This window comes from Streptomyces sp. NPDC048185 (assembly GCF_043202495.1).
GTDB lineage: Bacteria > Actinomycetota > Actinomycetes > Streptomycetales > Streptomycetaceae > Streptomyces.
The window spans coordinates 1-56,814 of the sequence record NZ_JBIDAN010000010.1; the positions used below are offsets into that span (position 1 = coordinate 1).

At 71.8% G+C, this 56,814-nt stretch carries 49 protein-coding genes and 1 pseudogene (1 of these 50 only partly in view); 28 read left to right on the forward strand and 22 right to left on the reverse strand.

Annotation, left to right across the window (positions count from 1 at the left end):
• From ACGF3H_RS26290 to glgB, 4 genes and pseudogenes are all read left to right on the forward strand, one after another.
• Positions 1-1,006, forward strand: a pseudogene (locus ACGF3H_RS26290) (alpha-1,4-glucan--maltose-1-phosphate maltosyltransferase); the annotation flags it as partial.
• Complete coding sequence (treS, locus tag ACGF3H_RS26295) at positions 1,003-2,703, forward strand: maltose alpha-D-glucosyltransferase (protein WP_362496819.1); 1,701 nt, start codon at positions 1,003-1,005, stop codon at positions 2,701-2,703. The pseudogene ACGF3H_RS26290 and the gene treS, both read left to right, overlap by 4 nt.
• An 89-nt stretch (positions 2,704-2,792) precedes the next feature.
• Positions 2,793-4,199 carry a phosphotransferase gene (locus tag ACGF3H_RS26300; protein WP_362496822.1) on the forward strand — a complete coding sequence of 469 codons (1,407 nt, stop codon included), beginning with the start codon at positions 2,793-2,795 and terminating at the stop codon, positions 4,197-4,199.
• Between the two features lie 41 nt (positions 4,200-4,240).
• The gene (gene glgB / locus ACGF3H_RS26305; protein ID WP_362496823.1) at positions 4,241-6,955 is read left to right on the forward strand and encodes a 1,4-alpha-glucan branching enzyme; all 2,715 of its coding nucleotides are present in this window, start codon (positions 4,241-4,243) and stop codon (positions 6,953-6,955) included.
• Positions 6,956-7,024: 69 nt separating this feature from the next.
• On the opposite strand, the gene ACGF3H_RS26310 is transcribed toward glgB, so the two are convergent.
• The 4 genes from ACGF3H_RS26310 to ACGF3H_RS26325 all read right to left on the reverse strand — a co-directional run bounded on the left by ACGF3H_RS26310 (position 7,025) and on the right by ACGF3H_RS26325 (position 11,702).
• The gene (locus ACGF3H_RS26310; protein WP_362496826.1) at positions 7,025-9,295 is read right to left on the reverse strand and encodes an ATP-dependent DNA helicase; all 2,271 of its coding nucleotides are present in this window, start codon (positions 9,293-9,295) and stop codon (positions 7,025-7,027) included.
• 120 nt (positions 9,296-9,415) lie between these two features.
• Positions 9,416-9,748: a thioredoxin gene (gene trxA / locus ACGF3H_RS26315; RefSeq protein WP_362496828.1), complete on the reverse strand. Its 333-nt coding sequence runs from the start codon at positions 9,746-9,748 to the stop codon at positions 9,416-9,418.
• Complete coding sequence (locus tag ACGF3H_RS26320; RefSeq protein ID WP_362496830.1) at positions 9,745-10,173, reverse strand: MerR family transcriptional regulator; 429 nt, start codon at positions 10,171-10,173, stop codon at positions 9,745-9,747. Before ACGF3H_RS26320 ends, trxA begins: the two co-directional genes overlap by 4 nt.
• 113 nt (positions 10,174-10,286) lie before the next feature.
• On the reverse strand, positions 10,287-11,702 hold the full coding sequence (locus ACGF3H_RS26325; protein ID WP_362497052.1) for a cation:dicarboxylate symporter family transporter: 1,416 nt from the start codon (positions 11,700-11,702) through the stop codon (positions 10,287-10,289).
• Between the two features lie 123 nt (positions 11,703-11,825).
• Here ACGF3H_RS26325 and ACGF3H_RS26330 point away from each other — a divergent pair, with 123 nt between their 5' ends.
• From ACGF3H_RS26330 to ACGF3H_RS26355, 6 genes are all read left to right on the forward strand, one after another.
• The gene (locus tag ACGF3H_RS26330) at positions 11,826-13,538 is read left to right on the forward strand and encodes a sensor histidine kinase (protein WP_362496832.1); all 1,713 of its coding nucleotides are present in this window, start codon (positions 11,826-11,828) and stop codon (positions 13,536-13,538) included.
• Complete coding sequence (locus tag ACGF3H_RS26335; protein WP_362496835.1) at positions 13,535-14,233, forward strand: response regulator; 699 nt, start codon at positions 13,535-13,537, stop codon at positions 14,231-14,233. Before ACGF3H_RS26330 ends, ACGF3H_RS26335 begins: the two co-directional genes overlap by 4 nt.
• A 122-nt stretch (positions 14,234-14,355) precedes the next feature.
• Positions 14,356-15,726 (forward strand): extracellular solute-binding protein, encoded by a 1,371-nt coding sequence (locus ACGF3H_RS26340; RefSeq protein WP_362496837.1) that lies wholly within the window; start codon positions 14,356-14,358, stop codon positions 15,724-15,726.
• On the forward strand, positions 15,723-16,673 hold the full coding sequence (locus tag ACGF3H_RS26345; protein WP_362496839.1) for a sugar ABC transporter permease: 951 nt from the start codon (positions 15,723-15,725) through the stop codon (positions 16,671-16,673). The genes ACGF3H_RS26340 and ACGF3H_RS26345 overlap by 4 nt, the downstream gene beginning before the upstream one ends.
• Positions 16,674-16,679: 6 nt before the next feature.
• Positions 16,680-17,546, forward strand: a complete 867-nt coding sequence (locus ACGF3H_RS26350; protein ID WP_362496842.1) for a carbohydrate ABC transporter permease — start codon at positions 16,680-16,682, stop codon at positions 17,544-17,546.
• A gap of 110 nt (positions 17,547-17,656) precedes the next feature.
• The gene (locus tag ACGF3H_RS26355) at positions 17,657-18,373 is read left to right on the forward strand and encodes a helix-turn-helix transcriptional regulator (protein ID WP_362496845.1); all 717 of its coding nucleotides are present in this window, start codon (positions 17,657-17,659) and stop codon (positions 18,371-18,373) included.
• An 11-nt stretch (positions 18,374-18,384) separates the two neighbouring features.
• Here ACGF3H_RS26355 and ACGF3H_RS26360 read toward each other — a convergent pair whose 3' ends face one another.
• Positions 18,385-19,071 (reverse strand): alpha/beta hydrolase, encoded by a 687-nt coding sequence (locus ACGF3H_RS26360; protein WP_362496848.1) that lies wholly within the window; start codon positions 19,069-19,071, stop codon positions 18,385-18,387.
• Between the two features lie 152 nt (positions 19,072-19,223).
• On the opposite strand from ACGF3H_RS26360, the gene ACGF3H_RS26365 reads away from it, so the two are divergent.
• Positions 19,224-20,189: a WYL domain-containing protein gene (locus ACGF3H_RS26365; RefSeq protein WP_362496851.1), complete on the forward strand. Its 966-nt coding sequence runs from the start codon at positions 19,224-19,226 to the stop codon at positions 20,187-20,189.
• Positions 20,190-20,216: 27 nt separating this feature from the next.
• Here the strand turns inward: ACGF3H_RS26365 and ACGF3H_RS26370 are convergent, their stop codons facing one another.
• Positions 20,217-21,242, reverse strand: coding sequence for an ATP-dependent 6-phosphofructokinase (locus tag ACGF3H_RS26370; protein ID WP_362496853.1), 1,026 nt, complete (start codon positions 21,240-21,242; stop codon positions 20,217-20,219).
• Between the two features lie 259 nt (positions 21,243-21,501).
• On the opposite strand from ACGF3H_RS26370, the gene pta reads away from it, so the two are divergent.
• From pta to pyk, 3 genes are all read left to right on the forward strand, one after another.
• The gene (pta, locus tag ACGF3H_RS26375) at positions 21,502-23,592 is read left to right on the forward strand and encodes a phosphate acetyltransferase (protein ID WP_362496856.1); all 2,091 of its coding nucleotides are present in this window, start codon (positions 21,502-21,504) and stop codon (positions 23,590-23,592) included.
• Positions 23,589-24,809: an acetate kinase gene (locus ACGF3H_RS26380; RefSeq protein WP_362496859.1), complete on the forward strand. Its 1,221-nt coding sequence runs from the start codon at positions 23,589-23,591 to the stop codon at positions 24,807-24,809. The genes pta and ACGF3H_RS26380 overlap by 4 nt, the downstream gene beginning before the upstream one ends.
• 73 nt (positions 24,810-24,882) lie before the next feature.
• A complete protein-coding gene (pyk, locus tag ACGF3H_RS26385; protein ID WP_362496862.1) occupies positions 24,883-26,313 on the forward strand; it encodes a pyruvate kinase in 1,431 nt (476 codons plus the stop codon).
• 89 nt (positions 26,314-26,402) lie between these two features.
• Here pyk and ACGF3H_RS26390 read toward each other — a convergent pair whose 3' ends face one another.
• From ACGF3H_RS26390 to ACGF3H_RS26405, 4 genes are all read right to left on the reverse strand, one after another.
• Entirely contained in the window at positions 26,403-27,821 is a 1,419-nt protein-coding gene (locus ACGF3H_RS26390) for a hypothetical protein (protein WP_362496865.1), read from the reverse strand.
• A complete protein-coding gene (locus tag ACGF3H_RS26395; RefSeq protein ID WP_362496868.1) occupies positions 27,811-28,386 on the reverse strand; it encodes a DUF6114 domain-containing protein in 576 nt (191 codons plus the stop codon). The genes ACGF3H_RS26390 and ACGF3H_RS26395 overlap by 11 nt, the downstream gene beginning before the upstream one ends.
• 117 nt (positions 28,387-28,503) lie before the next feature.
• Positions 28,504-29,136 (reverse strand): DUF6230 family protein, encoded by a 633-nt coding sequence (locus ACGF3H_RS26400; RefSeq protein ID WP_362496871.1) that lies wholly within the window; start codon positions 29,134-29,136, stop codon positions 28,504-28,506.
• A gap of 652 nt (positions 29,137-29,788) precedes the next feature.
• Positions 29,789-30,766: a tetratricopeptide repeat protein gene (locus tag ACGF3H_RS26405; RefSeq protein WP_362496874.1), complete on the reverse strand. Its 978-nt coding sequence runs from the start codon at positions 30,764-30,766 to the stop codon at positions 29,789-29,791.
• Positions 30,767-31,016: 250 nt separating this feature from the next.
• On the opposite strand from ACGF3H_RS26405, the gene ACGF3H_RS26410 reads away from it, so the two are divergent.
• Positions 31,017-31,658: a TetR/AcrR family transcriptional regulator gene (locus ACGF3H_RS26410; protein ID WP_362496877.1), complete on the forward strand. Its 642-nt coding sequence runs from the start codon at positions 31,017-31,019 to the stop codon at positions 31,656-31,658.
• A 229-nt stretch (positions 31,659-31,887) separates the two neighbouring features.
• On the opposite strand, the gene ACGF3H_RS26415 is transcribed toward ACGF3H_RS26410, so the two are convergent.
• From ACGF3H_RS26415 to ACGF3H_RS26435, 5 genes are all read right to left on the reverse strand, one after another.
• Complete coding sequence (locus ACGF3H_RS26415; RefSeq protein WP_362496880.1) at positions 31,888-33,588, reverse strand: methylmalonyl-CoA mutase family protein; 1,701 nt, start codon at positions 33,586-33,588, stop codon at positions 31,888-31,890.
• A gap of 75 nt (positions 33,589-33,663) precedes the next feature.
• Positions 33,664-34,002 (reverse strand): DUF3817 domain-containing protein, encoded by a 339-nt coding sequence (locus tag ACGF3H_RS26420; RefSeq protein WP_362496883.1) that lies wholly within the window; start codon positions 34,000-34,002, stop codon positions 33,664-33,666.
• Positions 34,003-34,058: 56 nt separating this feature from the next.
• A complete protein-coding gene (locus tag ACGF3H_RS26425; protein ID WP_362496886.1) occupies positions 34,059-34,568 on the reverse strand; it encodes a MarR family transcriptional regulator in 510 nt (169 codons plus the stop codon).
• 77 nt (positions 34,569-34,645) lie between these two features.
• On the reverse strand, positions 34,646-34,939 hold the full coding sequence (locus ACGF3H_RS26430) for an MTH1187 family thiamine-binding protein (RefSeq protein ID WP_362496889.1): 294 nt from the start codon (positions 34,937-34,939) through the stop codon (positions 34,646-34,648).
• Positions 34,936-35,280, reverse strand: a complete 345-nt coding sequence (locus ACGF3H_RS26435; protein ID WP_362496892.1) for a DUF3817 domain-containing protein — start codon at positions 35,278-35,280, stop codon at positions 34,936-34,938. The genes ACGF3H_RS26430 and ACGF3H_RS26435 overlap by 4 nt, the downstream gene beginning before the upstream one ends.
• A gap of 182 nt (positions 35,281-35,462) precedes the next feature.
• On the opposite strand from ACGF3H_RS26435, the gene ACGF3H_RS26440 reads away from it, so the two are divergent.
• The 4 genes from ACGF3H_RS26440 (at position 35,463) to ACGF3H_RS26455 (ending at position 38,101) form a co-directional block, all read left to right on the forward strand.
• Complete coding sequence (locus ACGF3H_RS26440; RefSeq protein ID WP_362497055.1) at positions 35,463-36,095, forward strand: AIM24 family protein; 633 nt, start codon at positions 35,463-35,465, stop codon at positions 36,093-36,095.
• Position 36,096: 1 nt separating this feature from the next.
• The gene (locus ACGF3H_RS26445; RefSeq protein ID WP_362496895.1) at positions 36,097-36,747 is read left to right on the forward strand and encodes an AIM24 family protein; all 651 of its coding nucleotides are present in this window, start codon (positions 36,097-36,099) and stop codon (positions 36,745-36,747) included.
• On the forward strand, positions 36,744-37,520 hold the full coding sequence (locus ACGF3H_RS26450; RefSeq protein ID WP_362496898.1) for an AIM24 family protein: 777 nt from the start codon (positions 36,744-36,746) through the stop codon (positions 37,518-37,520). Before ACGF3H_RS26445 ends, ACGF3H_RS26450 begins: the two co-directional genes overlap by 4 nt.
• 104 nt (positions 37,521-37,624) lie before the next feature.
• Positions 37,625-38,101 carry a MarR family transcriptional regulator gene (locus ACGF3H_RS26455; RefSeq protein ID WP_362496901.1) on the forward strand — a complete coding sequence of 159 codons (477 nt, stop codon included), beginning with the start codon at positions 37,625-37,627 and terminating at the stop codon, positions 38,099-38,101.
• A gap of 25 nt (positions 38,102-38,126) precedes the next feature.
• On the opposite strand, the gene ACGF3H_RS26460 is transcribed toward ACGF3H_RS26455, so the two are convergent.
• Both ACGF3H_RS26460 and ACGF3H_RS26465 read right to left on the reverse strand, forming a co-directional pair.
• Entirely contained in the window at positions 38,127-39,545 is a 1,419-nt protein-coding gene (locus tag ACGF3H_RS26460) for an ATP-binding protein (RefSeq protein ID WP_362496904.1), read from the reverse strand.
• Positions 39,542-40,261, reverse strand: coding sequence for a response regulator transcription factor (locus ACGF3H_RS26465; protein WP_362496907.1), 720 nt, complete (start codon positions 40,259-40,261; stop codon positions 39,542-39,544). The genes ACGF3H_RS26460 and ACGF3H_RS26465 overlap by 4 nt, the downstream gene beginning before the upstream one ends.
• A 123-nt stretch (positions 40,262-40,384) precedes the next feature.
• On the opposite strand from ACGF3H_RS26465, the gene ACGF3H_RS26470 reads away from it, so the two are divergent.
• Complete coding sequence (locus ACGF3H_RS26470; protein WP_362496909.1) at positions 40,385-41,026, forward strand: PepSY domain-containing protein; 642 nt, start codon at positions 40,385-40,387, stop codon at positions 41,024-41,026.
• Here the strand turns inward: ACGF3H_RS26470 and ACGF3H_RS26475 are convergent.
• The 3 genes from ACGF3H_RS26475 to ACGF3H_RS26485 form a co-directional block, all read right to left on the reverse strand.
• Entirely contained in the window at positions 40,938-42,245 is a 1,308-nt protein-coding gene (locus tag ACGF3H_RS26475; protein ID WP_362496912.1) for an MFS transporter, read from the reverse strand. The genes ACGF3H_RS26470 and ACGF3H_RS26475 overlap by 89 nt on opposite strands.
• Positions 42,246-42,415: 170 nt before the next feature.
• Positions 42,416-43,372, reverse strand: a complete 957-nt coding sequence (gene meaB / locus ACGF3H_RS26480; RefSeq protein WP_239762851.1) for a methylmalonyl Co-A mutase-associated GTPase MeaB — start codon at positions 43,370-43,372, stop codon at positions 42,416-42,418.
• A 43-nt stretch (positions 43,373-43,415) separates the two neighbouring features.
• Positions 43,416-44,621, reverse strand: coding sequence for an acetyl-CoA C-acetyltransferase (locus ACGF3H_RS26485; protein ID WP_362496915.1), 1,206 nt, complete (start codon positions 44,619-44,621; stop codon positions 43,416-43,418).
• Between the two features lie 149 nt (positions 44,622-44,770).
• On the opposite strand from ACGF3H_RS26485, the gene mce reads away from it, so the two are divergent.
• From mce to ACGF3H_RS26520, 7 genes are all read left to right on the forward strand, one after another.
• Positions 44,771-45,211 (forward strand): methylmalonyl-CoA epimerase, encoded by a 441-nt coding sequence (gene mce, locus ACGF3H_RS26490; RefSeq protein ID WP_059301486.1) that lies wholly within the window; start codon positions 44,771-44,773, stop codon positions 45,209-45,211.
• A gap of 235 nt (positions 45,212-45,446) precedes the next feature.
• Positions 45,447-49,427, forward strand: coding sequence for a polarized growth protein Scy (scy, locus tag ACGF3H_RS26495; RefSeq protein WP_362496919.1), 3,981 nt, complete (start codon positions 45,447-45,449; stop codon positions 49,425-49,427).
• 208 nt (positions 49,428-49,635) lie between these two features.
• Entirely contained in the window at positions 49,636-50,571 is a 936-nt protein-coding gene (locus ACGF3H_RS26500; RefSeq protein ID WP_362496921.1) for a cellulose-binding protein, read from the forward strand.
• Positions 50,572-50,668: 97 nt separating this feature from the next.
• On the forward strand, positions 50,669-51,661 hold the full coding sequence (locus ACGF3H_RS26505) for an ATP-binding cassette domain-containing protein (protein WP_362496923.1): 993 nt from the start codon (positions 50,669-50,671) through the stop codon (positions 51,659-51,661).
• Positions 51,658-52,434, forward strand: a complete 777-nt coding sequence (locus ACGF3H_RS26510; RefSeq protein ID WP_362496926.1) for an ABC transporter permease — start codon at positions 51,658-51,660, stop codon at positions 52,432-52,434. Before ACGF3H_RS26505 ends, ACGF3H_RS26510 begins: the two co-directional genes overlap by 4 nt.
• Before the next feature lie 174 nt (positions 52,435-52,608).
• Entirely contained in the window at positions 52,609-53,898 is a 1,290-nt protein-coding gene (locus ACGF3H_RS26515; protein WP_362496929.1) for an ATP-binding cassette domain-containing protein, read from the forward strand.
• On the forward strand, positions 53,895-54,764 hold the full coding sequence (locus ACGF3H_RS26520) for an ABC transporter permease subunit (protein ID WP_362496931.1): 870 nt from the start codon (positions 53,895-53,897) through the stop codon (positions 54,762-54,764). Before ACGF3H_RS26515 ends, ACGF3H_RS26520 begins: the two co-directional genes overlap by 4 nt.
• Positions 54,765-54,771: 7 nt before the next feature.
• Here the strand turns inward: ACGF3H_RS26520 and ACGF3H_RS26525 are convergent, their stop codons facing one another.
• Positions 54,772-55,104 carry an ATP/GTP-binding protein gene (locus ACGF3H_RS26525; RefSeq protein ID WP_362496934.1) on the reverse strand — a complete coding sequence of 111 codons (333 nt, stop codon included), beginning with the start codon at positions 55,102-55,104 and terminating at the stop codon, positions 54,772-54,774.
• Positions 55,105-55,304: 200 nt separating this feature from the next.
• Between ACGF3H_RS26525 and ACGF3H_RS26530 the strand changes: the two genes are divergently transcribed.
• The gene (locus ACGF3H_RS26530; protein ID WP_362496937.1) at positions 55,305-56,333 is read left to right on the forward strand and encodes an LLM class flavin-dependent oxidoreductase; all 1,029 of its coding nucleotides are present in this window, start codon (positions 55,305-55,307) and stop codon (positions 56,331-56,333) included.
• Positions 56,334-56,443: 110 nt separating this feature from the next.
• Here ACGF3H_RS26530 and ACGF3H_RS26535 read toward each other — a convergent pair whose 3' ends face one another.
• On the reverse strand, positions 56,444-56,814 hold the 3' portion of the coding sequence (locus tag ACGF3H_RS26535; protein ID WP_362496940.1) for an SCO5389 family protein. Its footprint extends 22 nt past the window's final position; only the last 371 of its 393 coding nucleotides appear in the window; the start codon falls outside the window, past its right edge; its stop codon occupies positions 56,444-56,446.

Genomic DNA, 56,814 nt, shown 5'->3' on the forward strand with positions numbered 1-56,814 from the left:
CCGCCCCGACGGCACCATCGCCCACGCCGAGAACCCGCCCAAGAAGTACCAGGACATCTACCCGATCGCCTTCGACGCCGACATGGACGGCATCGTCGCCGAGACCGTCCGCGTCCTCAGGTTCTGGATGGACCACGGCGTGCGCATCTTCCGCGTCGACAACCCCCACACCAAACCCGTCGTCTTCTGGGAACGCGTCATCGGCGAGATCAACCACGCCGACCCCGACGTCATCTTCCTGGCGGAGGCCTTCACCCGCCCCGCGATGATGGCCACCCTCGCCCAGATCGGCTTCCAGCAGTCCTACACCTACTTCACCTGGCGCAACACCAAGCAGGAACTGACCCAGTACCTCACCGAACTCGCGGGGGACGCCGCCGCCTACATGCGGCCCAACTTCTTCGCCAACACCCCCGACATCCTGCACGCCTACCTCCAGCACGGCGGCCGCCCCGCCTTCGAGGTCCGCGCCGTCCTCGCCGCCACCCTCTCCCCCACCTGGGGCATCTACAGCGGCTACGAACTCTGCGAGAACACCCCCCTGCGCGAGGGCAGCGAGGAATACCTCGACAGCGAGAAGTACCAGCTCACCCCCCGCGACTGGGACGCCGCCCACCGCGAGGGCCGCACCATCGCCCCCCTCATCACCAAGCTCAACACCCTCCGGCGCGAGAACCCGGCCCTGCGGCAGTTGCGCGATCTGCACTTCCACCACGCGGACAACGAAGAGGTGATCGTGTACTCGAAGCGCCAGGGATCGAACACGGTTCTGGTGGTCGTGAACCTCGACCCCCACCACACCCAGGAGGCCACGGTCTCGTTGGACATGCCGCAACTCGGCCTGGACTGGCACGAGTCGGTGCCGGTGCGCGACGAGCTCACCGGTGAGACCTATCACTGGGGCAGGGCCAACTATGTGCGCCTCGAGCCGGGCCGGACGCCCGCGCATGTCTGCACGGTTCTGCGACCGTCCACCCCGCAGATCGGAGGGTCCCCGACAACATGATCGTCAACGAGCCCGTACCGGACACCTTCGAGGACACTCCCGCCAAGGACCGCGACCCGGACTGGTTCAAGCGGGCCGTCTTCTACGAGGTCCTCGTCCGTTCCTTCCAGGACAGCAACGGCGACGGCGTCGGTGACCTCAAGGGCCTGACCGCCAAACTGGACTACCTGCAGTGGCTCGGGGTGGACTGCCTGTGGCTGCCGCCCTTCTTCAAGTCACCGCTCAGGGACGGCGGCTACGACGTCTCCGACTACACCGCCGTCCTGCCCGAGTTCGGCGACCTGGCCGACTTCGTCGAGTTCGTCGACGCCGCCCACCAGCGCGGCATGCGCGTGATCATCGACTTCGTCATGAACCACACCAGCGACCAGCACCCGTGGTTCCAGGAGTCCCGGAAGAACCCCGACGGCCCCTACGGCGACTACTACGTCTGGGCCGACGACGACAAGCAGTTCCAGGACGCGCGGATCATCTTCGTGGACACCGAGGCGTCGAACTGGACGTACGACCCGGTCCGCAAGCAGTACTACTGGCACCGCTTCTTCTCCCACCAGCCGGACCTGAACTACGAGAACCCGGCCGTGCAGGAGGAGATGATCTCGGCCCTGAAGTTCTGGCTGGACCTCGGCATCGACGGGTTCCGCCTGGACGCCGTGCCGTACCTGTACCAGCAGGAGGGCACCAACTGCGAGAACCTCCCGGCCACGCACGCCTTCCTGAAGCGGGTGCGCAAGGAGATCGACGACCAGTATCCGGACACGGTGCTCCTCGCCGAGGCCAACCAGTGGCCGGAGGACGTCGTCGACTACTTCGGTGACTATCCGAGCGGCGGCGACGAGTGCCACATGGCGTTCCACTTCCCGGTGATGCCGCGGATCTTCATGGCGGTCCGGAGGGAGTCGCGCTACCCGGTCTCGGAGATCCTGGCGAAGACCCCGGCGATCCCGTCCGGCTGCCAGTGGGGCATCTTCCTGCGCAACCACGACGAGCTGACCCTGGAGATGGTCACCGACGAAGAGCGCGACTACATGTGGGCGGAGTACGCCAAGGACCCGCGGATGCGCGCCAACATCGGCATCCGACGGCGCCTCGCCCCGCTCCTCGACAACGACCGCAACCAGATCGAGCTGTTCACCGCCCTGCTGCTGTCCCTGCCCGGCTCGCCGATCCTGTACTACGGCGACGAGATCGGCATGGGCGACAACATCTGGCTCGGCGACCGCGACGCGGTGCGCACCCCCATGCAGTGGACCCCGGACCGCAACGCCGGCTTCTCGTCGTCGGACCCGGGCCGGCTGTTCCTGCCGACGATCATGGACCCGGTCTACGGCTACCAGGTGACGAACGTCGAGGCGTCGATGGCCTCGCCGTCCTCGCTGCTGCACTGGACCCGCCGCATGATCGAGATCCGCAAGCAGAACGTGGCGTTCGGCCTGGGATCGTTCACCGAACTGCCCTCGTCCAACCCCGCCGTACTGGCCTTCCTGCGCGAGTACGAGGACGACCTGGTGCTGTGCGTCCACAACTTCTCCCGGTTCGCCCAGCCCACCGAGCTCGATCTGAGCGCCTTCGAGGGACGCCACCCCGTCGAGCTGTTCGGCGGGGTCCGCTTCCCGGCCGTCGGCGAGCTGCCGTACCTGCTGACGCTCGCCGGGCACGGCTTCTACTGGTTCCGGCTCCGCAAGGACGCCGCTTAGCCCCCGCCCCCGGGCGGGGCGGTTTCCCCCGCCCCGCCCGGGGCACGCATCAGTAACACCCCGACGACCCGGGGAAAGGACGCGACGCCATGTCGGAAGCCGTCATACGCACCGTCACGAGCCCGCCCGGACTCCTTGCGTCCCTGGACCCGCTGCTGCGGGAATGGCTGCCGCGGCAGCGCTGGTTCGCGGGCAAGGGGCGCCCGGTCACCGGGTTCTCGCTGGTCGCGGCCACCGAGCTGCTGCCGGCCGACGCCCGTCTCGGCCTCTTCCACGTGCTGGTGCGCGCCCACCAGCCGCTCGTGCCGGCCCTCGCTTCCCCCGAGCAGCCGGGCGACTGCTACCAGCTGCTGATCGGGGTGCGCGAGGCGCTGCCGCCCCGGCTTGCGCCCGCCCTGATCGGGCACGTCACCGAGGGCCCACTGGCCGGGCGCACCGCCTACGACGCCCTGCACGACACCAGGCCCGCCGAGGTGCTGCTGGAGGCGCTGCGCTCCCGTGCCCGCGTCGGCGGGCTCCGCTTCGAGCGCGACCCGGACCAGGAGATCCGCTCCGGACTGGTCCCACGCCTGATGACCGCCGAGCAGTCGAACTCGTCGGTCGTGTATGGAGATACGTTCATTCTCAAGCTGTTGCGCCGGATCGTGCCCGGGATCAACCCGGATCTGGAGCTGCCGCTGGCGCTGGCCCGCGAGGGCTGCCCCCGGGTGCCCGCGCCCACGGGCTGGATGGTGGCGGACCTGACCGGGCGGACCTGGGTGCTGGGCGTGCTCCAGCCGTACATGCAGGGCGCGACCGACGGCTGGGAGCTGGCCCTGCGCGAACTGGCCAAAGGCGAGGACTTCGCCGCCGAGGCCCGGGCGCTCGGCCGGGCCACGGCCGAGGTGCACACCGCGCTGGCCCGCGCCCTGCCGACGGTCACGCTGGGCCACAGCCGGCTGCGGCCGCTGGTCGACGGCATGATCGCGCGGCTGGAGGAGGCCGTCCACGCGGTGCCGGCCCTGACGCCGTACGCGCCCGGCCTGCGCACGGCGTTCACGGCCCTGGCCGACCTGGCCGGCGAGGGCCGCACCTGGACCGCGCAGCGCGTGCACGGCGATCTGCACCTCGGCCAGTGCCTGCGGTCGCCCTCCGGGCAGTGGTCGCTGATCGACTTCGAGGGCGAGCCCGCGAAACCGCTGGCCGAGCGGCGGCTGCCGCAGCCCGCGGTCCGGGACGTCGCGGGGATGCTGCGCTCCTTCGACTACGCGGCGCACTCGGCCGAGACCCCGGTACCCGGCTGGGCCGAGACCTGCCGGGCCGCGTACTGCACCGGGTACGCGGAGGCCGGCGGCTTCGACCCGCGCACCGACCCGGTGCTGCTGCGCGCCTACGAGACGGACAAGGCCGTCTACGAGGTGGTGTACGAGGCCCGGCACCGTCCCGACTGGCTCCCGGTGCCCCTCTCCGCGGTGCGCCGCCTGGCCGTGCCCGACCGGCCCGGCGTCATCTCTTGATCCTCTCTTCCCGCTCGCTCGTCGCCTAGGAGGCTCCTCCCGTGACCCCCCGCCCCCCGTCCAGCGGTCCGGATCCGAAGAAGACGGCCGAGGAGAAGAGCACGAAAATGGCGGCCGCCGAGAGGACACCCGCGCAGAAGGCGGTGAAGAAGACGGCGAGGGCAGCCGTGAAGAAGGTGGTCCCGCAGGGAAAGGGTCCAGAGAAGGTCACTGCGAAGAGGGCCACGGCGAAGAGGACCACCGCCACGAACGCTCCTGCCGAGAAGGCGCCGGCGAAGAAAGTGGTCGCGAAGAAAGTGGTCGCGAAGACGGCGGCCACGAAGAAGACGGTGACCGAGAAGGCCGTGTCCAAGAAGGCCGTCACGAAAAAGGCCGCCGCGAAGAAGGCCCCGGCGGCGAAGAAGACCGTGACCGAGAAGACAGTGCCCGAGAAGACCGTCACCACGAGGGCCACCGCGAAGAAGGCCCCGGCGGCGAGGAAGACCGTCGCGAGGAGGGCTCCCGCGCCGCGGCGGACCACCGCCGGCGCGGCGGCCGTGGACACCGCCCCCGCCCCCGTCGGAGCCACCGCCTCCGTCGCGCTCGACGCCGGTGACCGGGAGCGGCTGCTGGCCGGCACGCACCACGACCCGCACTCCGTGCTCGGCGCACACCCGGTGCCCGGCGGAATCGCCGTCCGGGTGTTCCGGCCGTACGCGCTCGCCGTGACCGTCCTGGCCGGCGAACTGCGCGCCGAGCTGACCCGCGACGGGGAGGGATTCTTCTCGGGACTGCTGCCGCTCGCCGAGGTCCCGGCCTACCGGCTCCTCGTCGCCTACGAGGGGACGGTCCAGGAGACCGAGGACCCGTACCGCTTCCTGCCCACCCTGGGCGACCTGGACCTGCACCTGATCGGCGAGGGCCGGCACGAGCAGCTGTGGCAGGCGCTCGGCGCGCACCCGACGACCCACCAGGGGGTGACCGGCACCCGTTTCGCGGTGTGGGCGCCGAACGCGCGCGGGGTGCGCGTCGCCGGCGGCTTCAACTTCTGGGACGGCACCGGCCACCCCATGCGGTCGCTCGGCGGGACCGGCGTGTGGGAGGTGTTCCTGCCCGGCATCGGCGCGGGCGAACTGTACAAGTTCGAGATCACCCGGCCCGACGGCTCGCGCACCTTCCGCGCCGACCCGCTGGCCCGCCGCACGGAGGTCCCGCCGGCCACGTCCTCCGTCGTGCACGCCTCGGACTACACCTGGGGCGACGACGCATGGCTGGCCGCCCGCGCCGGCGCGCCCGCGCACGAGTCCCCGATGTCGGTGTACGAGGTCCACCTGCCGTCCTGGCGCCCGGGTCTGACGTACCGCGAGCTCGCGGAGCAACTGCCCGCGTACGTCAAGGACCTGGGCTTCACGCACGTCGAGCTGATGCCGGTCGCCGAGCACCCCTTCGGCGGCTCGTGGGGCTACCAGGTCACCGGCTTCTACGCGCCCACGGCCCGGCTCGGCGACCCCGACGACTTCAGGTACCTGGTCGACCGGCTGCACCAGGCCGGCATCGGCGTCCTCATGGACTGGGTGCCGGCGCACTTCCCGCGCGACGACTGGGCGCTGGCCGAGTTCGACGGACGCCCCCTGTACGAGCACTCCGATCCGCTCCGGGCCGCCCATCCGGACTGGGGGACGCTGGAGTTCGACTTCGGGCGCCGCGAGGTGCGCAACTTCCTCGTCGCCAACGCCGTGTACTGGTGCGAGGAGTTCCACATCGACGGGCTGCGCGTCGACGCGGTCGCCTCGATGCTGTACCTGGACTACTCGCGCGAGCCGGGCCAGTGGACGCCCAACGAGCACGGCGGCCGGGAGAACCTGGACGCGGTGGCGTTCCTCCAGGAGATGAACGCCACCGTGTACCGGCGGGTGCCGGGCGTCGTGACCGTCGCCGAGGAGTCCACGGCCTGGGACGGGGTCACGCGGGCCACGCACCACAAGGGGCCCAGCGGCTTCGGCGGGCTCGGGTTCGGGCTGAAGTGGAACATGGGCTGGATGCACGACTCGCTGGAGTACCTGAGCCACGAGCCGGTGCACCGCAAGTACCACCACGGGGAGATGACGTTCTCCATGGTGTACGCGTACAGCGAGAACTACGTGCTGCCGATATCGCACGACGAGGTGGTGCACGGCAAGAAGTCGCTGGTGTCGAAGATGCCGGGCGACTGGTGGCAGCAGCGCGCGAACGAGCGGGCGTACCTCGGTTTCATGTGGGCGCACCCCGGCAAGCAGCTGCTGTTCATGGGACAGGAGTTCGCGCAGGGCGCCGAGTGGTCCGAGGAGCGCGGCCCCGACTGGTGGCTGCTCGATCCGCAGTACGGGGCGGCGGCCGACCACCGGGGCGTGCTGGACCTGGTCCGCGATCTGAACACCGCGTACCGGGACACCCCCGCGCTGTGGCAGCGGGACACCCACCCCGCCGGCTTCTCGTGGGTGGTAGGGGACGCGGCCGAGGACAACGTCCTCGCGTTCCTGCGGTACGACGCGGACGGCGTCCCGCTGCTGGCGGTGTCGAACTTCGCGCCGGTCGTCCGCCCCGACTACCGGCTCGGCGTACCCGACGAGGTGCCCGCCTGGCACGAGGTGCTCAACACCGACGCCGCCCGGTACGGCGGCGGCGACGTGGGCAACCCGGGCCCGGTGAAGCCGGAGCCGCAGGGGTGGCACGGCCGCCCGGCGAGCATCCGGCTGACCCTGCCGCCCCTGGCGACGGTGTGGCTGCGGCCGGCGTGACGGACCGGTCCCCGGCCGCCCGGCGGCAGCCGGGGCCTTCCCCGGAGGTTCCGACCCCGGTGACCCGGTCTACCCGGCCGCGTCCACCAGCCCCTTCGGCAGCGGCTCGGCGTGCAGGACGCCGAGGTGCTGGGTGGCGCGGGTGAGGGCCACGTACAGGTCGCTCGTGCCGTAGCGGCCGGGCTCGACCACCAGGACGGAGTCGAACTCCAGGCCCTTGGACTGGCGCGGGTCGAGGAGGACGACGGACCGGGTCAGGTCCGGCTCGGCGCCCGCCGTGACGCCGTCCAGGCGGGCCGCGAGCGCGCCGTGCAGCTCGCGCGGGGCGATGACGGCGAGGCGGCCCTCGTCCGGGGCCAGCTCCCGGACGGCCTCGGCGACGGCGGCCGGGAGGTCGCCGGCGGCCCGGATCCAGGGGCGCACGCCCGTGGAGCGCACCGAGCTCGGCGGGGCGAACTCCGGGTCCTCGGCGCGGACGACGGCCGCCGCGAGGTCCATGATCTCGGCCGGGGTGCGGTAGTTGACGCCGAGGCGGGTGTGCTCCCAGCGGTCCTCGACGTAGGGCGCGAGGATCTTCGACCAGGAGCCGACACCGGCCGCCTCCGCGGTCTGCGCCGGGTCGCCGACCAGGGTCATGGAGCGGGTCGGGCAGCGGCGCATCAGCAGCCGCCACGCCATCGGGGACAGCTCCTGGGCCTCGTCGACGATGATGTGCCCGAACGCCCAGGTGCGGTCGGCCGCCGCGCGCTCGGCGGCGCTGCGGTGGTCGTCCTCCTCCTGGCGCTCGGCGAAGCGCTCGGCGTCGATGATGTCGTGGGCGAGCAGGACCTCGGCGTCCTCCTCGTCCTTGTCCTCGAACTCGTAGGTCCGGGACGCGTACGACACGTCGAGCACGCCCTGCGCGTAGGCGATCTGCTCCTCCCGCTCACGCTCGGCGCGGGAGCGGGCGATCCGGTCGTCGACGCCGAGCAGCTCGGCCGCCTCGTCCAGCAGGGGGACGTCGGAGACCGTCCAGTGCCGGGTGACCGGGCGGCGCACGGCGGCGGCGTCCTCGGCGGGCAGGAAGTCCTCGGGTGCGGCGAGGAAGTCGGCGACGAGACGCCGGGGGGTCAGCCGGGGCCAGAGCCGGTCGACGGCCGACCAGACCTCGGGGTTCTCGGCCAGTTCGTCGCGGATCTGGGTGATGTCGCTGGGGTCGAGGAGGTTGGTGCCGTCGTAGGGGTCGGTGCCGATGCGTTCGGCGACCATGTCGGTGAGGGTGTTGAGGATGTGGCCCTCGAAGTGCTCGCGGGCCACGTTGTGCGGGAGCCCCGTGGCGCGGGTGCGCTCGCGGGCGACGTTGACCAGGTCGTCGTCGAGCATGAGGACGTCCCGGTCGTGCTCGATCGCGATGACCGGGTCCGGCAGCGCCTGCCGGTCGCGGACCACCTCGGCGAGGACGCCGGCCATGTCGGCCCGGCCCTTCACCGCCGCCGCCTCGGGAGTGTCGGCGGCGGTGGCCTTCACGCCGGGGAACAGCTCGCCGACGGTGGCGAGGAGCACCCCGGTCTCGCCCAGCGAGGGCAGCACCTCGCCGATGTAGCCGAGGAAGGCCGGGTTGGGGCCGACGATGAGGACGGCGCGCTTGGCGAGCAGTTCGCGGTGTTCGTAGAGCAGGTAGGCGGCGCGGTGCAGGGCGACGGCGGTCTTGCCGGTGCCGGGGCCGCCCTCGACGACCAGCACGCCGCGGTGCGGGGCGCGGATGATGCGGTCCTGGTCGGCCTGGATGGTCTGCACGATGTCGCCCATGCGGCCGGTGCGCGCGGAGTTCAGCGCGGCGAGCAGCACGGCGTCGCCCGACGGGTCCTCGTGGCCGGTGCGCATCTCGTCGCCGAGGTCGAGGATCTCGTCGTGCAGGGCGGTGACGCGGCGGCCCTCGCTCGCGATGTGCCGGCGGCGGCGCAGGCCCATGGGGGTGTGGCCGGTCGCCAGGTAGAAGGGGCGGGCGACGTCGGCCCGCCAGTCGATCAGTACGGGGGTGCGTTCGGCGTCGTCGGCGCGCAGGCCGATGCGGCCGATGTGGTGGCCCGCACCGGAGGCCAGGTCGATGCGGCCGAAGCACAGGGAGCCGTCCACCGCGTTGAGCGCGGCGAGCAGCCCGGAGCGCTCGGCGACGAGGATGTCCCGTTCCAGTCTGGCCTGCATCGGGGTGTTGCCCTGCGCGAGCGCGTCCGTGACCGAGACCTCGGTGTCGCCCCGCAGCGCGTCCACGCGCGCGTACAGCCCGTCGATGAATTCCTGTTCGTGCCGCAATTCATCGTCCGGAAATTCGTTGTTTGACAATGCCACTCCCGCCCGCATATACTGTGCTCAGTGAACTTCTTCGTGACGCCTATTTTCTGAAGTCACGAATCAACGAATATACGCAAAGAAATCCCCCGAGCGCAATTGCACTCGGGGGATTTCTTCTGCCTGCGCCGGTCACAGCACGTCGGACAGCTCCTCCAGCAGCCGCCGCTTCGGCCGGGCGCCCACCATCGCCTTCACCGGCTCACCGTCGCGGAACAGCATGAAGGTCGGCATCGACAGCACCTTGTAGGCGTTGGTCGTCTCCGGGTTCTCGTCGACGTTCAGCTGGACCACCCGGAGCCGGTCCGCCTCCTCCGCGGCCAGGGCGCCGAGCACCGGGGCCATCTGCCGGCACGGCGGGCACCAGTCCGCCGTGAACTCCACCAGCACCGGCAGCCCTGCCCCGACGACCTCGTCCGCGAAGGTCGCGTCGGTCACCTCGGCCACACCAGTCGCTACGCTCACAGTCCTCGCCCTCCCAGTTCGCACTCGGGCTCCGGGCCCCCCGGAACCAGCGCCTCGGTGGCCAGCCCGTCACGCGCCCGCTCCGCGCGCACCAGCTGGTCCGCGACCGTCGCGCGCACGCCCCGCAGCTCGCCGATCAGGGCGTCCAACTCCGCCAGCTTGCGGCGGTAGACGGCCAGCGACGCCGGGCACGAGTCGCCCTCCGGGTGACCGGCCCGCAGGCACTCCACGAAAGGGCGGGTCTCCTCCAGGTCGAACCCGAAGTCGCGCAGCGTCCTGATCTGGTCCAGCAGCTTCACGTCGCGCTCGTCGTAGGTCCGGTACCCCTGGGCGTCCCGCCGCGCGGGCAGCAGCCCGCGCGACTCGTAGTACCGCAGCGTCCGCGTCGTGGTCCCGGCGCGTGCGGCCAGCTCACCGATTCGCATGAGGACGAACGTAAGCCTTGACGCGGACGTCAAGGCAAGGAGGAGGGGAAAGGGCCGGGCGGCTGAGCGTCGGGGGGAGCCCTCAGCCGCCCGGTGCTGTGCGGGGCGGGGGGTCAGGCCTTGGCCAGCTCCTTCTCGCCACCCTGCTCGGGCAGCTCCGCCGGGGTGTCGCCGCCGCCGTGGCCGTCGTCCAGGAGCGTCCGCTCGTCGAACGGGACCCGGCCGGCCAGCACCTCGGCGACCCGGTCCTTGTCGATCTCCTTGGTCCAGGTGCCGATCAGGACGGTCGCCACCGCGTTGCCCGCGAAGTTGGTCAGGGCGCGGGCCTCGCTCATGAAGCGGTCGATGCCGACGATCAGGCCGATGCCGTCGACCAGGGCGGGCTTGTGCGACTGGAGACCGCCGGCCAGCGTCGCGAGACCCGCGCCGGTGACACCGGCGGCACCCTTGGAGGCGACGAACAGGAACAGCAGCAGCGGGATCTGCTCCCCGATCGACATCGGCGTCCCCATGGCGTCGGCGATGAAGAGCGAGGCCATGGTCATGTAGATCATGGTGCCGTCGAGGTTGAACGAGTAGCCGGTCGGGACGGTGATGCCGACCACCGGCTTGCTGACGCCCAGGTGCTCCATCTTGGCGATGAGACGGGGCAGCGCCGACTCGGAGGAGGACGTGGAGAGGATCAGCAGGAACTCGCGGCCCAGGTACTTGAAGAGCGAGAGCGCGTTGACGCCGGTGCAGATCTTCAGCAGCGCGCCCAGCACCACGATCACGAACAGGATGCAGGTGACGTAGAACCCGAGCATCAGCACGGCCAGGCTCTTCAGGGCGTCCACACCCGCCGAACCGGTCACCGCCGCCATCGCGCCGAACGCGCCGACCGGCGCCGCCCACATGATCATGGCGAGGACGCGGAAGACCAGGCGCTGGATGTGCTCGACGCCGCGCAGCACGGGCTGACCGGCCTTGCCCATCGCCTGGAGCGCGAAGCCGCAGAGCAGGGCGATCAGCAGGGTCTGCAGGACCTCGCCCTCGGTGAACGCCGAGACGATCGTGGTGGGGATGATGCCGAGCAGGAACTCGGTGGTGTCCTTGGCCTCGGCGTCGACCTGCGCGTGGCCGGTCTCCTTGACGGCGTCGGTGACCGCGAGGCCGGAGCCCGGGTCCAGGATGTTGCCGACGATCAGGCCGATCGCCAGGGCGACCAGCGACATCACCATGAAGTAGACGAGGGCGATGCCGCCCACCGCGCCGACCTTCGCCGCCTTGCGGACCGAACCGATGCCGAGCACGATCGTGCAGAAGATGATCGGCGAGATCATCATCTTGATCAGGTTCACGAAGCCGGTGCCGATCGGCTTCAGCTCGACCGCGAAGTCGGGCGCGATCAGGCCGACGGCGATACCGAGGGCGACCGCGACGATCACCGCGATGTAGAGATAGTGCGTGCGGTCCCGCTTGGCGGGGGGTGCGGCAGGTGCCGTATCGGCTGTGGTCACGGCGGCCCTCCTTGACGACGTCGTCGGCATCACCGGCGTGCGGCTCACGTCCGGGCGGTTCGGTTGGGGATGCGGCGACTATCTCCTGCCCTGTGAGCGCGGTCACCCTTGCGTTCATTTAGTTCGCAATCAGCCAGGAGAGACACTGGCGGCATGCGCCTCAGCATCCCCCGGCCCCGCAGCCTGGCCGGCCAGCTCTTCGCGATGCAGGCCGTGCTGATCGCGGTCGTCGTCGCCGGGTACGCGCTGTTCACCTACCTCAGCGACCGGGGGCAGGCCGAGGAGGCGGCGGGACGGCAGGCCAGGTCGGTGGCGCTGTCGATCGCCGATTCGCCGTCCGTGCTGGAGGCCGTCGGCACCGCCGACCCCACGTCACGGCTCCAGCCGTACGCGGTGCGCGTCATGCGGGACACCGACGTCGACTTCGTCACGATCATGACCCCGCAGGGCATCCGCTGGACCCACCCCGAACCGCAGCAGATCGGCCGTCCTTTCCAGGGCCACATCGAACGCGCGCAGCGCGGCGAGACGTTCACCGAGACCTATACCGGCACGCTCGGGCCGTCGGTCCGGGCGGTCACACCCGTGCGGGACGACGGCCGGGTCGTCGGACTGGTCAGCGCCGGCATCAAGGTGGAGGAGATCAGCAAGCGGGTGCAGGACCAGCTGACGGCCCTGCTCGGCGTCGCGGTCGGTGCCCTGGTGCTCGGCGCGGTCGGCACGTACGTGATCAACGCGCGGCTGCGCCGGCACACCCACGGCATGAACGCGGACGAGCTCAGCCGCATGCACGACTACCATCAGGCGGCGCTGCACGCGGTACGGGAAGGGCTGCTGATGCTGGACTGGCAGTACCGTGTCGCGTTGATCAACGACGGCGGACGGGAGCTGCTCGGCGTGAGCGGCGACGTGGTCGGTGCCTCGGTCGCCGACCTCGGCCTGCCGGCGCAGCTGACGGGGGCGCTGCTGGCGTCGGAGCCACGGGTGGACGAGGTGCACCTGACGGCCGAGCGGGTGCTGGTGGTGAACACCTCGCCCGTCTCCGGCGGTGAGCGCCGGGGCACCGTGGTGACCCTGCGCGACGTCACCGAGCTGCAGTCGCTGATGGGCGAACTGGACTCGGAGCGCGGCTTCACGCAGGCGCTGCGCTCGCAGGCGCACGAGGCCGCCAACCGGCTGCACACGGTCGTCTCGCTGATCGAGCTGGGGCGCGCCGAGGAGGCGGTGGACTTCGCGACGGCCGAGCTGGAGCTGGCGCAGGCGCTCACCGACCAGGTGGTGGCGGCGGTGAGCGAGCCGGTGCTGGCCGCGCTGCTGCTGGGCAAGACGGCACAGGCGAACGAACGGGGAGTGGAACTGGTGGTGTCGCAGGACAGCCGGCTGGACGACGGGCTGCTGCCGTCGTCCCTGCCCGCCCGGGACCTGGTGACGATCCTGGGCAACCTGATCGACAACGCGGTCGACGCGGCCCAGGGCCGGGTGCCCTCGCGGGTGACGGTGGCGGCGTACACCGGCAGGGACACGGCCGGGGCCGGTTCGGAGCTGGTGCTGCGGGTCTCGGACACCGGCGCGGGCGTCGACCCGGCCCATGCCGGGCTGCTCTTCCAGCGGGGCTTCTCCACCAAGCCGGCCGGGCCCGGCGGACGGGGCCTGGGTCTCGCGCTGGTCCACCAGGCGGTGCACCGGCACGGCGGCACACTGACCGTGACGGAGGCCGACGGAGGCGGCGCCCGCTTCGAGGCACGGCTGCCGCTGGACGGCACCGCCGGTCCCGGGACGGAGCCCCGCGTCGCGGGCACGGAGCCCGGCGTCGCGGCCGCGGGCGGGGCGCCGGCCGGCAGACCGGGGCACGGAGGCCGGGGATGAGTGAAGCGCAGCTTATCCGCGTGCTCGTCGTCGAGGACGACCCCGTCGCCGCCGACGCGCACGTGATGTACGTCGGGCGGGTGCCGGGGTTCACGGCCGTGGGCAAGGCGCACAGCGGGGCGGAGGCGCGGCGCGTGCTGGACCGTACCCCCGTCGACCTGCTGCTGCTCGACCTGCACCTGCCGGACGTGCACGGGCTCCAGCTGGCCCGTTCGCTGCGGGCGGCCGGGCACCACACCGACGTGATAGCGGTGACGTCGGCCCGGGACCTGACGGTCGTGCGGGAGGGGGTGTCGCTGGGCGTCGTCCAGTACGTGCTGAAGCCGTTCACCTTCGCCACCCTGCGGGACCGGCTGGTGCGGTACGCCGAGTTCCGGGGCACCGCCGGCGAGGCGAGCGGCCAGGAGGAGGTGGACCGGGCGCTGGCCACCCTGCGGGCCCCCGCCCCGGCGGCGCTGCCCAAGGGGCTCAGCGCGCCCACGCTGGAACGGGTGACGGGCGCGCTGCGGGGCGCGGAGGAGGGCCTGACCGCGGCCGGGGTGGGGGAGGCCGTGGGCATCTCGCGGATCACCGCCCGCCGTTATCTGGAGCACCTGGTGGACACCGGCCGGGCCCGGCGCAGCCCGCTCTACGGGCAGGTGGGGCGGCCCGAGCTGGTGTACCGGTGGCTCCGGAGCACCCGGCGGGACGGCTGAGCAGAGGCGGTCCGCGCGGGTAAACCACCGCACACGCATTGACCTGACTAGACCACTCCTCTTACGTTCGCCGAGCAGCCGTCCCGGCCACACCGTCGTGCGCCAGCAGGAGGTCGTTGCCCGTGCGTCCCACCGTCCGGTTCACCGCTCTCGTCGCCCTGACCGCGCTCGCCTCCACCGCACTCGCCGCCTGTTCGAGCGGCTCCGGCAGCGATCCGGACACGGTGAAGGTCTCCTACAAGCAGTCGACGGACAACTCCGTCAAGGTGATGGACACCTACCTCGCCGACATCAAGAAGCAGTTCGAGAAGGCCCATCCGGGCAAGAAGGTCGAGCTCGTCCCCATCAAGGCCCCGGACTCGGAGTACTACACCAAGGTGCAGCAGATGCTGCGCTCCCCCAAGACCGCGCCGGACCTGGTCTACGAGGACACCTTCCTCATCAACTCCGACATCACCAGCGGCTACTTGAAGCCCCTCGACGCCTACCTCGCCGAGTGGCCGGACTGGGACAGGTTCATCGGCACCGCGAAGGCGGCGGCCAAGGGCGAGGACGGCAGGACGTACGGCGTCCCGGACGGCACCGACACCCGCGGGTTGTGGTTCAGCAAGGACGTCTTCGCCAAGGCCGGCCTGCCCGCCGACTGGCAGCCGAGGACCTGGGACGACGTGCTCTCCGCGGCCCGCGCCATCAAGGAGAAGGTCCCCGGCGTCACCCCGCTCAACGTGTACACGGGCAAGCCCGCCGGCGAGGCCGCCACCATGCAGGGCTTCGAGATGCTGCTGTACGGCACGAACGACGGGACCACCGACCCGCTCTACGACAAGAGCGGCAAGAAGTGGATCGCGGCGGGGCAGGGCTTCAAGGACTCCCTCGCGTTCGTCGAGACGGTCTACAAGGAGAAGCTCGGCCCCGAGGTGTCCGACGCGCTCGACCCGAACTTCGCCACCACGGTCCGCGGCGAGCTGCTCCCGCAGGGCAAGCTCGGCATCGCCCTGGACGGCTCCTGGCTGCCGCAGGACTGGCTGGAGGGCAGCGGGCACGAGTGGCCCGCGTGGTCGGAGGAGCTGGGCCTGGCCGCCATGCCGACCCAGCACGGCCAGGCGCCCGGCAAGGTGAGCATGTCCGGCGGCTGGACCTGGGCGATCCCCGCCAAGGCGGCCAACCCGGACCTGGCCTTCGAGTTCGTCAAGACGATGCAGACCAAGGCCAACGCGCAGAAGTGGTACGTCGCCAACTCCGGCATCGCGGTCCGCGAGGACGTCGCGAGCGACCCCGCGTACATCCGGGCACAGCCCGGCCTCGAGTTCTTCACCGACCTGGTCGCCAGCACCCACTACCGGCCCGCCTACCCGGCCTACCCGAAGGTGTCCGTCGCCGTCCAGGAGGCCATGGAGGGCGTGACGACCGGTGACCTGTCGGTCGAGGAGGCGGCGCGCGGCTACGACGAGGCGCTGGAGGAGGCCACCGACGGCCAGGTGGTCCGCAAGTGACCGCGGCCGCGCCGCGGCGAACGGATCCCGAGGTCCGCAAGGTCCCGCCGGGTCCGCCCGCCGTCCCGGCCCGCCCGGGGCCCGGCTCCGTGCGCCGTTCCCTGGTCCGCGCCCTGCCCGTCTCCCCCGCGCTCCTCCTGCTGCTGCTGTTCCTCGCCGGCCCGATCGCCTACTGCGTCGTCATCGCCTTCACCGACCTCCAGCTGACCGGGCAGGCCGAGGAGTCCTTCGTCGGGTTCGACAACTTCCGGCGGGCCTTCCGGGACGAGGCGTTCCTCAACGCCGTGTGGCTGACGCTGGTCTTCACGGTGCTGTCGTCTCTGATCGGGCAGAACACCCTGGGGCTGGCGCTGGCCTCGCTGATGCAGCGGGCCTCGAAGCCGGTCCGCACGCTCACCGGCGGCATCGTCGTCACGGCGTGGGTACTGCCGGAGGTGGTGGCGGGCTTCCTGCTGTACGCCTTCTTCCGCCGCGAGGGCACCCTCAACGCCATCCTCGACCAGCTCCATCTGCCCTCGCAGAACTGGCTGTTCACGCTGCCGATCCTGGCGGTGTCCTTCGCCAACGTCTGGCGGGGCACCGCGTTCTCGATGCTGGTGTACTCCGCCGCCCTGAACGAGATCCCGAAGGAGGTCACCGAGGCCGCCGAGGTGGACGGGGCGAGCGGCTGGCGCCGCATGTGGCACATCACGCTGCCGATGATCCGCCGTTCCATCGGCACCAATCTCATGCTCAACACCCTGCAGACGCTGTCGGTGTTCGGCCTGATCTGGGTGATGACGCGCGGCGGCCCGAGCGGCAGGAGCCAGACGCTGCCGCTGTTCATGTACGAACAGGCCTTCCAGAACAGCCTGATCGGTTACGGCACGGCGGTGGCACTGCTGCTGTTGCTGATCGGCTCCCTGTTCTCGGTCGTGTACCTGCGCCTGCTGCGGACGGAGGTCTGACCGCCCATGTCCCGCACAACACGCACCACGCGCACGACGCGCACGCCCGCCTCCCGGCGCACGAGACGACGCCTGGCCGCCGACGCCGGACTGCTGGTGGCCGCCGCCGCCTTCGTGCTGCCGCTGGCGTGGGTGGTGCTGTCCGCGCTCGACCCGCACGCGAGCCTGCGGGTGAAGGCTCCCGACGGCCTCACCCTGGACAACTTCGACGCGATCCTCACCGACGACATCACCTTCACCCCGCTGTTCAACAGTCTGGTGCTGTGCGGCGGCGCCACCCTGCTGACGGTGGTGTGCGCGGCGCTCGCCGCGTACCCGCTGTCCCGTTTCCGGTCCCGGCTGAACCGGCCGTTCCTGCTCACCGTCCTGTTCGCGACCAGCCTGCCCATCACGGCGATCATGGTGCCGGTCTACGCCCTGTTCGTACGGGTCAACCTGATCGACACCCTGCAGGGCACGATCTTCTTCTTCGCGGCGTCCCAACTGCCCTTCGCCATCTGGCTGATGAAGAACTTCATGGACGGCGTGCCCAAGGAGCTGGAGGAGGCGGCGTGGACGGACGGCGCGTCCTCCTTCCAGTCGCTGCTGCGGATCGTGCTGCCGCTGATGGGCCCGGGGGTGGCGGTGGTGACGGTGTTCTCGTTCGTGATGATGTGGGGGAACTTCTTCGTCCCCTTCATGCTGCTGCTCAGCCCGGACCGGATGCCGGCGTCGGTGAGCATCAACGACTTCTTCGGCAACCGGGGCATGGTGGCGTACGGGCAGCTGGCGGCGTTCTCGATCGTCTACTCGACGCCGGTGATCCTGCTGTACGTGCTGATCTCCCGGCGGCTGGGCGGCGGCTTCGCGCTGGGCGGGGCGGTCAAGGGATGAGCGGGGCGGCCGAGGGGCGAGCCGGGGGGCGTCCGGACTCGCCCGTAGATTCGCACAATCCGTATCGCTGGGTGAACAGCCCGTAGTCAAGTCGGGCGGGGGCCCCTACGGTGTGGCCCGTGCGCCGACCCTCACCCCACCCGAACCAGTCGGGCCCCCCGTTCAACGCCCTCGCCGCCCGCCGCCTCCGTGCCGCCCTCGGCATGGGGCCAGAGCACGTCGCCCACGGCATGCGGGTGTCGTACGGGCTCCCGTACGTCACCCCGGACCTCGTCGTCGCCTGGGAACGGGGGCTGGCCTCCCCCGGCAACTCCGAGCTCACGGCCCTCGCGGGCGTGCTGTGGTGCTCGCCCGGTGAGCTGCTCGGCCGCCCGCAGACCCTGCGCGAGCACCGCATCGCCCGTGGGCTCGCCCCCGAGGACGTGGCGCGTGCCGTCGGGCTCGGGCTGGACGCCTATCTGAAGATGGAGGAGAAGGAGGACTGGCGCGGCACCGACCGCCAGTCCTCCGCGCTCGCCGACGTGCTCGGCCTCGAACTGCCCGACTTCGTCACCGTCACGGGGCGCGACGGCAAACTCGCCGACCTGCTGCGCAGCGCGGTGAACACCCGCTGGCAGGGCTACGTCCGCCCGGTCGCCAAGATCGCTCCGCTGGACCGGCGGATCCTGGAGGACGTGCTGCAGGAACTGCACCAGGACTACCAGGGGCACATGGTCGCCACCCTCAGCTGGGGCGGTGGCAGCGGCGACTCGAGCGCGGCCGGCCGCGACTACCTCGAGCGGATCGTGGACCACTTCTGGACGGTGGTGCGCAAGCACACCGAGTGAGACCCGGCCGGTCAGCCCGCGTCGGCCGCGGCGGCCAGGATCCGGGCGAGCTCGGCCGGCGCGGTGAGCATGGGCCAGTGGCCCGAGTCGAGGTCGGCGAAGTCGACGCGCTTCGCCCGGGCGAGTTCCGGGACGTCGCCGGCGCCGATCCACTCCCGTGCCTGCGCGGCGGTGAACTCCGGGCACACGACCACGACCGGGACCTCGAACCGACGCTCGTCCGCGAACCGCACGGTCCCCCGGGCCACGCCCTCGGGCACGGGGATCGCGGCGGCCGCGAACTCCCGCCTGGCCTCCGCGTCGAGATCGGCGGCGTCCGGCCCTTCGAACGGGTCCCAGCCGGGGAAGGGCATCACACCGTCGCGCACCTCGAAGAAGTCGGCGTACGGCTGTCCGTCGCCGGTCGGGAACCCGCCGACGAGGGCGACCCCGGCCACCCGCTCCGGCCGCCGGTCGGCGGCCAGCCAGGCCAGGGTGCAGGCGGCGGAGTGCCCCGCCACCAGGCACCTTCCGGACGCCGCGTCCACCGCGGCGAGCACCGCCGCCACCTGGTCGTCGAGCGTCGCGGACGGGGCGCCGTCGCCCTGGCCCGGGAGGGTGAGCGGCACGGGGCGGTGGCCGAGCGGTTCCAGCGCGGACGCGACGCGGTCCCACGCGGACCCGTCCAGCCACAGGCCGCCGGCGAGCAGGATGTCCATGATCGGTTCTCCCTCTGAGGGCTGTTCGAGGTCGGTTCTCGGGCTTCTCGCTCCGGGGTCTGCCCGGCAGCGGTGTCACCGTAGGGGGAGATCCGGACGATCCGCTGCCGGTATTCCGGCGGCCGTCGGAGCGGCCGGACTAGCCTGCTCCCGTGCCGAACGACCTCAGCCCCACCGCGCGAGCGCTGCGCACCCTGGAGATCCTCCGGGCCCGCCCCGGGACGACGGCCGGCGACCTCGCGGAGCGGCTGGGCGTCACCGAACGGGCCGCGCGAAGGTACGTCGGGATCCTCAGGGAGGCCGGCATCCCCGTGCAGTCGGCCCGGGGACCGCACGGCGGGTACCGGCTGGGGCGCGGGACGCGGCTGCCCCCGGTGCACTTCACGCAGGCCGAGGCGCTCGGCCTGGTGATGGCGGTGCTCGGCGACCAGCCGGCCGCGGCCGACGCCGACGACCTGGTCGGCACCGCCCTGGGCAAGGTCGTCAAGGCGCTGCCGGAGGGCGTCGGCCGGCAGGCGGCGCTGCTGCGGGAGTACGCGGCGGCCGCGCCCGACCCGCACGCGGTCCGCCCGGACCCGGCCGTCGTCAGCGACCTCGTCGACGCCGTCGCGGCCCGGCACCGCGTGCTGGTCGCGTACCGCAGCGAGGCCGGGAACGAGTGGGAGACCGAGGTCGAGCCCTGGTCCCTCGTCGTCCGCCACGGGCGCTGGTATCTGCTGTGCCGCTCCCTGCGCGCCGACGCGATCCGCACCTACCGGGCCGACCGGATCCGCGCGGTCCGGGCGACCGGGCACGGCTTCGCGCCGCCCGAGGACCTGGACCCGGTGGCGGTGCTGGAGGAGCACCTGGGGCTCGGCTGGGAGTTCGCCACCCGCGTGGTGTTCGACGCCCCGCCGGGCGAGGTGGCCCCGTGGATCCGGCCGCCCATGGGGCGGCTCGAGCCCTCGGGGGACGGGTGCGTGCTGACCGGCAGCACCCGCAACCCGGACATGTACGCGCAGGAGTGGCTGGCGCGGCTGCCGTTCGCCTTCCGCGTCGAGGGCGGGGAGGAACTGCGGGCCGCGGTGGCGGCGCTGGCGGCCCGCTTCACCGCCGCGGTCGCGGAGGAGCGGGCCTGAACAGCCCGTGCCCCTCCAGAAGACCGACTAGAAGACCGACTCGGCCTCGTCCATGCGGTCCTTCGGCACCGTCTTCAGCTCGGTCACGGCCTCGGCCAGCGGCACCATGACGACGTCCGTGCCGCGCAGCGCGGTCATCCGGCCGAACTCGCCCCGGTGCGCGGCCTCGACGGCGTGCCAGCCGAAGCGGGTGGCGAGCACCCTGTCGTAGGCGGTCGGCACGCCGCCGCGCTGGACGTGGCCGAGGATGACCGGCTTGGCCTCCTTGCCGAGCCGGCGCTCCAGCTCGTACGCCAGCGCGGTGCCGATGCCCTGGAAGCGCTCGTGACCGTACTTGTCGATGGCGCCCTTGCCGTAGTCCATGGAGCCGTCGACGGGGTGGGCGCCCTCGGCGACGCAGACGACGGCGAACTTCTTGCCGCGGGCGAACCGCTCCTCGACCATCTTGACCAGGTCGGCCGGGTCGAAGGGCCGCTCGGGCAGGCAGATGCCGTGGGCGCCGGCGGCCATGCCGGACTCCAGGGCGATCCAGCCCGCGTGCCGGCCCATGACCTCGACGACCATCACGCGCTGGTGGGACTCGGCGGTGGTCTTGAGGCGGTCCATCGCCTCCGTCGCCACGCCGACCGCCGTGTCGAAGCCGAAGGTGCGGTCGGTGGAGGAGATGTCGTTGTCGATCGTCTTGGGCACGCCGACCACCGGCAGGCCGGCGTCGGACAGCATCCGGGCCGCCGTCAGCGTGCCCTCGCCGCCGATCGGGATCAGCGCGTCGATGCCGAAGTTCTGGATCATGTCGCCCGCGTTCTCGCAGGCCTCGCGGAGCCGGTCGCGCTCCAGCCGGGAGGAGCCGAGGATGGTGCCGCCGCGCGCCAGGATGCCGCTGACCGCGTTCAGGTCGAGGGCACGGTAACGGCCGTCCAGGAGGCCCGCGTAGCCGTCCTCGAAGCCGATGACCTCGTCGCCGTAGTTGTCGACCGCTCGGTGCACGACCGACCGGATCACTGCGTTCAGGCCGGGGCAGTCGCCGCCTGCGGTGAGAACTCCGATACGCATCGTGCTGTGTCTCCTGCTCGCTGTGGACACCGGTGAGCCAGGTCCGATTCTTTCACGTCCCCCAAGGGGATGCCGCTTCCGTACGGTCGGCACCATAGCCGCCCTCGAGCGCCACTCATTGACGGGCGCCTTATCTATTGGGAGAGGTATTGTCAAGAGGGTTCCGCTCACCCCGGTGGGCGATTTTTGTGCACGGGGACGGCCGCCGCCGGGCACCAGCCATCAGGACAACCGCCATCAGACGGAACGGAGAGCACGCGTGACGCGCAGCGTGTACGTGACCGGTATCGACCGCGGCGACGGCCGCCAGGTCGTCGAGCTGGGGGTCATGGAGCTGCTGACCCGCCAGGTCGACCGGGTCGGCGTCTTCCGTCCGCTGGTCCACGACGGGCCGGACCGGCTCTTCGAGCTGCTGCGCGCCCGCTACCGGCTCTCGCAGGACCCCTCGACGGTCTACGGCCTGGACTACCAGGAGGCCTCCGCGCTCCAGGCCGAGCAGGGCACGGACGAGCTGGTCTCCGCGCTGGTCGACCGGTTCCACCTGGTCGCCCGCGACTACGACGTCGTCCTCGTCCTCGGCACCGACTTCGCCGACACCCAGCTCCCGGACGAGCTGTCGCTGAACGCGCGGCTCGCCAACGAGTTCGGCGCCTCGGTGCTCCCGGTCGTGGGCGGCCGCAAGCAGACCGCCGAGTCGGTGCTCGCCGAGACCGTCAACGCCTTCCGCGCCTACGACGGGCTGGGCTGCGACGTCCTCGCCATGGTGACCAACCGGGTCGCCCGCGAGGACCGGGACGAGATCGCCGAGCGGCTCGCGAACCGGCTGCCGGTGCCCTCCTGGGTGGTGCCCGACGAGCCCGCGCTGTCGGCGCCGACCGTCTCCCAGATCGCGCACTCCCTCGGCGCCGAGGTGATCCTCGGGGACGACTCGGGCCTCGCCCGCGACGCGCTGGACTTCGTCTTCGGCGGGGCCATGCTGCCCAACCTGCTGGCCGCGCTGACCCCCGGCTGCCTGGTGATCACCCCCGGCGACCGGGCCGACCTGGTGATCGGCACCCTGGCCGCGCACAGCGCCGGCACCCCGCCGATCGCCGGCCTGCTGCTGACCCTGAACGAGGTGCCGGGCGACGGCATCCTCACCCTCGCCGCCCGGCTCGCCCCAGGCACGCCGGTGCTCTCCGTGACCGGCAACAGCTTCCCCACCGCCGAGCAGCTGTTCTCCCTGGAGGGCAAGCTGAACGCGGCCACCCCGCGCAAGGCGGAGACCGCCCTCGGCCTCTTCGAGCGGTACGTCGACACCGCCGACCTCAGCAAGCGGGTCTCCGCGCCGAGCAGCGACCGCGTCACGCCGATGATGTTCGAGCACAAGCTGCTCGAACAGGCCCGCTCCGACCTGCGCAGGGTCGTCCTGCCCGAGGGCACCGAGGAGCGGGTGCTGCACGCGGCGGAGGTGCTGCTGCGCCGGGGCGTGTGCGAGCTGACGCTGCTGGGCCCGGTCGAGCAGATCCGCAAGAAGGCCGCCGACCTCGGCATCGACCTCGGCGCCGCCCAGCTCATCGACCCGGCGGTGTCCGGGCTGCGCGACTCCTTCGCCGAGAAGTACGCGGCCCTGCGTGCCCACAAGGGCGTCACCGTGGAGCTGGCGTACGACGTCGTCTCCGACGTCAACTACTTCGGCACGCTGATGGTGCAGGAGGGGCTGGCCGACGGCATGGTGTCGGGGTCCGTGCACTCGACGGCGGCGACCATCCGCCCGGCCTTCGAGATCATCAAGACCAAGCCGGAAGCGTCGATCGTCTCCTCCGTCTTCTTCATGTGCCTGGCCGACAAGGTCCTCGTCTACGGCGACTGCGCGGTGAACCCGGACCCGGACGCCGAGCAGCTCGCCGACATCGCGACGCAGTCGGCGTCGACGGCGGCGCAGTTCGGGGTGGATCCGCGGATCGCGATGCTGTCGTACTCGACCGGCACGTCCGGTTCCGGCGCGGACGTCGACAAGGTGCGCGAGGCGACCGGGCTGGTCCGTTCGCGCCGCCCCGACCTGCGGATCGAGGGACCGATCCAGTACGACGCCGCCGTGGAGCCGTCGGTCGCCGCGACCAAGCTGCCCGGGTCCGAGGTCGCCGGGCAGGCCAGCGTGCTGATCTTCCCCGACCTGAACACCGGCAACAACACGTACAAGGCCGTGCAGCGCTCGGCCGGCGCCATCGCCGTCGGCCCGGTCCTCCAGGGCCTGCGCAAGCCGGTCAACGACCTGTCCCGGGGCGCGCTCGTCCAGGACATCGTCAACACGGTCGCGATCACCGCGATCCAGGCCCAGACCCCGACCGAGAAGGCTGCCGAACAGTGAGCTCCCCCACCCGCGTCCTCGTCCTCAACTCCGGCTCCTCGTCGGTGAAGTACCAGCTGCTGGACATGCGGGACGGCAGCCGGCTGGCGGTGGGTCTGGTCGAGCGCATCGGCGAGCAGACCTCCCGGCTCAAGCACACCCACGTGGCCGGCGGCGACACCCGTGAGCAGAACGGCCCGATCGCCGACCACGAGGCCGCCCTGAAGGCGGTCGCCGGGGAACTGACCCGGGACGGTCTGGGCCTGGAGTCGCCGGAGCTGGCCGCGATCGGGCACCGGGTCGTGCACGGCGGCATGTTCTTCACCGAGCCCACCCTCGTCGACGACTCCGTGCTCACCGAGATCGAGCGGCTGATCCCGGTGGCACCCCTGCACAACCCGGCCAACCTCACCGGCATCCGCACCGCGCAGGCACTCCGCCCCGACCTGCCCCAGGTGGCCGTATTCGACACGGCGTTCCACACCACGATGCCGGAGTCGGCGGCGCGCTACGCGATCGACCCGAAGATCGCCGACCGGTACCGCATCCGCCGCTACGGCTTCCACGGCACCTCGCACGCGTACGTCTCCCGCGAGACCGCGCGGCTGCTGGGCAAGGACCCGTCGGAGGTCAACGTCATCGTGCTCCACCTCGGCAACGGCGCCTCGGCGTCGGCGGTCGAGGGCGGCCGGTGCGTGGACACCTCCATGGGGCTGACGCCCTTGGAGGGACTGGTGATGGGTACGCGGTCGGGAGACCTGGACCCGGCCGTCATCTTCCATTTGGAGCGCGTCGGCCAAATGTCCACGGACGAGATCGACACTTTCCTCAACAAGAGGAGCGGTCTGTTCGGCCTGTGCGGCGACAACGACATGCGGGAGATCCGCCGCCGGGTGGACGAGGGCGACGAACGGGCGCGCCTGGCCTTCGACATCTACATTCACCGGCTGAAGAAGTACATCGGCGCCTATTACGCCGTTCTCGGACGGGTGGACGCGGTCGCCTTCACGGCCGGGGTCGGCGAGAACGCGGCACCGGTGCGGGAAGCCGCCGTGGCGGGCCTGGAGGGACTGGGCCTGGCGGTCGACGCGGACCTGAACGCCGTGCGCGGCGACGGGGCGCGGCTGATCTCGCCCGCGTCCGCACGGGTGGCGGTGGCCGTGGTGCCGACCGACGAGGAAATGGAGATCGCGACACAAACCTACGCGCTGGTAAATGGTTCGGGGAATCTCACCTGAGCGGCATCCCGCCCTTTTGTATTTTCCGCCAGACGGAATATTCCGCAGCGAAACAAACCGATAGGATCGCCCCATGCGCCGTTCGAAAATCGTCTGTACTCTCGGCCCCGCGGTCGACTCCCACGAGCAGCTCGTCGCGCTGATCGAAGCCGGCATGAACGTGGCCCGCTTCAACTTCAGCCACGGAACCCACGCCGAGCACCAGGGCCGTTACGACCGTGTCCGGGCCGCCGCCAAGGAGACCGGCAGGGCCATCGGTGTCCTCGCCGACCTGCAGGGCCCCAAGATCCGCCTGGAGACCTTCGCCGAGGGCCCCGTCGAGCTGGTGCGCGGTGACGAGTTCACCATCACCACCGAGGACGTGCCGGGCGACCGGACGATCTGCGGCACGACGTACAAGGGCCTGCCCGGCGACGTCGCCAAGGGCGACCCGGTGCTCATCAACGACGGCAACGTCGAGCTGAAGGTCACCGAGGTCGACGGCCCCCGGGTGCGGACGATCGTCATCGAGGGCGGTGTCATCTCCGACCACAAGGGCATCAACCTGCCCGGCGCCGCGGTGAACGTGCCCGCGCTGTCCGAGAAGGACGTCGAGGACCTCCGGTTCGCGCTGCGCATGGGCTGCGACATGGTCGCGCTGTCCTTCGTCCGGGACGCCAAGGACGTGGCCGACGTGCACCGCGTCATGGACGAGGAGGGCCGCCGGGTCCCCGTCATCGCCAAGGTGGAGAAGCCGCAGGCGGTGGACAACATGGAGGACGTCGTGATGGCGTTCGACGCCGTCATGGTGGCCCGTGGCGACCTGGCCGTCGAGTACCCGCTCGAGAAGGTCCCCATGGTGCAGAAGCGCCTGATCGAGCTGTGCCGGCGCAACGCCAAGCCGGTGATCGTGGCGACCCAGATGATGGAGTCGATGATCACCAACTCCCGCCCGACCCGCGCCGAGGCCTCCGACGTGGCCAACGCGATCCTGGACGGCGCGGACGCGGTCATGCTGTCGGCGGAGTCGTCCGTGGGCGCGTACCCGATCGAGACCGTGAAGACGATGTCGAAGATCGTCACCGCGGCCGAGGGGGAGCTGCTCTCCAAGGGCCTCCAGCCGCTGGTGCCGGGCAAGAAGCCGCGCACGCAGGGCGGTTCGGTGGCCCGCGCCGCCGCCGAGATCGCCGACTTCCTGGGCGGCAAGGGCCTGGTGGCCTTCACCCAGTCCGGCGACACCGCGCGCCGCCTGTCCCGCTACCGCGCGGCCCAGCCGATCCTCGCCTTCACCACCGACGAGTCCACCCGCAACCAGCTGGCGCTCAGCTGGGGCGTGGAGCCGCACGTGGTGCCGTTCGTCAACAGCACGGACGAGATGGTCGAGCTGGTCGACCAGGAGATGGTGAAGCTCGGCCGTTTCAACGACGGCGACGTCGTCGTGATCACCGCCGGTTCGCCCCCCGGCGTGCCCGGCACCACCAACATGGTCCGTGTGCACCACCTCGGTGAGGCGCGCCGCGCCTGACGCCGGCCGCGGTACACGACGAGGGCGCCCCCTGTGGTCAGGGGGCGCCCTCGTCGTGCGCGGCTCCCGGAAAGGGCCCGGCGGTGCGGTCAGGACGTGAACTGGTGCAGCCCGGGGATGTGCAGGGTGCCGCCGAACTGGCCGGCCTGGACGACCGTCACGTTCGTGAAGTAGATCAGCGGGATGTCCAGCGGCGGCGGGTTCTCGGGGTCGAAGGTGATCGGGATCAGTCCGAGCAGGTTGCCCGAGATGCTCTCCGTGTACATCACCGTCTCACCGTCGCGGATCGTGGACGTCGAGCCCTTGGCCGCCTGCACGTGGTAGGTCTTGCCGGACTGGTCGTCCTTCACCGTCTGGTGCAGGTCGCCGATGTCGGTGCCGTTCGAGACGACGTACTTGAGCACCTTCTTGGTGGTGCCGTTGGCCGTCCGGACCTCGACGACGCCCTTGTACGAGGCGCCCTTGAGCAGCAGCGAACTCGCGTTCAGGTACCAGGGGTCGTCGGGCAGCGGCACCTTGTTGTCGACGCCGCCCTCCGCGTCCGTGGCGACCGGGCAGTCGTCCACGTCCGGGCCGGCGCTCTCGGAGGCGTCGGGGCCGGGCGAGGCGGTGGCGGCGTCCCCGGCGGCCTCCGTGGCCCCGTCGACGGCCTCGTCCACCGTCTTGCCCGCGTCCTCGGCCGCCCCGGACGCCGCGTCGGTGACGTCCTTCGCGGTGTCCGTCGCCGTACCGGTGACGTCCTTCACCGTGTCGGTGGCCTTCCCGACCGTGTCCTCCACGGTGCCGGAGGCGTCCTTCGCGGCGCTCCCGCCGGTACCCTCGCCGGCGCTCGCGGACGCCGAGGGGGTGGGCGTGGGGCTCGGGCTCTCCTCGGTCTTGCCACCGGTGAAGATGCTCCCGATGGCGTCGCCGAGGTCCTTCAGCACGCCGCCGCTCTCGCTCTCGGACGGCGAGGGCGACGGGGTCTCGGTGCCGGACGCCTTCTCCTGGCTCCGGTCCTCGGGGGACGCGGAGGGTGCGGGCTCGGCCTCGTCGTCGGAACCTGAATCCGGCGAAGAGGTCGAACCGGCGCCCTCGTCGGCGCCCTTGCCGCTGTCCTGGTCCGCGTCACCGGAGGCCGAGGGCTCCGGCTCCGTCGCGTCGTCCGTGCCGCCGGACTCGTCGCCGGCCTTCTCGTCGTCCGCCTCGTCGGTCGCCGAGGGCGACGGCGTGGGGGACTCCGCAGAGCCCTTCTCGGCGTCCTCCAGGGCCGCGACGCAGTCCTTGTACTCGTCGGCCGTCAGGCTGTTCGACGGCGGTGCCGCGTCGTTGCCGTCGGCGAGGGCCAGCGTCGGCGTGAACCCCATCCCCATGAGGACCGCCGTGGGCATCGCCGCCAGGGCTATCGCCTTCCCGGCCGGCATGTGGAACCTGGTGAACAACGGCTTCTTGGGTGCCGCGTGGCGCGGCCCGGTTCTCACACGGGACGCCTCCACGTCGGTCCCGCGGGTCACCTCGTCAGCCGGCACTGTGCCTCCCGTTCGCCCCGTTGGCCGGGCTCGTTCCTGACAGATCGTTCGGCTCTTGCACACCGCCCCGCGGCTGCGGCACCGCGGCGTCGGGCACCGGGGTTCCGGGGACCACGCCCTCGGGCGCGCCGCCCGTTCCCTTGCCCTCCACCGGCGGCTCGGCCTGCGGCGGCCGGCCCGGTACCCACGACACGGCCATCGCTCCGCCGGTCAGCGCCAACAGGAAACCGATGAGGAAGCCACCGAGGTTGGACACGGGGATGGACACCAGCGCCAGCAGGATCGCCGCCACGCCCGCGAAGACCCGGACGTGCTTCTGGAACCACAGGCTGACGCCCAGGACGACCAGCAGCACGCCGATGATCAGGGACCCGGCGCCCGCGGTGGTGGCCATCGCCAGCGTCAGGTGACCGATCTGGAGGTTCGCGTACGGGAAGTAGGCGATGGGGAGTCCGCCGAGGGCGACGAACAGACCGGCCCAGAACGGCCGCGCACCTCTCCAGGCACGGAACTGCAGCCTCCGGCGGGTGAACTGGCCGGTTGCGGCAGGAGTCTCGGCGCTCATGGAAAACAGCTCCCTGGTACGGCTTTGCTGTGGTGGAGATGTGGGCCGTGCGTGAAGGCGCGGCCGGAGAGTGGACGGGCGGGGGCGCCATCGGCTCCCCCGCCCGTCAGCGAGTGCTTAGTAGCACTCCTTGACACCCTTGGACAGCGACATCTTCAGACCGCTGAGCTTGAAGGTTCCGGCGGTGGTCGCCCACGCCGTCTGCTTCACGCCGGTCAGCGTGACCGAGTCGGCCTGCTGCGAGAACCCGTACGGGTTCGCGGTGTCGCCCTTCTTGATGCCCGGACCCTTGGCGGCGTCCTTGGCCGCGACGCCGATGTCGATGCCGCGGAACGTGGCATCGGCCTCGAGCTGCTCGACGTCGATGTACAGGTTCTCGGCCTCGACCGCCTTGCTGCCGCCGCCGGCCTTCAGCATGAGACTGACCGAGCCGATGAGCGGGATGTCCGGGGTGACCACGGACTGGCACATGCCCTTGATCGACGCGGACTTGAACGCCGACACGGCGACGGGGTGAGCCGTCTTCTGCCCGTCGAGCGTGTAACCCGAGTCGATCGCCCCGTACTGGACGAATCCCGTACCGTCGAGCTGATCCGCCGTCACCTTGAACGACTGGCCGGAGACGCTGAACGATGCGGCGAGGGCGCCCTGCGCGAGCGCGACGCCTATCGCAGCCGTGGCGGCCACGCTGGGCACCATCACCACGGCGAACCGCTTCCATCTGGTCCCGCCACGCACCTGGGACTCCATATTTCCTCCTTCTCGGACGTACATCTCCTGGCCTCGGCCCGCCCCCGGATCGGCGGCTCGGCCTGGCAGGGATGGGAGAAGTGCTACGTCCTCGGGAAGGAGAGCGCCCGCGCTCGGAGGCACGTACCATGCGCCCGAATCACCGGCGATCACCCCCGAGCGACAACCACTGGTCGCGCCTGACACGCATCACGCACAACCCTGCTGGACAGGCTTCACCGGGTGGGTGAAGACCCCCCTGCCCAAGAGCCGGCCCACTGCCGCCGGCTCTGCTCGGTGGGGACCCAGGAACCCCCGCGACCCGACTGGCTTTCGGGGTACGGGAATGGACCGAGCGTCGCCGATCGTGGTGCATTCTCGCCGCCGACACAAGGGGGTTCGTTACTCACTAGTAACGGCCGGATAACCATGGGACGACGCACCGGCCCCGAACGGCGACGCTGGGTGTGCCATGAGGGAGGAACAAAACTATTGATCGCTGGACAGAATCCGACAGAACGACGCCTGCGACTTACTGGCAGTAACAGCGGCCGCGATTGCCAAGATTTGGCAAAGCGCGGCCGCATTGGCGTCTGGTCGGCAGTTCTCTCACTCGGGCATCACCCGGCCGGACGGTCGGCGACCGCCCGGCGAACGGGCTCCCGTACGCCCCTCAGAACAGGGCTCGGGCGAGCGCCCTGCGTGCCGCGGTCACCCGCGGGTCGTCGGCGCCGACCACCTCGAACAGCTCCAGCAGCCGCATCCGTACGGCGTCCCGGTCGTCCCCGGCCGTACGGCGCACCGTGTCGATGAGCCGGCCGAAGGCGTCCTCCACGTGCCCGCCCACCAGATCCAGGTCGGCGGCGGCGATCTGCGCCTGCGCGTCGTCCGGCTTGTCGGCCGCGTCCTGACGGACCCGCTGCGGGTCGGCGTCCTGAACGCGCTGCAGCAACTCGGCCTGAGCGAGGCCCAGTTTGGCCTCCGTGTTGCCCGGTTCGTCGCTGAGCACGTTCTTGTACGCACGGACGGCACCGGCCAGGTCACCGGCGTCCAGCGCCTGCACGGCGGCCTCCAGCGCCGCGTCGTGCGGCCCGGCCGGGCGCTCGGGGGCGGCGGTCCGGTCCGCGCCCGGCTCCGCCTCCGGGTCGACGACGAGGCCGGTCAGGCCGAAGCGCTGCTCGGCTACCTGCACCAGCTGGTCCAGGGTCTGACGGATCTGCGCCTCGCCGGCGGCGCCCTGGAACAGGGGCAGCGCCTGTCCGGCCACGACCGCGAAGACGGCCGGGATGCCCTGGACGCCGAACTGCTGCATCAGCATCTGGTTGGCGTCGACGTCGATCTTGGCGAGGAGGAAGCGCCCGTTGTACTCGACGGCGAGCCGCTCCAGGACGGGGCTCAACTGCTTGCAGGGCTCACACCATTCGGCCCAGAAGTCGATGACGACCGGGACCTCGGCGGACCGCTGCAGGACGTCGCTCTCGAAGCGGGCCTCGTCGACGTCGATGACGAGATCGGCCGGGGAGACGCCCCCCGCTCCGCCGTGCCGGGCGGCCTCGGCGCGCGCCTGCTCCGCCTTGGCCTTGGCCTCCTGGGCCGCCTTCACCGCGGCGAGGTCGACGACCCCGCTCATGGACATGTTCCGTGGCTGCATGGGTCTATCCTCCCCTGTCCTGCGCGCGTGTGTGAAAAGCGGTGTGAAAGCCCGCCCTGATGTGTGCCGTCGGCACGGGTCGTGCGGCGCCGGGTCCCCACCCTGCGCCCGTGGTCGTCGCTCGGGCACGGGCGTACCCGCGCTTTCGCTACGAGTCGTAGCGTAATGCCATGACGGGCCGTCGGAACACCCCGCCCCGGTGATCTCCCTCACGGCCGGTCCGCGCAAACACGCCGGTTATGGTCGGGACATGCAGAGCAGCACCCCCGCCGGCCGTGCCGGGCGCCCGCGCAGCGCCGCGGCGGACACCGCGATCCTGGCCGCGACGCGGGCGGCCCTGGTGGACCTGGGCTGGTCGAAGCTCACCCTGGGAGACGTGGCGACGCGGGCCGGGGTTGCGAAGACGACCCTCTACCGTCGCTGGGCGGGCAAGAACGAACTGGTCGTGGACGCGGTCGCGGAGCTCTTCGACGAACTGGAACTGCCCGACCGCGGCTGCCTGGCCGCGGACATCGAGGGTGTGGTGCTGCAGTTCGCGGCGATCCTGGCGCGGCCGGAGGCCAAGAGCGGGCTGATGGCGGTGGTGGCCGAGTCCACGCGGGACGAGGCGCTGCGCGAGCGCATCCGCGCCTCCATCGTCGACCGGCAGAAGCGTCTGGTGCTGGAGGGCAGGGCCCGCGCCCAGGTCCGGGGCGAGCTGCCCGCCGAGACCGACCCGGCCGAGGCCGCGCGCACCGCGGACCTCATCTTCGACGTGGTGGCGGGCGCGGTGGTCCACCGCACCCTGGTCAGCGCGGAACCGGCGGACGGCGACTGGGTGCGGGGCTTCACGCAGGTACTGCTGTGGGGCCTGTCCACACCCCCACCTGACGACACCCACCGACCGACCTAGCCCGCCGAAGGGCAACCTCCAGCCGGCCCGAGCCGCGCAACGGCACGCTCCACCCGACCGAGCCTGGTGACGGTGCCTCTCGGCCGACCGAGCCGGGTGACGGCACATCCATCCGGACCGAGCCGGGTGACGACACCTCTCGGCCGACCGAGTCGGGTGGTGGGTGGGCAGAGGGCCGGGGGTCCAGGGGGCGGAGCCCCCTGGGAACGCCCGCGGCGGCCGGCGGCGCCTAGAACCCCGCCGGTTCCGTGTACACCCCCCACTCGTCCCGCAGCACCCCGCAGATCTCCCCGAGCGTCGCCTCCGCCCGCACCGCGTCCAGCATCGGCTCGATCATGTTGCCCCCGGACCGCGCCGCACCGAGCATCGCGTCCAGCGCGGAGCGCACGGCCGCGTCGTCCCGGGCCGCCTTGCGCTCGCCCAGCACCCGCACCTGCTCGCGCTCCACCTCGTGGCTCACCCGCAGGATCTCCAGGTCACCGGTGACGGAACCCGTGTGGACGTTGACGCCGACGACCTTCTTGTCGTCCTTCTCCAGGGCCTGCTGGTAGCGGAACGCCGACTCGGCGATCTCGCCGGTGAACCAGCCGTCCTCGATGCCGCGCAGGATGCCCGAGGTGATCGGGCCGATGGGGTGCTGCCCGTCCGGGTGGGCGCGCAGCCCGCGCTCCCTGATCTGCTCGAAGATCTTCTCCGCGTCCGCCTCGATCCGGTCCGTCAGCTGCTCGACGAACCACGAACCGCCCAGCGGGTCGGCGACGTTGGCGACGCCGGTCTCCTCCATCAGCACCTGCTGCGTCCGCAGCGCGATCTCGGCGGCCTGCTCGCTGGGCAGCGCGAGTGTCTCGTCCAGGGCGTTGGTGTGCAGGGAGTTGGTGCCGCCGAGCACGGCGGCCAGCGCCTCCACGGCGGTGCGCACGACGTTGTTGTACGGCTGCTGCGCGGTCAGCGAGACGCCGGCGGTCTGGGTGTGGAACCGCAGCCACTGCGCCTTCTCGCTCTTCGCGCCGTACACGTCCCGCATCCAGCGCGCCCAGATGCGCCGGGCCGCGCGGAACTTGGCGATCTCCTCGAAGAAGTCGACGTGAGCGTCGAAGAAGAAGGACAGCCCGGGCGCGAAGACGTCGACGTCCAGTCCCCTGCTGAGCCCCAGCTCCACGTATCCGAAGCCGTCCGCCAGCGTGTACGCCAGCTCCTGCGCGGCCGTGGCCCCGGCCTCGCGGATGTGGTATCCGGAGACGGAGAGCGGCTTGTAGGCGGGGATGCCCGCCGCGCAGTACTCCATCAGGTCGCCGATGAGGCGCAGGTGCGGCTCGGGCTGGAAGAGCCACTCCTTCTGGGCGATGTACTCCTTGAAGATGTCCGTCTGGAGCGTGCCGTTGAGCACGGACGCGTCGACGCCCTGCCGCTCGGCGGCGACGAGGTACATGCAGAAGACGGGCACGGCGGGCCCGCTGATCGTCATCGAGGTCGTCACGTCGCCGAGCGGGATGTCCTTGAACAGCACCTCCATGTCGGCGGCCGAGTCGATGGCGACCCCGCAGTGCCCGACCTCGCCCAGGGAGCGCGGGTCGTCGGAGTCGCGGCCCATCAGCGTCGGCATGTCGAAGGCGACGGAGAGCCCCCCTCCGCCGTTGCGGAGGATCATCTTGTACCGCTCGTTGGTCTGCTCGGCGTTCCCGAACCCGGCGAACTGCCGGATGGTCCACGTCCGCCCCCGGTAGCCGGTGGGGTACAGCCCGCGGGTGAAGGGGTACTCCCCCGGCCACCCGATCCGCTCGAACCCCTCGTACCGGTCCCCGTCCCGGGGCCCGTAGACCGGCTCCACGGGATCACCGGAGAGCGTGGTGAAGTCGGCGTCACGCTTGCGCGCGGCGTCGTACCGAGCCTGCCACCGACGGCGGCCTTCCTCTATGGCGTCAGCGTCCATACGGACAAATTTACTAGGACGTCCAAGTAAATGTCGATGGGGTACCGCCGTACGGGTGTCCGTACGGCGGTGGGGTCAGGCCTTGGCGGGTGCCGGCACGGGCTTGGCGACCTTGGCGTCCAGCTCCCGGCTGATCTTCCGTTCCACGAAGAAGGCGGCTGTCGGGACGGTCCCCGCGAGCAGCACCCAGAGCTGCTTCTTGACCGGCCACTTCGCCTTGGAGCCCAGGTCGAAGGCGAAGACGAGGTAGATGACGTACAGCCAGCCGTGGGCGATGCTGACGACCCGGGTGAAGTCGGCGGCGCCGTCCATCTCCAGGGCGTACTTGGCGATCATGCCCAGGCACAGGGCGATCAGCAGGACACCGGTGACGTACGCCATGACGCGGTAGCGGGTCAGCACGCTCTTTTTCATGCCTACGAGCGTAACCACACGTTTCGGGCGATCTTCCGGCGGCCCCGCCGCCGGACTCAGTCCCCCTCGAAGTCCCCGGCGGCCACCCGCAGGGGCCTCAGCATGGCGAAGATCTCGCCGCACTCCTCGGCGTCGTACGCGCCCAGACCGAAGTCCATGGCCATGAGGTCGCGGGTGGCCGACTCGACGACCTCGCGGCCCTTGCCGGTGATGCTGGCGAGCGTGCCGCGGCCGTCGTTGGGGTTGGGGCGCTTGTCGACCAGGCCGGACCTGACCAGGCGGTCGACGGTGTTCGTCACCGAGGTGGGGTGCACCATGAGCCGTTCGCCGATCTTGGACATCGGCAGCTCGCCCGACTTGGAGAAGGTGAGCAGCACCAGCGCCTCGTAGCGCGCGAACGTCAGTCCGTACGGCTTGACCACCGCGTCCACCTCGGCCAGCAGGATCTGGTGCGCGCGCATGATCGAGGTGATCGCGGCCATGGAGGGGACTCCGCCCCAGCGCTGCTTCCAGAGTTCGTCGGCGCGGGCGATGGGATCGAAGGAGAGGCTGAGGGGCTTCGGCACGGCATCAGACCTTACCGGCCGGTCACATGCCGGTCAGCCCCGTCTCGCCCCTCGATACCACCGCCCCGCCGGCAACGTCATCCGGCGAGGTGGCGTTCCACGGTCTCGACCTTGGACGTGAGGCCGTCCGTCACTCCGGGGCGGACGTCCGCCTTGAGGACCAGCGACACCCGGGGCGCCCGCGCCTCCACGGCGGCGACGGCGCGTCGGACGACGTCCATGACCTCGTCCCACTCGCCCTCGACGGACGTGAACATCGCGTCGGTGCGGTTCGGCAGCCCGGACTCGCGGACCACCCGGACCGCGTCGGCCACGTACTCCCCGACGTCCTCGCCGACGCCCAGCGGCGTGACGGAAAAGGCGACGATCATGCGTTGACGATCCCTTCCTGGCGGGCGCGCGAGGCGATGACCGCGTTCTCGGCCTCGCGCTTGAGCCTGCGCTCGGCGAAGAAGCCGCCGGTCGGCAGGACCGACAGCACGAAGTACAGGGCGGCCGTGCCGAAGGGCCACTTGGCGCGGTTCCAGGCGTCCGCCCAGAAGAGGACGTACAGCACGAACAGGATGCCGTGGATCGCGCCCATCACCGGCACCGCGTTGAAGTCCGTGGTCCGCTTCAGGACCGAGCAGACGAGCAGCAGCAGGAACGAGATCGCCTCGGGGCCCGAGACCAGGCGGAGGCGGCGGAGGGCGGTGGCGGTCTTGAGGTCCACGGGTCACCTTCGGTGGGAGAGGGGTCGGGGGAGGGATCGATCGCGAGCCGACGCTTTGTGAACACACTCACAAGCGCCCGTCCATTGTGGCAAACCGATGGCACGTCCGGGTGAGGGGGTCGGCGTCTGCCCACGGGGCCTGTCGGCGGACCCGTCTGACGGCTACGTTCTCATTTGTGGCGATGTTCCGACTCCAGGGCAGCAAGGTGCTCGCCGTCGACATGACCGGGGACGCCGTGAAGGCGAAGAACGGCTCGATGGTCGCGTACGACGGGGAGATGGCCTTCAAGAAGCTGAGTGGTGGCGGTGAGGGCATCCGGGGCATGGTGACCCGGCGGCTCACCGGCGAGCAGATGACCGTGATGGAGGTGAAGGGGCAGGGGACCTGCTGGTTCGCGGACCGGGCCTCGGAGATCACCCTGGTGGGGCTCCGTGGCGACACGCTGTACGTCGAGTCGAGCAACTTCCTGGCGGCCGACGCCGGGCTGCGCACGGGCACCAGCTTCACGGGCACCCGCGGCGCCGCGCAGGGCAACGGGCTGTTCACCACGACGGTCGAGGGGCACGGACAGGCGGCGATCATGTCCGACGGCCCGGCGGTGGTGCTGCGGGTGAGCGCGCGGTACCCGCTGACCGTCGACCCGGGGGCGTACGTCGCGCACCAGGGGAACCTGCGGCAGACCTTCCAGTCCGGTGTGACCTTCCGCACGCTGCTGGGCGAGGGCGGCGGGGAGGCCTTCCAGATCCGCTTCGAGGGGGACGGACTGGTGTACGTACAGCCGAGCGAGCGGAACACGATCGCGGGGGACGTGTGACATGGCCTTCGAGGAGATCAACTCCAAGATGGTCCGGGCGACCGTCGCACCCGGGCAGCGGCTGTTCAGTCAGCGCGGCGCGATGCTCGCGTACCAGGGGGACGTGTCCTTCACGCCCAACCTGACCGGCGGCCGGGGCGGGGTCATGTCGATGATCGGCCGCCGGGTGGCGAACGAGGACACCCCGCTGATGACCGTCGAGGGCAGCGGCACGGTGTTCTTCGGGCACGGCGGCCACCACGTCCAGGTGATCAGCCTTTCGGGCGACACCCTGTACGTGGAGGCGGACCGCCTCCTCGCCTTCGAGGGCACCCTGGAGCAGGGGACGATGTTCCTCGGCTCGCAGGGCGGGGTCATGGGCATGGTGCGCGGACAGGTCAGCGGGCAGGGACTGTTCACGACCACCCTGAGAGGACACGGCGCGGTGGCGGTGATGGCCCACGGCGGCGTCTTCGAGGTGCCCGTCACCCCGCACCGGGCGGTGCACGTCGACCCGCAGGCCTACGTCGCCCACCACGGCGACGTCCGCAACCGGCTGTCCACGGCACTGGGCTGGCGGGACATGGTGGGGCGGGGCTCCGGCGAGGCGTTCCAGCTGGAGCTGAGCGGCAGCGGCACGGTGTACGTCCAGGCGTCGGAGGAGAAGCTGTGAGCACCGTCCACCACGACCCGGCGACGCTGCCGGCCGACGACAACGTCAACGCGTACACCTTCTGTGTGGAGCTCACCGGGAGCCGGTGGTTCCTGCAGAAGGGGAAGATGATCGCCTACTACGGGACGATCGACTTCAACGGGGTCGGGCACGGCCGGCTGGACCGTCTGATGCGCACGTCCTTCCATTCACCTCTGCACGCGAGCGACTGGGTGGTGGCCGAGGGGTCGGGCAAGATGCTCCTCGCCGACCGGGCCTTCGACGTGAATTCGTACGACCTCGAAGACGGCAACCTGACCATTCGCTCGGGCAACTTGCTCGCTTTTCAGCCAAGTCTCGCCCTCAAGCAGTCGATCGTGCCGGGTTTTCTGACGCTGATCGGAACCGGAAGGTTCGTGGCGGCGTCGAACGGTCCGGTGGTGTTCATGGAACCGCCGATCCGGGTGGACCCGCAGGCCCTGGTCGGCTGGGCGGACTGTCCGTCCCCCTGTCATCACTACGACCACGGGTACATGACCGGCCTGCTGGGCGGTCTACGTGCGATGACGGGCCTGGGCGGCGCCTCCGGGGAGGAGCACCAGTTCGAGTTCGTGGGGGCGGGGACGGTGCTGCTCCAGTCGAGCGAGGCGCTGATGGCGGAGCAGCCGACGGGGGTCGCTCCCCAGCAGGCGGGCGTGCCCGGCGGCGGGGGTCAGGGCGCGCCGGGAGGCCGGTCAGGGGTACCGGGGCTTCCCGGACAGCTGGGAGACCTCCAGCGCCGCTTCGGGCTGTGAGCGGTAACCTGCGGAGTGTGACATCGAACGCGTGCGCACCCGTCTCACCGTCACACGCCACCCCTCACTAGTTCGCTTTTCAACTTCTTAGGTAGACTTCATTCATGGAGACCGAGACGGCCACCCGCTGGCTGACCGATACGGAGCAGTGTGCCTGGCGCACCCACCTGGAGGTCAACAGGCTGTTGACGCACCAGCTCGAGAAGGACCTGCAACCGTTCGGCCTGACAATGAACGACTACGAGATCCTGGTGAACCTCTCCGAGTCCGCGGACGACCGGATGCGGATGAGCGACCTCGCCTCCGCCACCCTGCAGTCCAAGAGCCGCCTCTCCCACCAGATCACGCGCATGGAGAACGCGAACCTGGTCCGGCGGGAGAACTGCGAGTCCGACCGCCGCGGGCTCTACGCCGTCCTCACCGAGCACGGCCTGGAGACGATGCGGAAGGTCGCACCGCACCACGTGGCGTCCGTGCGCCGGCACTTCATCGACCTGCTCGACCCCGAGGCGCTGACGGAGCTCGACAAGGCGCTCCGGCCCATCGCGGAGCACCTGCGCGGCCAGCGAGGACGCCCCTGACCGCGGACGGCCCCCTCGACAGGTCCTAGGCCACCGGCAGGCGGAGCTCGAACAGGGCGCCGCCTGCCGGTGCGTCGCCGACCGTGAGCGTGCCGCCGTGCCGCTCCGCGACGTCACGGGCGATGGCGAGACCGAGACCGGCCCCGCCGTCGTCGCGGCTGCGGGCGGCGTCGAGCCGTACGAACCGTTCGAAGATCCGTTCCCGGTCGGCCGCCGGCACACCCTCCCCGTCGTCCGCCACCGCGGCCACCGCCGTCCCGCCCTCCCGGCGCACGGACACCTCCACCGCCGAGCGGGCGTGCCGCTGGGCGTTGTCGAGCAGATTGGCCAGCACCCGCTCCAGCTGTCCCCGCGACCCGGCGACCGCCACGGCGCCCTCGGCCCGCACGCCCACCCCGGCCCTGCCCTCCGCCTGCGCACGCGCCAGCGCGGCGAGGTCGACGCGCGCGTCGGCGGGCCGCTCCCCCGCGTCCAGCCTGGCCAGCAGCAACAGGTCGGTGGCGAGCCGCTGCAGCCGTACGGTGTCCTGGACGGCGCCGTCCAGGTCGAGCAGCTCCGGATGAGCGGCGGCCACCTCCAGCTGGGTCCGCAGCGAGGCGATCGGACTGCGCAGCTCGTGCGAGGCGTCGGCGACGAACCGCCGCTGCCGCTCCACCGAGCTCTCCAGCGCGGCCAGCGTCTCGTTGGTCGTGGAGGCGAGCCGGGCGACCTCGTCGTGGGTGCCCGGCACGGGAACCCGCCGGGCGAGGTCCTCGCTCGCGGTGATCGCGGCCATCTCCCGGCGGATGCCCTCCACCGGGCGCAGCGCGCGCCGGGTGACCAGCCAGGTCACCCACGCCACGACCGCGAGCAGCACCGGGAAACCGATCAGCATGACCGTCAGCGCGGTGTCGACGGCCCCGTGCTCGGCGGAGAGCGGGGCGCCGGCGTAGACGGTGAGCCGGCCCTTGTCCCGGGTCTCCACGGGCACGGCGGCGAACCGGTAGTCCTCCGTGTCGCCGTCGATCGTCGCCGACCCGTCGCTGACGGTGGTCCGTTCCCCGATCTCCCCGGGCTCCAGGGACTCGCCCGGGTCGTCGTCATCGTCGTCCCGGTCGTCGTCGCCACGCTCCCCCGTGGCGGCCGGCAGCGGCTTCACCCCGGCGACACCGGTGCCGCTGATCCGTTCCAGGTCCTCGCTGACGGCGACCAGCCCGCCGTCCCCGTCGACGACCTGCACCGGCCGGTCGTCCACGTCCAGCGACAGCTCGCCGTACGGCGTCCCGACGGCGAGCTCGGCGGCCACCTCCCGCGCGGAGCGCTCCGCCTGGGTGCCCGCCTCGCCGAGCAGGTTGGAGCGCAGGGACAGCAGGACGGCGGCGCCCGCCGCCACGAGGGCGACGGCCACCACGAGGGTGGCGGCGAGCGTCGCGCGGGCCCGGACGGACCCGAGGAGCCGGCTCATCGCCCGGTCTCCAGCCGGTATCCGGCGCCGCGCACGGTCCGGATGAGCCCGGCGCGCAGTTTGCGCCGCAGCGCGCTGACGTACACCTCGACGATGTTGGGGTCGCCGTCGTAGGCGAAGTCCCAGACGTGCTCGAGGATCTGCGCCTTGGACACGACCTGCCCGGCCCGTACCACGAGCTCCTCCAGGACGGCGAACTCCTTCGCGGTGAGGGCGACTTCGCTCTCACCGAGGAACACCCGGCGGGCGGCGGTGTCGACCTTCAGGTCCCCGTGGACGTGGACCGGCGAGGCCCCGGCGCCCTGGGCCCGCCGCCGCAGCAGCGCCTTCACCCGGGCGACGAGGACGACGTACGAGAAGGGCTTGGTGAGGTAGTCGTCGGCACCCGTGTCCAGGCCCTCCGCCTCGTCGTACTCGCCGTCCTTGGCGGTGAGCATGAGGATCGGCACGTCGTGCCCGGCGGCGCGCAGGGCGGCGCAGACCCGGTAGCCGTTGAGGCCGGGCAGCATGATGTCGAGGATCACCAGGTCGTACGCGCCCTCGCCGGCCCGGCGCAGCCCCTCCCGCCCGTCGTGGACGACGTCCACGGCGTAGCCCTCGGCCGTCAGGCCCTTGGCGAGCGAGACGGCGAGGCGCTTCTCGTCCTCCACGATCAGCATGCGGGAGGGGCGGCGCGAAGCGCCTCCGGCGGGGTGGTGGGTGACGGGTGGGCGCATGGCGCAAGGGTCCCAGAACGAACCTGAAGGTTCCTTCAGGCGGCTTCAGGCTGCCCTCAGCGTCGGCCGGTGACAGTGGGGACGTCGGAACGAAGCGACAGGGAACGACTCGGGAGGAACCGCATGAAGCGCAACATCGTGATCGCCGCCGTCACCGCCGGAGCACTGGCCGCGGGCGGCACGGCGACGGCCCTGGCGACGGGGGACGACGACGCGGCGCACCGGGGCGACGACGCCCGGGTGACCTCGGTGAAGGTCTCGGCCGGCGACGCGATCGCCTCCGCGCTGCGGAAGGCGCCGGGCACCGCCGTCTCCGCCGAACTGGACGACGCGGACGGCGACGACGACGGTGAGCGCGCGGCCTGGGAGGTCGACGTCCTCTCCGGCGACGGCACCTGGCACAGCGTCCGCGTCGACCCGTCCACCGGCAAGGTCCTCGGCTCGCGGACGGAGTCCGACGGCGACTCCGACGGCACCGACGAGGCGCGGACCGCGCTGAAGGGCACGTCCGTGGACGCCGCCGGGGCCGCGAGGGCCGCGGCCGGCCACGGCACCGTGACGTCCGTGGAGCTGGACGACGACGGCGACGACGGCGGCAGGGCCGTCTGGGAGGCCGAGACCCGCGCCCCGGGCAAGGCCGAGCGGGACTGGCTGGTCGACGCGAAGACCGGCAAGGTCACGGCCGAGCGTCCGGACCACTCGGACTCGGACGACTCGGACTCGGACGACTCGGGCTCGGGCGACTCCGGCCCGGACGACGACTGAGCGTCCCCGCCCGCTCGCCCGGCCGGCCGCGGTGGCCCGGCGGCACCAGCGCCACCGCCACGGCGACCGCGCCGGACACCGCGAAGCACACCGGCAGCGGCAGCCGCTCCACCAGCAGGCCCACCCCCGCCGCACCGGCGGACATCCCGGCGTTCACGGCGGTGTTGACCCAGGCGCCCGCCCGGTTCCGGAAGCCGGGCGGCACGCTCTCGTCGGCGATCAGGTACGCCGTCGTCAGCGCGGGCGCCACGAACAGCCCCGCGCAGGCGACGGCCACGACCAGGGTGCCGACACCGGGGGCGAGACCGGCGGCGGCCAGGCAGAGGCCGAGACCGGCCGCGAGGAACGGGAGCCGGACGCGGGCGGACGAGCCCCAGGTGACGGCGCCGTTGAGCAGGCCGCCGACCGCGCTGCCCACCGACAGGGCCGCGAGCACCCAGGCGACGGTGTCGCCCCCGAGGCCGCGCTGCCCGGCGAAGGCGACGACCAGCAGGTCCACGGCGCTCACCGCGACCCCGACGCCCGCGGTGACCACGACGGGCTGCAGCAGGGCGCGGCCGTGCCCCGCTCCCGGACGGCCGGCGTCCGCCCCGGGGCCGTCCGCCGTCCGCAGCGCGCCCGCCGCGGGTGACGTGGCGAAGGCGAGGGTGCCCGCCGCCACCAGCACCGCGCTGAGCAGCACACCGGCGGCCGGCGGGGCGACGCCGACCACCACGCCGACCAGGAGCGGGCCCGAGACGAACAGCAGTTCCTCGGCGACGCCGTCCAGGCCGTAGGCGCGCTGGAGCATCCGCCGGTCGGGCAGGAGTGCGGCCCAGACCGCGCGCATCGTGGGGCCGAGCGGGGGCGTGCAGGCTCCCGCGAGGGCGGCGGTCACCGCGAGGACGGCCGCGGGCGTGCCCGGGTGCGCGCAGGCCGCGGCCAGCGCGCACAGCAGGGCGGCGTACAGCGCGGCCATGGGGAGCAGCGCCCGGCGTGGGCCGTGCCGGTCGACCAGGCCCGCGCGGTAGGGGGACAGGAAGACGCCGGTCGCGCCGAACAGCGCCATGACCGTGCCGGCCACGGCGTAGGACCCGGTGGCCCGGGTCACGGAGAGCATCAGGGCGAGGCCGACCGTGCCGTACGAGAGCCGGCCGACGAGGGCGGCGGCGAACGTGCGGCGGGCATGGGGGACGCGGAGGACGGCGGCGTACGAGGGCCGCGGAAGGGGCGTGGACACGCGAAGGTTCCTCAGGAGGGAGGCGACGAGGGGACACCGAAGCGCGCGACGGCCGGATGCGGCGGTCGCGTGCGGGGCGGGTCCTAGGCCAAGAGGAGGAACACGCGCGTCAAGCTAGCAACGGGGTGCGCGGACCGGCCAGCCCTTTTCCGGTCCGCGTCGGCCGCCGGTCAGCCCTGCGTCAGCCCCGTCACCAGTTCGTCCGCGGCGCGGTACGGGTCCAGTTCGCCCGACACGATGCGTTCGGCCAGCGCGCCGAGGCGCCGGTCGCCGTGGAGGTCGCCGATGCGTTCGCGCAGGGTGGTGACGGCGATGGTCTCGACCTCGCGGGCGGCGCGGGCCCGGCGGCGCTCGGCCAGCACGTCCCGCTCCTCCATCCAGGCGCGGTGCTTCTCCAGGGCTTCCACGACCTCGTCGACGCCTTCGCCGCGCGCGGCGACCGTCTTGACGATGGGCGGGCGCCAGTCCCCGGCGGCGCGGGCCTCGCCGAGGCCCAGCATGTGGTTCAGTTCGCGGGCGGTGGCGTCCGCGCCGTCGCGGTCGGCCTTGTTGACGACGTAGACGTCGCCGATCTCCAGGATTCCGGCCTTGGCCGCCTGGATGCCGTCGCCCATGCCGGGGGCGAGGAGGACGACGGAGGTGTCGGCCTGCGAGGCGATCTCCACCTCGGACTGGCCGACGCCGACGGTCTCGACGAGGATCACGTCGCAGCCCGCCGCGTCCAGCACGCGGATGGCCTGCGGCGCGGCCCAGGCGAGGCCGCCGAGGTGGCCGCGGGTGGCCATGGAGCGGATGTAGACGCCGGGGTCGGAGGCGTGCTCCGACATGCGCACCCGGTCGCCGAGCAGGGCGCCGCCGGAGAACGGCGAGGACGGGTCGACGGCCAGGACGCCGACCCGCTTGCCCTGCTTGCGGTACGCCGTGACCAGCGCCGACGTGGACGTGGACTTGCCGACGCCCGGCGAGCCCGTCAGGCCCACCACGTACGCGCCCCCGGTGAGCGGCGCGAGGGCCGCCATGACCTCCCTGAGCTGCGGGGACGCCCCCTCCACCAGGGAGATCAGCCGGGCCACGGCCCGCGGCCGGCCTTCCCTGGCCTGGGCGACCAGCGAGGAGACGTCCTGCATCACAGCTCCGTTCCGAGTAGCGCGTACGTGAGGAGAAGGGGGGTCAGGCCTTGGGGACCCGGACGATCAGCGCGTCGCCCTGGCCGCCGCCGCCGCACAGCGCCGCCGCGCCGACGCCGCCGCCGCGCCGCTTGAGCTCCAGCGCCAGGTGCAGGACCAGCCGGGCGCCGGACATGCCGATGGGGTGCCCCAGGGCGATGGCGCCGCCGTTGACGTTCACCTTTTCGGTGGACACGCCGAGGTCCTTCATGGACTGTACGGCGACGGCCGCGAACGCCTCGTTGATCTCGATCAGGTCGAGGTCGCCGACCTCCAGGCCCTCCTTCTTCAGGGCGTGCTGGATGGCGTTGGACGGCTGCGACTGCAAAGAGTTGTCGGGGCCGGCCACATTGCCGTGGGCGCCGATCTCGGCGATCCACTCCAGGCCGAGCTCCTGGGCCTTGGCCTTGCTCATGACGACCACGGCCGCCGCGCCGTCGGAGATCTGGGAGGCGGAGCCGGCGGTGATCGTGCCGTCCTTCGAGAAGGCCGGGCGGAGCTTGCCGAGGGACTCGGCGGTGGTGTCGCCGCGGATGCCCTCGTCCTTGCTGAACAGCACCGGGTCGCCCTTGCGCTGCGGGATCTCGACCGGGGTGATCTCGGCCTCGAAGATGCCGTTCTTCTGGGCGGCGGCGGCGCGCTGGTGGGACAGGGCGGCGATCTCGTCCTGCTCCGGACGGGCGATGCCGAGGCGCGTGTTGTGCTTCTCCGTCGACTCGCCCATGGCGATGTTCTCGAAGGAGTCGGTCAGCCCGTCGTGGGCCATGGAGTCGAGCATCTGGACCGCGCCGTACTTGTAGCCCTCGCGGGACTTCGGCAGCAGGTGCGGGGCGTTCGTCATGGACTCCTGGCCGCCGGCCACGATCACGTCGAATTCACCCGCGCGAATGAGCTGGTCGGCGAGCGCGATGGCGTCGAGGCCGGAGAGGCACACCTTGTTGACGGTGAGCGCCGGGACGTTCATCGGGATGCCGGCCTTGACGGCGGCCTGGCGGGCCGGGATCTGGCCGGCGCCGGCCTGGAGGACCTGGCCCATGATCACGTACTGGACCTGGTCGCCGCCGATACCCGCACGGTCGAGTGCGGCCTTGATCGCGAAGCCGCCGAGGTCGGCCCCGGAGAAGGACTTCAGCGAGCCGAGCAGCCGCCCCATCGGGGTGCGGGCACCCGCGACGATGACGGAGGTCGTGCCGTTCGTTGCAGAAGACATGAGCTGCGATCCCCTTTTCCGGCCCGCACAGGCCGAGGAGTGAACGAGGGTTTACTCGAATGTACTGAGCGGTATCCCGCCCGTCACCGTGCTGTCGGTGTGATCGCCCGCACGTTGCGCAACCGCCTCCGGAGCGCTGCACTGATTCCATGCTGACGCGAATCGACCACATCGGAATCGCCTGCCACGACCTCGACGCGACCGTCGAGTTCTACCGTGCCACCTACGGCTTCGAGGTGTTCCACACCGAGGTCAACGAGGAACAGGGCGTGCGCGAGGCCATGCTCAAGATCAACGATACGTCGGACGGCGGTGCCTCGTACCTCCAGCTGCTCGAGCCCACCCGCGAGGACTCCGCGGTCGGCAAGTGGCTCGCCAAGAACGGCGAGGGCGTCCACCACATCGCCTTCGGCACGGCGGACGTCGACGCGGACGCCGCGGACATCCGGGGCAAGGGCGTGCGCGTGCTGTACGACGAGCCCCGCCGCGGTTCCATGGGGTCGCGGATCACCTTCCTGCACCCCAAGGACTGCCATGGCGTCCTGACAGAACTGGTCACTTCGGCGGCCGTTGAGTCACCTGAGCACTGACCCTCGTAGATAAGGGCCGGTAGGGTTGGGTGCGGTCGCCGCTCAGTCCAGGGTGACCCGGTCCTGTCGTCGTCGGCGCCGGGACCGCCGGGGTCCGTGTTTCGGGGGGCGAGCGACGGGGCAGCAGCCCATGCTCCGCCGTTGATCTGACACCATTCCCCCGGGGGCCCCGTTCGGTGGACGGACGGAGCCCGTTCTAAGGGATTTGCGACCAGGGGACGGATGGGACCGCGCAGTGCGGGGCTACGAGAGCCAGGAGCGAGAGCCGGCGGCTGACGTCGACCACCTCTCTCGGTTCGAGGCCGAGATGAAGCGGCTGAAGACCGAGCGGGAAAAGGCGATCCAGCACGCCGAGGACCTCGGCTACCAGGTCGAGGTGCTGCGCGCCAAGCTGCACGAGGCGCGGCGCACCATCATGTCCCGGCCCGCCTTCGACGGCGGCGACATCGGGTACCAGGCCGAGCAGTTGCTGCGCAACGCGCAGGTGCAGGCCGACCAGCTGCGCGCGGACGCCGAGCGGGAGCTGAGCCAGGCCCGCGCGCAGACCCAGCGCATCCTCCAGGAGCACGCCGAGCAGGCCGCCCGGCTCCAGGCGGAGCTGCACCAGGAGGCGGTGACCCGGCGCCAGCAGCTCGACCAGGAGCTGGCCGAGCGCCGGCAGACCGTCGAGTCGCACGTCAACGAGAACGTGGCCTGGGCGGAGCAGCTCCGGGCCCGCACCGAGCAGCAGGCCCGCCGCCTGCTCGACGAGTCCCGCGCCGAGGCCGAGCAGGCCCTGTCCGCCGCCCGCGCCGAGGCCGAGCGGCTCACGTCCGAGGCCCGGCAGCGGCTGCGCACCGACGCCGAGACGGCGCGTGCCGAGGCCGAGCAGCTCCTGCGCCGCGCCCGCACGGACGCCGAACGGCTGCTGAACGCCGCCTCCACGCAGGCGCAGGAGGCCACCGACCACGCCGAGCAGCTGCGCAGCACCACCGCGAGCGAGTCGGAGTCCGCCCGCCGGCAGGCCCAGGAGCTGAGCCGGACGGCCGAGCAGCGCATGAGCGAGGCCGAGGAGGCGCTGCGCAAGGCGCAGACCGAGGCCGAGAAGCTGGTCGCCGAGGCCAAGGAGTCCGCGGCCAAGACCCTCGCGAGCGCCGAGTCGGCCAACGAGCAGCGCACGCGCACGGCCAAGGAGCAGGTCGCCCGGCTGGTCAGCGAGGCCACCAAGGACGCCGAGACCACCAAGGCCGAGGCCGAGCAGCTGGTCGCGGACGCCCGCGCCGAGGCCGAGAAGATCGTCGCCGAGGCCGCCGAGAAGGCCCGCACGGTCACGGCCGAGGAGTCGGCCACCCAGCTCTCCAAGGCCGCCAAGACCGCCGAGGACGTCCTGAACAAGGCGTCCGAGGAGGCGAAGCGGACCACGAAGGCCGCCGTCGAGGAGGCCGAGCGGATCCGCACCGAGGCCGAGGCGGAGGCCGACCGGCTGCGGGCCGAGGCGCACGACATCGCCGAGGAGCTCAAGGGCGCGGCGAAGGACGACACCAAGGAGTACCGCGCCAAGACGGTCGAGCTCCAGGAGGAGGCGCGGCGGCTGCGCGGCGAGGCCGAGCAGCTGCGCGCCGACGCGGCCGCCGAGGGCGAGAAGATCCGCGCCGGGGCCCGCAAGGAGGCCGTGGCGCAGATCGAGGAGGCGGCGAAGACCGCCGAGGAGCTGCTCGCCAAGGCCAAGGCGGACGCCGACGAGCTGCGGCAGACGGCCACCGCGGACAGCGAGAAGGTCCGCACCGAGGCGATCGAGCGGGCGACGACCCTGCGCCGGCAGGCCGAGGAGACCCTGGAGCGCACCCGCGCCGAGGCCGAGCGGCACCGCGCGGAGGCCGCCGAGCGCGCCGAGGAGCTCCAGGCGGACGCCGAGCGGGCCGCCCGTGAGCTGCGCGAGGAGACCGAGCGCGCCGTCGAGGCGCGGCAGGCGGAGGCCGCCGAGGAGCTGACGCGGCTGCACGCCGAGGCGGAGGAACGCCTCGGTGCCGCGGAGCAGGCGCTGACCGAGGCCCGTGAGGAGGGCGCGCGGATCCGCCGTGAGGCCGCCGAGGAGAGCGAGCGGCTGCGCACGGAGGCCGCGGAGCGCATCCGCGCGCTCCAGCAGCAGGCCGAGACGGAGGCCGAGCGGCTGCGCACCGAGGCCGCCGCCGACGCCTCCGCGTCCCGTGCGGAGGGCGAGGCCGTCGCCGTACGGCTGCGTACCGAGGCCGCGAGCGAGGCCGAGCGGCTGAAGTCGGAGGCGCAGGAGAGCGCCGACCGGGTGCGGGCGGAGGCGCAGGCCGCCGCCGAGCGCATCGCGGCGGAGGCGTCCGAGACGCTGGCCGCCGCCCAGGAGGAGGCCGCCCGGCGCCGCCGCGAGGCCGAGGAGTTGCTGGGCGCCGCCCGCCAGGAGGCGGACCAGGAGCGGGAGCGGGCCCGCGAGCAGAGCGAGGAACTGCTGGCCTCGGCGCGCAACCGCGTGGAGGAGGCGCAGGCCGAGGCGACCCGGCTGGTCGAGGAGGCCGACCGGCGCGCGACCGAGATGGTGTCGGCCGCCGAGCAGCACGCCCAGCAGGTGCGGGAGTCGGTCGCCGGGCTGCACGAGCAGGCCCAGGAGGAGATCACCGGGCTGCGCAGCGCCGCCGAGCACGCGGCGGAGCGCACCCGGCGCGAGGCCGAGGAGGAGGCGGACCGGGTCCGCGCCGACGCCTACGCGGAGCGGGAGCGGGCCAGCGAGGACGCCGGGCGCCTCAGGCGCGAGGCGCAGGAGGAGACCGAGGCCGCCAAGACGCTGGCCGAGCGGACCGTGTCCGAGGCCATCACGGAGGCCGACCGGATCCGCACGGACGTCTCCGAGCACGCCCAGCGGATGCGTACGGAGGCCTCCGACGCCATCGCCGAGGCCGAGCAGTCGGCGGCGCGCACCCGGGCGGACGCCCGTGAGGACGCCAACCGCATCCGGTCCGACGCGGCGACGCAGGCGGACACCCTGATCACGGAGGCGCGCTCCGAGGCCGAGCGGCTGACCACGGAGACGGCCGCCGAGACCGACCGGATCCGCACGGAGACGGTCGAGGAGGCCGAGCGGGTCCGCGCCGAGGCGGCGGCCGAGGCCGAGCGGCTGCGCTCGGAGGCGGCCGGCGAGGCGGAGCGGCTGCGCACCGAGTCGGTGACCGAGGCCGACCGGGTCCGGGCCGAGGCGAGCGCCCAGGCGGAGCGGCTGCTGTCGGAGGCCGGCGGGGAGGCGGAGCGGCTGCGGGCCGAGGCCGCCGAGGCGGTCGGTTCCGCGCAGCAGCACGCCGAGCGGATCCGCACCGAGGCGGAGCGGCTCAGGGGTGAGGCGGCGGCGGAGGCCGAACGGGTCACGACGGCCGCCCGCGAGGAGGCCGAGCGCACCCTGGACGAGGCCCGCAAGGACGCCAACAAGCGGCGTTCGGAGGCGGCCGAGCAGGTCGACACGCTCATCACCGAGACCACGGCCGAGGCCGACAAGCTGCTCACCGAGGCCCAGCAGCAGGCGCAGAAGACCACCGCGGACGCCGAGTCGCAGGCCGACACGATGGTCGGCGCGGCCCGCACGGAGGCCGACCGGATCGTCGCCGAGGCGACGGTCGAGGGCAACACCCGGGTGGAGAAGGCCCGTACGGACGCGGACGAGCTGCTCGTCGGCGCCCGGCGGGACGCGACGGCCATAAGGGAGCGGGCGGAGGAGCTGCGCGAGCGCCTCACCTCGGAGATCGAGGAGCTGCACGAGCGGGCCCGCCGCGAGGCCGCCGAGACGATGAAGTCGGCCGGCGACCGCTGCGACGCGCTCATCAAGGCCGCCGAGGAGCAGCTCGCCAAGGCGGAGGCGAAGGCCAAGGAGCTGGTGTCGGAGGCCAACTCCGAGGCGGGCAAGGTGCGCATCGCCGCCGTCAAGAAGGCCGAGGGGCTGCTGAAGGAGGCCGAGCAGAAGAAGGCCTCGCTGGTCCGGGAGGCCGAGGAGCTCAAGGCCGAGGCGGTCCGGGAGGCCCGGCGCACGGTCGAGGAGGGCAAGCGCGAGCTGGAGACCCTGGTGCGGCGCCGCGAGGACATCAACGCCGAGATCTCCCGGGTGCAGGACGTGCTGGAGGCGCTGGAGTCCTTCGAGGCCCCGGCGGGCGGCAAGGACAACGGCGTGAAGGCCGGTGCGACGGTCGGCGCCCCCCGTTCGGGTGGCAAGTCGTCAGACGGCTAGCGTGCGGGGCGGTTTCCGTGTCTCCTGGAAGGCTCTGACTCACCCTCCGTCTTGACCTTTGACCTGAACTTTGGCAAGCCGTCCGTGGGTTAGCCACTCAAAAGAGGTGTCATTCTCCAGATCAAACACGCATCCGCTCGATGACACACCGCATTGGCACCTAGGATTCCCTCTATCACCTCACCCGGTCTCTTTCGACAGGAACCCCATGAGCGACACTTCCCCCTACGGCTTCGAGCACGTGCGGCGTGGGTACGACCGCGCTCAGGTGGACGAGTACATCTCCAAGATCATTTCTGATCGCGACAGCGCCTTCTCCCGCATCACCGCTCTGGAAAAGCGCATCGAGGAGCTCCACCTCGAGACTCAGAACGCCCAGGCCCAGGTCAACGACGCCGAGCCGTCGTACGCCGGTCTCGGTGCGCGGGTCGAGAAGATCCTGCGCCTCGCCGAGGAGGAGGCGAAGGACCTGCGGGAGGAGGCCCGGCGCGCCGCCGAGCAGCACCGCGAGCTCGCCGAGTCGGCGGCCCAGCAGGTGCGCAACGACGCCGAGTCGTACGCCGCGGAGCGCAAGGCCAAGGCCGAGGACGAGGGCGTCCGCATCGTCGAGAAGGCCAAGAGCGACGCGTCGCAGCTGCGGTCCGAGGCGCAGAAGGACGCGCAGTCCAAGCGCGAGGAGGCGGACGCCCTCTTCGAGGAGACCCGCGCCAAGGCCGCGCAGGCCGCCGCCGACTTCGAGACGAACCTGGCCAAGCGCCGGGAGCAGTCCGAGCGCGACCTGGCCTCCCGTCAGGCCAAGGCCGAGAAGCGGCTCGCGGAGATCGAGCACCGCGCGGAGCAGCTGCGCCTGGAGGCGGAGAAGCTGCGCACGGACGCCGAGCGCCGCGCCCGCCAGACCGTCGAGACCGCGCAGCGCCAGGCCGAGGACATCGTGGCCGACGCCAACGCCAAGGCCGACCGCATCCGTTCCGAGTCGGAGCGCGAGCTCGCCGCCCTCACCAACCGCCGAGACTCGATCAACGCGCAGCTCACCAACGTGCGCGAGATGCTGGCGACCCTCACGGGCGCCGCGGTGGCCGCCGCCGGCACGCCGGCCGAGGACGAGTCGGTCTCCCGCGGGGTGCCGGCCCAGCAGTCCCGCTGACGCCGGAGCACGCTCCGGCCGAACAAGAGCGGAACACGGGCGAAGCCTTCTGTCACTGGGGTGGCAGGGGGCTTCGTCACGTTCTAGCGTGGGCCGCATGATCGAGCTCGAGGGGCTGACCAAGCGGTACGGCGAGAAGGTGGCGGTCAACAATCTCACCTTCACCGTCAGACCCGGCATCATCACCGGTTTCCTCGGGCCGAACGGTGCGGGCAAGTCGACCACCATGCGGATGGTGCTGGGTCTGGACCGGCCCACCGCCGGCGACGTCCGCATCGACGGCCGCCGCTACGACCAGTTGAAGGACCCGCTCACCTACGTCGGCGCCCTGCTGGACGCCAAGGCGATGCACGGCGGACGCAGTGCCTACAACCACCTGCTGTGCCTGGCGCAGGCCAACGGGATCCCGGCCCGGCGGGTGCACGAGGTGCTGGACACCGTCGGTCTGACGGCGGTCGCGAAGAAGAAGGCCAAGGGCTTCTCCCTCGGCATGGGCCAGCGGCTGGGCATCGCCGGCGCGCTGCTCGGCGACCCGCGGATCCTGATGTTCGACGAGCCGGTCAACGGCCTGGACCCCGAGGGCATCCACTGGATCCGCAATCTGATGAAGACGCTGGCCGCCCAGGGCCGTACGGTCTTCGTCTCCTCCCACCTGATGAGCGAGATGGCGCTGACCGCCGACCATCTGGTCGTCATCGGCCAGGGCAGGCTGCTGGCGGACACCTCGATGGCCGAATTCATCGAGGAGAACTCCCGCAGTTACGTCCGGATCCGCACCCCGCAGCGGGAGCGGCTCCTCGACGTGCTGCACGGTGCCGGGATCACGGTCGTCGAGAGCGGCGCCGAGGTCCTGGAGGTCGACGGCGACAAGTCGGAGGCCATCGGCGAGCTCGCGGCGCGCAGCCAGATCGTGCTGCACGAGCTGAGCCCGCAGCGGGCCTCGCTGGAGGAGGCGTTCATGCAGCTGACGGCGGAGTCGGTGGAGTACCACGCCCACGACGGGCAGCCGCTCGCGGCCGCGCCCCCGGCGGCGGAGCAGGGCGGACAGCAGCGGGCACAGCAGTGGGGCAGCGACTGGAGGCAGCGATGAGCACGGCCGCGACACAGGTCGTCCGGTCCGAGTGGACCAAGATCCGGTCGGTGGCGTCCACGGTGTGGACGCTGTCCCTGGCCGTGGTCGTCACCGTCGCCCTCGGCATGCTGATCTCGGCCCTGTCGAAGAACGAGTTCGACGACATGAGCGAGCGGGACCGGCTCTCCTTCGACCCGACCTTCATCAGCTTCGCCGGGATGAGTCTCGGTCAGCTGGCGATGATCGTCTTCGGGGTGCTGGTGGTGGCGAACGAGTACAGCTCCGGCATGATCCGCACCTCGCTGGCGGCCGTGCCGCAGCGCGGCACCTTCCTGTTCAGCAAGATCGCCGTGGCCACCGGTCTCGCCTTCGTCGTCGCCATGATCACCAGCTTCGTCGCCTTCTTCCTCGGGCAGGCGATGCTCGGCGACCTCAAGGCGTCGATCGGTGACCCGGGCGTACTGCGGGCGGTCATCGGCGGCGGCCTCTACATGACCCTCATCGCGATGTTCTCGATGGGCGTCGCCGCGATGCTGCGCTCACCGATGCTGTCGCTCGGCATCCTGATGCCGTTCTTCTTCCTGATCTCCAACATCCTGGGCAACGTCGACGTGACCAAGAAGGTCGGCCAGTTCCTGCCCGACCAGGCCGGCAGCAAGATCATGCAGGTGGTGACACCGCTCGACGACGACACCCCGTACGGCCCGTGGGGCGGCCTCGGGATCATGGCGCTGTGGGTGGTGGCGGCGCTCGTCGGCGGATATCTGGTGCTGAAGCGGCGGGACGCCTAGGACCTGCCACGCCCCGCGACCCCGGCATGACCCAGACGGCAGGTCCTGGGGGCGGGTCCGGGGCGGCCGGTTCTTTTACCCGGACTTGAAGGGAACCGTCAGCGCCTCGATAAGCTCCTAACCCTTACGGGGGCGTGTGCCCCGCTGTCCTGAACCTTTCGATGGGTGCGGAGCATGATCGAGGCAGTCGGCCTGACCAAGCGCTACGGCGACAAGACCGCTGTGTACAACCTGTCCTTCCAGGTGCGGCCCGGCGCCGTCACCGGCTTCCTCGGACCGAACGGCTCCGGCAAGTCGACGACGATGCGCATGATCCTCGGCCTGGACAACCCGACCGCGGGACACGTGACGATCGGCGGCCACCCGTACCGCAGGCTCCCCAACGCCCCCCGTCAGGTCGGCGCCCTGCTCGACGCCAAGGCCGTGCACGGCGGCCGGTCCGCCCGCAACCACCTGCTGAGCCTGGCCCAGCTGTCGGGCATCCCCGCCCGGCGCGTGGACGAGGTGCTCGGCGTCGTCGGCCTGCAGGACGTGGCCAGGCGGCGCTCCAAGGGCTTCTCCCTCGGCATGGGCCAGCGGCTCGGCATCGCCGCCGCCCTGCTCGGCGACCCCCAGGTGCTGCTCTTCGACGAGCCGGTCAACGGCCTGGACCCCGAGGGCATCCTCTGGGTGCGGAACCTGATGAAGGCGCTCGCGGCGGAGGGCCGCACGGTCTTCGTCTCCTCGCACCTGATGAGCGAGATGGCGCTGACCGCCGACCACCTGATCGTCATCGGGCGCGGCCAGCTGCTCGCCGACATGAGCGTGACGGCCTTCATCTCGGCGAACTCCGCCGACTTCGCGCGGGTGCGCACGCCGGACACCGAGCCGCAGCTGCGCGAGAAGCTGACGTCCGCGCTGACCGAGGCGGGCGGGCACGTGCTGCCCGAGCAGGACGGCGCCCTGCGGGTGACCGGCCTGCCGCTGCCCCGGATCAGCGACCTCGCGCACGAGTCCGACGTACGGCTGTGGGAGCTGTCGCCGCACCAGGCCTCGCTGGAGGAGGCGTACATGCGGATGACGCAGGGCGCCGTCGACTACCGGTCGACCATCGACCAGAAGGCCGGGCTCCAGCAGCCGCTGCCGCCCGGCGCGCAGCCGGCGATGCCGGTGCCCGGACAGGGCCAGCCCGGCTGGTACGCGCCGCCGCCGCCCCAGCCGGGCGGTCGGCCCGCGCCCCAGGGACCGGCGGGCCAGGCCCCGGCGGGCTCCTACGGCGCCCCGGCCGCGCCCGGTGCGCCCGCTGCCGGCGCTGCTCCCGCTGCGGGCGCCCCCTCGGGCAACCCGTACGCGCAGCCGTCCCCGCCGGCCCCCGCGACCGCGCCGGCCGCCCCCGCCCCCGCTCCTGTCGCCCCGGCTCCCGTCACCGCCCCAGCCCCCGCCGCGCCCGTCACCGACCCGACCAAGTCCGAGGACGCCCGATGAGCACGCCCCAGCCCCCGATGCCGCAGGCCGCACCCCAGTGGCAGGCGGCGCCCGGTTCGCCGTACCCCACCTACACCTCGCCGATCCCGGTGGTGCGCACGCACCTCGGGCACGCGCTGGCCTCCGAGTGGACCAAGATCAGGTCGGTGCGCTCGACGATGTGGACGCTGGGCGTGTTCGTCCTGCTGGTCCTCGGCATCGGCACGCTGACCGGAGTGGTGGTGGCGAACTCGACCACGGACGCGTCCGGTGAGAGCGCGCTCAGCCTGGGCTTCTTCGGTCTGCTGCTGGGCAGCATGTGCCTGATCACGCTCGGCGTGCTGACCACCGCCTCGGAGTACGGCACCGGCATGGTCCGTACGACGATGACCGCGTGCCCCAGCCGCGGCCGGGTGCTTGCCGCCAAGGCGATCGTCTTCTTCCTGGTCGCCTTCGTGGTGACGCTGGTGTCCTCGACGCTCATCGCCCTGATGCACGTCGCCCTGCTGGAGGACCACGGCGCGGTGTCGCCCTCCGGCGAGGAGTGGCTGAAGGGCACCGTGGGCGTCTCGCTCTACGTGGCGCTGCTCGGACTGCTCTCGCTCGCCGTCGGCTCGGTCATCCGGCACTCGGCGGGGGCCATCACCATCATGATCGGGGCCGTGCTGGCGCCGCTGGTGATCGCGCTGTTCATGTTCTCGCGGTCCCTGGAGGACGTGCGCACCGCCCTGTTCGAGTACTCGATCCCGAACCAGATGAGCATCTTCTACACCAACTCGCTCACGGAGTCCGGCCCGTCCGGCTGGGACCCGCTGTGGATCATGCTCGTGGTGACGGCCCTCGTGTTCGCCGGCGCCTTCGCCCTGCTGCAGAAGCGGGACGTCTGAGGGCCGCTCAGAACCTCGGCGCGTTACGGGACCGCTGCACCCGCGTGGTGCGGCGGTCCTTCGCGTTCCAGCAGGCCTTGTGCCAGTGCCGCCGGTCGTCGACGCCCGCGTGCGCCGGCCAGGCCACCACGTGCGGGACGCCGTCCGGGATCAGCTGGTCGCAGCCCGGGCAGCGGTACGACTTCCCCTGCGCGCTCGCGCCCGCCACGTGCCGTACGCTCCAGTCCTCGCCCTGCCAGCTCTCCGAGGACTGCCAGCCGCCGTAGCGGCCGGAGCCGTCGTCCTCGGCGCTCCGGCCGGACTGGCCGGCTCCCTTGGGTCGGTTGCGACGCGGGGACACGGGACACCTCACGGAGCTATACAGGAACTACGGACCGCGTCCAGCCTACGCGGCACGGGCGGGCGCCTTCGGACCTCCCGTGACGGCCGATTCTGCAGACAATCCGCAAATCCCTTCGCCCGGCCGTGTCCTCGGCACGTGTCGGACGGTTATGCCGTGTGGGGGAGCTCCGTGTCGGAGCCGAGGAAGCAGGAAGAGCAATGCGCGTTGGAAGTTTCGTGTTGGGTGCCCAGTTCCCGGGCCAGGGCCAGGGAGAAGCGCTGCACCGCGCGGTCCGCTCGGCCGAGGTCGCCGAGGAGGCGGGGCTCGACACGGTCTGGCTGGCCGAGCACCACTTCGTGCCGTACGGCACGTGTCCGTCGGCCGTGACGCTGGCCGCGCTGCTGCTGGGCCGCACCCGCCGCATCCGGGTGGGCACGGCGGTCAGCGTGCTGCCCACCGTCCACCCCGTGGCGCTCGGCGAGCAGGCCGCGCTGCTGCACGTCACGAGCGGCGGCCGGTTCTCGCTGGGCGTGGGCCGCGGCGGCCCGTGGGTCGACCTGGAGGTGTTCGGCGCGGGCCTGGAGGCGTACGAAAAGGGGTTCCCCGAGTCACTCGATCTGCTGGTGCGCTGGCTGCGCGAACCGGCCGTCGGCGCCTTCGGGGACCGCTTCCGGTTTCGCGAGGTGCCCGTCGTGCCGCGGCCCTCGGAGTCGCTGTCCGAGGCGCCGGGACCGGAGGTCGTGGTGGCCTGCACCTCCCCGGCGAGCGTGCGCACGGCGGCGGAGCGGGGACTGCCGATGCTGCTCGGCATGCACGTCGGGGACGAGGAGAAGGCCGAGATGGTCGCCCTGTGGCGGCGGCACGCCCGCGCCGCCGGCCGCCCGGAACCGGAGATCCAGGACGCGGCCCACGTCTCGGCCGGCGTCTGCCAGATCGCGGACCGGCGCGCCGACGCGGCGGAGACGCTGCTCAAGGCGATGCCGGGCTGGCTGCGGCAGGGCCTGGGCGCCCATGTCACGGTGGACGGCCGTGCCCGGCGGATGCGCGACCCGCTGGCGTACACCGAACTGCTCTGCGGACTCCACCCGGTGGGCACCCCCCGGCTGTGCGCGGACCGGCTCGCGGCGACCGGCGAGCGGACCGGCATCTCCCGTTTCGCGCTGCTCGTCGAGGGCTCCGGCGACCTCGCGGCCACCGAGGAGAACGTACGGCGGCTCGGGACGGAGGTGCTCCCCCAGCTCCGCTGAGCGGGCCGGGGACGGACGCCCGGGACCCGCGAGGGTCCGGGCGGACAGCTTGCCGCTCCGGTACGAACCGCACCTCCCGCGTACGGAACGGCAAGCGGACGACCATCGCGTCAGCAGTCGCGGAACTCGGGCGACTGATTCAGGATCTGGCTGCGCACCGAGGTGAAACGGGTCAGCTTCTCGTCGACGGAGGAGTCCAACGGGAACACCGCCACCCGGTGGCAGTTCTGGAAGGCCAGCCGCACCCCGAAGTGCCGCTGCAGCGCACCGCGTATGGCGTCACTCGCGAGCGCTCGCAGCAGCTGACCGCGCGCCTGCTCGTCCGGCGGGGGCGTCTGGTTGTCGGCGAACGCTCCGCCGTCGACCTTCAGCTGTGCCACCAGGGAGCTGATCATCTCCCACGCGTAGGGCAGGGAGGTCCGGACGCAGTCGACGAATTCTGCTTCGTCGACCTCGCCTCGCTCGGCCTTTTCGAGTAGGG

What these genes read in the sequence shown, in the direction of transcription:
- treS (WP_362496819.1), top strand. Translation starts at nt 1,003, where the DNA reads ATGATCGTCAACGAGCCCGTACCGGACACCTTCGAGGACACTCCCGCC.
- ACGF3H_RS26300 (WP_362496822.1), top strand. Translation starts at nt 2,793, where the DNA reads ATGTCGGAAGCCGTCATACGCACCGTCACGAGCCCGCCCGGACTCCTT.
- ACGF3H_RS26310 (WP_362496826.1), bottom strand. Translation starts at nt 9,295, where the DNA reads ATGCGGGCGGGAGTGGCATTGTCAAACAACGAATTTCCGGACGATGAA.
- ACGF3H_RS26320 (WP_362496830.1), bottom strand. Translation starts at nt 10,173, where the DNA reads ATGCGAATCGGTGAGCTGGCCGCACGCGCCGGGACCACGACGCGGACG.
- ACGF3H_RS26325 (WP_362497052.1), bottom strand. Translation starts at nt 11,702, where the DNA reads ATGCCGACGACGTCGTCAAGGAGGGCCGCCGTGACCACAGCCGATACG.
- ACGF3H_RS26330 (WP_362496832.1), top strand. Translation starts at nt 11,826, where the DNA reads ATGCGCCTCAGCATCCCCCGGCCCCGCAGCCTGGCCGGCCAGCTCTTC.
- ACGF3H_RS26335 (WP_362496835.1), top strand. Translation starts at nt 13,535, where the DNA reads ATGAGTGAAGCGCAGCTTATCCGCGTGCTCGTCGTCGAGGACGACCCC.
- ACGF3H_RS26350 (WP_362496842.1), top strand. Translation starts at nt 16,680, where the DNA reads ATGTCCCGCACAACACGCACCACGCGCACGACGCGCACGCCCGCCTCC.
- ACGF3H_RS26360 (WP_362496848.1), bottom strand. Translation starts at nt 19,071, where the DNA reads ATGGACATCCTGCTCGCCGGCGGCCTGTGGCTGGACGGGTCCGCGTGG.
- ACGF3H_RS26370 (WP_362496853.1), bottom strand. Translation starts at nt 21,242, where the DNA reads ATGCGTATCGGAGTTCTCACCGCAGGCGGCGACTGCCCCGGCCTGAAC.
- pyk (WP_362496862.1), top strand. Translation starts at nt 24,883, where the DNA reads ATGCGCCGTTCGAAAATCGTCTGTACTCTCGGCCCCGCGGTCGACTCC.
- ACGF3H_RS26395 (WP_362496868.1), bottom strand. Translation starts at nt 28,386, where the DNA reads ATGAGCGCCGAGACTCCTGCCGCAACCGGCCAGTTCACCCGCCGGAGG.
- ACGF3H_RS26400 (WP_362496871.1), bottom strand. Translation starts at nt 29,136, where the DNA reads ATGGAGTCCCAGGTGCGTGGCGGGACCAGATGGAAGCGGTTCGCCGTG.
- ACGF3H_RS26405 (WP_362496874.1), bottom strand. Translation starts at nt 30,766, where the DNA reads ATGCAGCCACGGAACATGTCCATGAGCGGGGTCGTCGACCTCGCCGCG.
- ACGF3H_RS26410 (WP_362496877.1), top strand. Translation starts at nt 31,017, where the DNA reads ATGCAGAGCAGCACCCCCGCCGGCCGTGCCGGGCGCCCGCGCAGCGCC.
- ACGF3H_RS26415 (WP_362496880.1), bottom strand. Translation starts at nt 33,588, where the DNA reads ATGGACGCTGACGCCATAGAGGAAGGCCGCCGTCGGTGGCAGGCTCGG.
- ACGF3H_RS26420 (WP_362496883.1), bottom strand. Translation starts at nt 34,002, where the DNA reads ATGAAAAAGAGCGTGCTGACCCGCTACCGCGTCATGGCGTACGTCACC.
- ACGF3H_RS26430 (WP_362496889.1), bottom strand. Translation starts at nt 34,939, where the DNA reads ATGATCGTCGCCTTTTCCGTCACGCCGCTGGGCGTCGGCGAGGACGTC.
- ACGF3H_RS26440 (WP_362497055.1), top strand. Translation starts at nt 35,463, where the DNA reads ATGTTCCGACTCCAGGGCAGCAAGGTGCTCGCCGTCGACATGACCGGG.
- ACGF3H_RS26445 (WP_362496895.1), top strand. Translation starts at nt 36,097, where the DNA reads ATGGCCTTCGAGGAGATCAACTCCAAGATGGTCCGGGCGACCGTCGCA.
- ACGF3H_RS26455 (WP_362496901.1), top strand. Translation starts at nt 37,625, where the DNA reads ATGGAGACCGAGACGGCCACCCGCTGGCTGACCGATACGGAGCAGTGT.
- ACGF3H_RS26460 (WP_362496904.1), bottom strand. Translation starts at nt 39,545, where the DNA reads ATGAGCCGGCTCCTCGGGTCCGTCCGGGCCCGCGCGACGCTCGCCGCC.
- ACGF3H_RS26465 (WP_362496907.1), bottom strand. Translation starts at nt 40,261, where the DNA reads ATGCGCCCACCCGTCACCCACCACCCCGCCGGAGGCGCTTCGCGCCGC.
- ACGF3H_RS26470 (WP_362496909.1), top strand. Translation starts at nt 40,385, where the DNA reads ATGAAGCGCAACATCGTGATCGCCGCCGTCACCGCCGGAGCACTGGCC.
- meaB (WP_239762851.1), bottom strand. Translation starts at nt 43,372, where the DNA reads ATGCAGGACGTCTCCTCGCTGGTCGCCCAGGCCAGGGAAGGCCGGCCG.
- ACGF3H_RS26485 (WP_362496915.1), bottom strand. Translation starts at nt 44,621, where the DNA reads ATGTCTTCTGCAACGAACGGCACGACCTCCGTCATCGTCGCGGGTGCC.
- mce (WP_059301486.1), top strand. Translation starts at nt 44,771, where the DNA reads ATGCTGACGCGAATCGACCACATCGGAATCGCCTGCCACGACCTCGAC.
- ACGF3H_RS26500 (WP_362496921.1), top strand. Translation starts at nt 49,636, where the DNA reads ATGAGCGACACTTCCCCCTACGGCTTCGAGCACGTGCGGCGTGGGTAC.
- ACGF3H_RS26505 (WP_362496923.1), top strand. Translation starts at nt 50,669, where the DNA reads ATGATCGAGCTCGAGGGGCTGACCAAGCGGTACGGCGAGAAGGTGGCG.
- ACGF3H_RS26510 (WP_362496926.1), top strand. Translation starts at nt 51,658, where the DNA reads ATGAGCACGGCCGCGACACAGGTCGTCCGGTCCGAGTGGACCAAGATC.
- ACGF3H_RS26515 (WP_362496929.1), top strand. Translation starts at nt 52,609, where the DNA reads ATGATCGAGGCAGTCGGCCTGACCAAGCGCTACGGCGACAAGACCGCT.
- ACGF3H_RS26520 (WP_362496931.1), top strand. Translation starts at nt 53,895, where the DNA reads ATGAGCACGCCCCAGCCCCCGATGCCGCAGGCCGCACCCCAGTGGCAG.
- ACGF3H_RS26530 (WP_362496937.1), top strand. Translation starts at nt 55,305, where the DNA reads ATGCGCGTTGGAAGTTTCGTGTTGGGTGCCCAGTTCCCGGGCCAGGGC.